Origin of the sequence: Bradyrhizobium sp. Rc3b, assembly GCF_900114915.1 — a bacterium.
Classification (GTDB): Bacteria; Pseudomonadota; Alphaproteobacteria; order Rhizobiales; family Xanthobacteraceae; genus Bradyrhizobium.
In genome coordinates, this window is record NZ_FOUS01000015.1 from 57,672 (window position 1) to 112,298 (window position 54,627).

At 64.6% G+C, this 54,627-nt stretch carries 60 protein-coding genes (1 of these 60 cut by a window edge); 34 read left to right on the top strand and 26 right to left on the bottom strand.

Annotation, left to right across the window (positions count from 1 at the left end):
* From sucC to zapE, 3 genes are all read right to left on the bottom strand, one after another.
* Positions 1–444: the 5' end (the start) of an ADP-forming succinate--CoA ligase subunit beta gene (gene sucC, locus BM190_RS30610; RefSeq protein ID WP_092261431.1), read on the bottom strand. It extends 753 nt beyond the left edge of the window; only the first 444 of its 1,197 coding nucleotides appear in the window; its start codon is at positions 442–444; the stop codon falls past the left edge of the window.
* Positions 445–650: 206 nt separating this feature from the next.
* Positions 651–1,619, bottom strand: a complete 969-nt coding sequence (gene mdh, locus BM190_RS30615; RefSeq protein WP_008145224.1) for a malate dehydrogenase — start codon at positions 1,617–1,619, stop codon at positions 651–653.
* A gap of 182 nt (positions 1,620–1,801) precedes the next feature.
* Complete coding sequence (gene zapE, locus BM190_RS30620; RefSeq protein WP_018318873.1) at positions 1,802–2,986, bottom strand: cell division protein ZapE; 1,185 nt, start codon at positions 2,984–2,986, stop codon at positions 1,802–1,804.
* Positions 2,987–3,146: 160 nt separating this feature from the next.
* Here zapE and BM190_RS30625 point away from each other — a divergent pair, with 160 nt between their 5' ends.
* Entirely contained in the window at positions 3,147–3,401 is a 255-nt protein-coding gene (locus tag BM190_RS30625; RefSeq protein ID WP_018318874.1) for a type II toxin-antitoxin system VapB family antitoxin, read from the top strand.
* Positions 3,401–3,805: a type II toxin-antitoxin system VapC family toxin gene (locus BM190_RS30630; protein ID WP_092261432.1), complete on the top strand. Its 405-nt coding sequence runs from the start codon at positions 3,401–3,403 to the stop codon at positions 3,803–3,805. The genes BM190_RS30625 and BM190_RS30630 overlap by 1 nt, the downstream gene beginning before the upstream one ends.
* A 19-nt stretch (positions 3,806–3,824) precedes the next feature.
* On the opposite strand, the gene thpR is transcribed toward BM190_RS30630, so the two are convergent.
* Positions 3,825–4,361, bottom strand: coding sequence for an RNA 2',3'-cyclic phosphodiesterase (thpR, locus tag BM190_RS30635; RefSeq protein WP_026202086.1), 537 nt, complete (start codon positions 4,359–4,361; stop codon positions 3,825–3,827).
* A gap of 174 nt (positions 4,362–4,535) precedes the next feature.
* Positions 4,536–5,180: an arylesterase gene (locus tag BM190_RS30640; protein ID WP_026202087.1), complete on the bottom strand. Its 645-nt coding sequence runs from the start codon at positions 5,178–5,180 to the stop codon at positions 4,536–4,538.
* Between the two features lie 55 nt (positions 5,181–5,235).
* Between BM190_RS30640 and BM190_RS30645 the strand changes: the two genes are divergently transcribed.
* The 4 genes from BM190_RS30645 (at position 5,236) to BM190_RS30660 (ending at position 10,454) form a co-directional block, all read left to right on the top strand.
* Positions 5,236–5,955 carry an ABC transporter ATP-binding protein gene (locus BM190_RS30645; protein WP_018318878.1) on the top strand — a complete coding sequence of 240 codons (720 nt, stop codon included), beginning with the start codon at positions 5,236–5,238 and terminating at the stop codon, positions 5,953–5,955.
* Positions 5,952–8,522 (top strand): ABC transporter permease, encoded by a 2,571-nt coding sequence (locus tag BM190_RS30650; RefSeq protein ID WP_092261433.1) that lies wholly within the window; start codon positions 5,952–5,954, stop codon positions 8,520–8,522. The genes BM190_RS30645 and BM190_RS30650 overlap by 4 nt, the downstream gene beginning before the upstream one ends.
* A 281-nt stretch (positions 8,523–8,803) precedes the next feature.
* Complete coding sequence (locus BM190_RS30655; RefSeq protein ID WP_018318880.1) at positions 8,804–9,595, top strand: Bax inhibitor-1/YccA family protein; 792 nt, start codon at positions 8,804–8,806, stop codon at positions 9,593–9,595.
* 328 nt (positions 9,596–9,923) lie between these two features.
* Positions 9,924–10,454: a GNAT family N-acetyltransferase gene (locus BM190_RS30660; protein WP_018318881.1), complete on the top strand. Its 531-nt coding sequence runs from the start codon at positions 9,924–9,926 to the stop codon at positions 10,452–10,454.
* Between the two features lie 208 nt (positions 10,455–10,662).
* Here BM190_RS30660 and BM190_RS30665 read toward each other — a convergent pair whose 3' ends face one another.
* From BM190_RS30665 to acnA, 3 genes are all read right to left on the bottom strand, one after another.
* Positions 10,663–11,031, bottom strand: a complete 369-nt coding sequence (locus BM190_RS30665; protein WP_018318882.1) for a DUF2794 domain-containing protein — start codon at positions 11,029–11,031, stop codon at positions 10,663–10,665.
* Positions 11,032–11,646: 615 nt separating this feature from the next.
* Positions 11,647–12,423 (bottom strand): DUF1223 domain-containing protein, encoded by a 777-nt coding sequence (locus BM190_RS30670; protein WP_092261434.1) that lies wholly within the window; start codon positions 12,421–12,423, stop codon positions 11,647–11,649.
* 234 nt (positions 12,424–12,657) lie between these two features.
* On the bottom strand, positions 12,658–15,378 hold the full coding sequence (gene acnA, locus BM190_RS30675; protein ID WP_092261435.1) for an aconitate hydratase AcnA: 2,721 nt from the start codon (positions 15,376–15,378) through the stop codon (positions 12,658–12,660).
* Between the two features lie 238 nt (positions 15,379–15,616).
* Between acnA and ccmA the strand changes: the two genes are divergently transcribed.
* The 5 genes from ccmA (at position 15,617) to BM190_RS30700 (ending at position 18,850) form a co-directional block, all read left to right on the top strand.
* Positions 15,617–16,219 (top strand): heme ABC exporter ATP-binding protein CcmA, encoded by a 603-nt coding sequence (gene ccmA / locus BM190_RS30680; RefSeq protein ID WP_026202088.1) that lies wholly within the window; start codon positions 15,617–15,619, stop codon positions 16,217–16,219.
* A gap of 301 nt (positions 16,220–16,520) precedes the next feature.
* Entirely contained in the window at positions 16,521–17,192 is a 672-nt protein-coding gene (ccmB, locus tag BM190_RS30685; protein WP_092261436.1) for a heme exporter protein CcmB, read from the top strand.
* A 91-nt stretch (positions 17,193–17,283) separates the two neighbouring features.
* On the top strand, positions 17,284–18,078 hold the full coding sequence (locus tag BM190_RS30690) for a heme ABC transporter permease (RefSeq protein ID WP_092261437.1): 795 nt from the start codon (positions 17,284–17,286) through the stop codon (positions 18,076–18,078).
* Positions 18,075–18,257 (top strand): heme exporter protein CcmD, encoded by a 183-nt coding sequence (gene ccmD / locus BM190_RS30695; protein WP_018318888.1) that lies wholly within the window; start codon positions 18,075–18,077, stop codon positions 18,255–18,257. Before BM190_RS30690 ends, ccmD begins: the two co-directional genes overlap by 4 nt.
* A complete protein-coding gene (locus tag BM190_RS30700; RefSeq protein ID WP_092261438.1) occupies positions 18,254–18,850 on the top strand; it encodes a DsbE family thiol:disulfide interchange protein in 597 nt (198 codons plus the stop codon). Before ccmD ends, BM190_RS30700 begins: the two co-directional genes overlap by 4 nt.
* Before the next feature lie 156 nt (positions 18,851–19,006).
* Here BM190_RS30700 and BM190_RS30705 read toward each other — a convergent pair whose 3' ends face one another.
* Together BM190_RS30705 and ftsY are read right to left on the bottom strand one after the other, a co-directional pair.
* Positions 19,007–19,609, bottom strand: a complete 603-nt coding sequence (locus tag BM190_RS30705) for a septation protein A (RefSeq protein ID WP_018318890.1) — start codon at positions 19,607–19,609, stop codon at positions 19,007–19,009.
* Positions 19,610–19,612: 3 nt separating this feature from the next.
* Positions 19,613–20,560 carry a signal recognition particle-docking protein FtsY gene (ftsY, locus tag BM190_RS30710; RefSeq protein WP_018318891.1) on the bottom strand — a complete coding sequence of 316 codons (948 nt, stop codon included), beginning with the start codon at positions 20,558–20,560 and terminating at the stop codon, positions 19,613–19,615.
* Positions 20,561–20,620: 60 nt separating this feature from the next.
* Between ftsY and BM190_RS30715 the strand changes: the two genes are divergently transcribed.
* Positions 20,621–21,322 (top strand): RluA family pseudouridine synthase, encoded by a 702-nt coding sequence (locus tag BM190_RS30715; RefSeq protein ID WP_026202090.1) that lies wholly within the window; start codon positions 20,621–20,623, stop codon positions 21,320–21,322.
* A gap of 138 nt (positions 21,323–21,460) precedes the next feature.
* Positions 21,461–22,570 (top strand): DUF2336 domain-containing protein, encoded by a 1,110-nt coding sequence (locus BM190_RS30720; RefSeq protein ID WP_092261439.1) that lies wholly within the window; start codon positions 21,461–21,463, stop codon positions 22,568–22,570.
* Positions 22,571–22,765: 195 nt separating this feature from the next.
* On the opposite strand, the gene mtaB is transcribed toward BM190_RS30720, so the two are convergent.
* Both mtaB and dapF read right to left on the bottom strand, forming a co-directional pair.
* Positions 22,766–24,019: a tRNA (N(6)-L-threonylcarbamoyladenosine(37)-C(2))-methylthiotransferase MtaB gene (gene mtaB / locus BM190_RS30725; protein ID WP_092261440.1), complete on the bottom strand. Its 1,254-nt coding sequence runs from the start codon at positions 24,017–24,019 to the stop codon at positions 22,766–22,768.
* Positions 24,019–24,894 (bottom strand): diaminopimelate epimerase, encoded by an 876-nt coding sequence (gene dapF, locus BM190_RS30730; protein WP_092261441.1) that lies wholly within the window; start codon positions 24,892–24,894, stop codon positions 24,019–24,021. Before dapF ends, mtaB begins: the two co-directional genes overlap by 1 nt.
* Between dapF and BM190_RS39860 the strand changes: the two genes are divergently transcribed.
* The 3 genes from BM190_RS39860 to BM190_RS30740 are packed head-to-tail and all read left to right on the top strand — an operon-like array spanning position 24,893 to position 26,639.
* Positions 24,893–25,135: a hypothetical protein gene (locus BM190_RS39860; protein WP_143109107.1), complete on the top strand. Its 243-nt coding sequence runs from the start codon at positions 24,893–24,895 to the stop codon at positions 25,133–25,135. The genes dapF and BM190_RS39860 overlap by 2 nt on opposite strands.
* Before the next feature lie 2 nt (positions 25,136–25,137).
* Positions 25,138–25,917 carry a GyrI-like domain-containing protein gene (locus tag BM190_RS30735; RefSeq protein ID WP_092261442.1) on the top strand — a complete coding sequence of 260 codons (780 nt, stop codon included), beginning with the start codon at positions 25,138–25,140 and terminating at the stop codon, positions 25,915–25,917.
* A gap of 5 nt (positions 25,918–25,922) precedes the next feature.
* Positions 25,923–26,639: an SIMPL domain-containing protein gene (locus BM190_RS30740; RefSeq protein ID WP_177237392.1), complete on the top strand. Its 717-nt coding sequence runs from the start codon at positions 25,923–25,925 to the stop codon at positions 26,637–26,639.
* Positions 26,640–26,852: 213 nt separating this feature from the next.
* On the opposite strand, the gene BM190_RS30745 is transcribed toward BM190_RS30740, so the two are convergent.
* Positions 26,853–27,287 (bottom strand): hypothetical protein, encoded by a 435-nt coding sequence (locus BM190_RS30745; protein WP_244550775.1) that lies wholly within the window; start codon positions 27,285–27,287, stop codon positions 26,853–26,855.
* Positions 27,288–27,439: 152 nt separating this feature from the next.
* On the bottom strand, positions 27,440–28,504 hold the full coding sequence (locus BM190_RS30750; RefSeq protein WP_177237393.1) for an MBL fold metallo-hydrolase: 1,065 nt from the start codon (positions 28,502–28,504) through the stop codon (positions 27,440–27,442).
* Positions 28,505–28,961: 457 nt separating this feature from the next.
* Here BM190_RS30750 and ffh point away from each other — a divergent pair, with 457 nt between their 5' ends.
* The 7 genes from ffh to BM190_RS30785 all read left to right on the top strand — a co-directional run bounded on the left by ffh (position 28,962) and on the right by BM190_RS30785 (position 34,803).
* Positions 28,962–30,509 (top strand): signal recognition particle protein, encoded by a 1,548-nt coding sequence (gene ffh, locus BM190_RS30755; RefSeq protein WP_092261445.1) that lies wholly within the window; start codon positions 28,962–28,964, stop codon positions 30,507–30,509.
* Between the two features lie 86 nt (positions 30,510–30,595).
* Positions 30,596–30,928 carry a 30S ribosomal protein S16 gene (gene rpsP / locus BM190_RS30760; RefSeq protein ID WP_008133080.1) on the top strand — a complete coding sequence of 111 codons (333 nt, stop codon included), beginning with the start codon at positions 30,596–30,598 and terminating at the stop codon, positions 30,926–30,928.
* 9 nt (positions 30,929–30,937) lie between these two features.
* The gene (rimM, locus tag BM190_RS30765) at positions 30,938–31,483 is read left to right on the top strand and encodes a ribosome maturation factor RimM (protein ID WP_092261446.1); all 546 of its coding nucleotides are present in this window, start codon (positions 30,938–30,940) and stop codon (positions 31,481–31,483) included.
* A 34-nt stretch (positions 31,484–31,517) separates the two neighbouring features.
* Positions 31,518–32,273 carry a tRNA (guanosine(37)-N1)-methyltransferase TrmD gene (trmD, locus tag BM190_RS30770; protein WP_092261447.1) on the top strand — a complete coding sequence of 252 codons (756 nt, stop codon included), beginning with the start codon at positions 31,518–31,520 and terminating at the stop codon, positions 32,271–32,273.
* Between the two features lie 110 nt (positions 32,274–32,383).
* Entirely contained in the window at positions 32,384–32,764 is a 381-nt protein-coding gene (gene rplS / locus BM190_RS30775; RefSeq protein ID WP_018318903.1) for a 50S ribosomal protein L19, read from the top strand.
* A 328-nt stretch (positions 32,765–33,092) separates the two neighbouring features.
* A complete protein-coding gene (gene leuC / locus BM190_RS30780) occupies positions 33,093–34,499 on the top strand; it encodes a 3-isopropylmalate dehydratase large subunit (protein WP_092261448.1) in 1,407 nt (468 codons plus the stop codon).
* A gap of 94 nt (positions 34,500–34,593) precedes the next feature.
* Entirely contained in the window at positions 34,594–34,803 is a 210-nt protein-coding gene (locus tag BM190_RS30785; RefSeq protein ID WP_092261449.1) for a hypothetical protein, read from the top strand.
* 53 nt (positions 34,804–34,856) lie between these two features.
* On the opposite strand, the gene BM190_RS30790 is transcribed toward BM190_RS30785, so the two are convergent.
* Complete coding sequence (locus tag BM190_RS30790) at positions 34,857–35,396, bottom strand: hypothetical protein (RefSeq protein WP_092261450.1); 540 nt, start codon at positions 35,394–35,396, stop codon at positions 34,857–34,859.
* Positions 35,397–35,574: 178 nt separating this feature from the next.
* Between BM190_RS30790 and BM190_RS30795 the strand changes: the two genes are divergently transcribed.
* A complete protein-coding gene (locus BM190_RS30795) occupies positions 35,575–35,874 on the top strand; it encodes a DUF1330 domain-containing protein (protein ID WP_018318908.1) in 300 nt (99 codons plus the stop codon).
* A gap of 4 nt (positions 35,875–35,878) precedes the next feature.
* On the opposite strand, the gene BM190_RS30800 is transcribed toward BM190_RS30795, so the two are convergent.
* A complete protein-coding gene (locus BM190_RS30800) occupies positions 35,879–36,139 on the bottom strand; it encodes a hypothetical protein (RefSeq protein ID WP_177237394.1) in 261 nt (86 codons plus the stop codon).
* Positions 36,140–36,156: 17 nt separating this feature from the next.
* Positions 36,157–36,432, bottom strand: a complete 276-nt coding sequence (locus BM190_RS30805) for a hypothetical protein (protein WP_177237400.1) — start codon at positions 36,430–36,432, stop codon at positions 36,157–36,159.
* Positions 36,433–36,684: 252 nt separating this feature from the next.
* On the opposite strand from BM190_RS30805, the gene BM190_RS30810 reads away from it, so the two are divergent.
* From BM190_RS30810 to BM190_RS30830, 5 genes are all read left to right on the top strand, one after another.
* Positions 36,685–37,083 carry a metallopeptidase family protein gene (locus BM190_RS30810; RefSeq protein ID WP_092261453.1) on the top strand — a complete coding sequence of 133 codons (399 nt, stop codon included), beginning with the start codon at positions 36,685–36,687 and terminating at the stop codon, positions 37,081–37,083.
* 299 nt (positions 37,084–37,382) lie between these two features.
* Positions 37,383–37,988 carry a 3-isopropylmalate dehydratase small subunit gene (gene leuD / locus BM190_RS30815; protein WP_092261454.1) on the top strand — a complete coding sequence of 202 codons (606 nt, stop codon included), beginning with the start codon at positions 37,383–37,385 and terminating at the stop codon, positions 37,986–37,988.
* 77 nt (positions 37,989–38,065) lie between these two features.
* Positions 38,066–38,851 (top strand): glycosyltransferase family 32 protein, encoded by a 786-nt coding sequence (locus BM190_RS30820; RefSeq protein WP_092261455.1) that lies wholly within the window; start codon positions 38,066–38,068, stop codon positions 38,849–38,851.
* 227 nt (positions 38,852–39,078) lie between these two features.
* Complete coding sequence (locus tag BM190_RS30825) at positions 39,079–39,498, top strand: hypothetical protein (protein WP_091965007.1); 420 nt, start codon at positions 39,079–39,081, stop codon at positions 39,496–39,498.
* 330 nt (positions 39,499–39,828) lie between these two features.
* The gene (locus tag BM190_RS30830) at positions 39,829–40,677 is read left to right on the top strand and encodes a Crp/Fnr family transcriptional regulator (RefSeq protein WP_244550776.1); all 849 of its coding nucleotides are present in this window, start codon (positions 39,829–39,831) and stop codon (positions 40,675–40,677) included.
* 4 nt (positions 40,678–40,681) lie between these two features.
* Here BM190_RS30830 and BM190_RS30835 read toward each other — a convergent pair whose 3' ends face one another.
* Positions 40,682–41,563, bottom strand: a complete 882-nt coding sequence (locus BM190_RS30835; protein ID WP_092261457.1) for an HpcH/HpaI aldolase/citrate lyase family protein — start codon at positions 41,561–41,563, stop codon at positions 40,682–40,684.
* Between the two features lie 111 nt (positions 41,564–41,674).
* Here BM190_RS30835 and BM190_RS30840 point away from each other — a divergent pair, with 111 nt between their 5' ends.
* Positions 41,675–42,319: a carbonic anhydrase gene (locus BM190_RS30840; protein WP_018318917.1), complete on the top strand. Its 645-nt coding sequence runs from the start codon at positions 41,675–41,677 to the stop codon at positions 42,317–42,319.
* Between the two features lie 117 nt (positions 42,320–42,436).
* Here BM190_RS30840 and BM190_RS30845 read toward each other — a convergent pair whose 3' ends face one another.
* Positions 42,437–43,471 carry an aspartate-semialdehyde dehydrogenase gene (locus BM190_RS30845; protein ID WP_092261458.1) on the bottom strand — a complete coding sequence of 345 codons (1,035 nt, stop codon included), beginning with the start codon at positions 43,469–43,471 and terminating at the stop codon, positions 42,437–42,439.
* Between the two features lie 116 nt (positions 43,472–43,587).
* On the opposite strand from BM190_RS30845, the gene BM190_RS30850 reads away from it, so the two are divergent.
* Positions 43,588–44,376, top strand: coding sequence for a hypothetical protein (locus BM190_RS30850; protein WP_092261459.1), 789 nt, complete (start codon positions 43,588–43,590; stop codon positions 44,374–44,376).
* A 157-nt stretch (positions 44,377–44,533) separates the two neighbouring features.
* Complete coding sequence (locus BM190_RS30855) at positions 44,534–44,920, top strand: hypothetical protein (RefSeq protein WP_177237395.1); 387 nt, start codon at positions 44,534–44,536, stop codon at positions 44,918–44,920.
* Positions 44,921–45,105: 185 nt separating this feature from the next.
* Here the strand turns inward: BM190_RS30855 and BM190_RS30860 are convergent, their stop codons facing one another.
* Both BM190_RS30860 and leuB read right to left on the bottom strand, forming a co-directional pair.
* A complete protein-coding gene (locus BM190_RS30860; protein ID WP_092261461.1) occupies positions 45,106–45,744 on the bottom strand; it encodes a DapH/DapD/GlmU-related protein in 639 nt (212 codons plus the stop codon).
* A 129-nt stretch (positions 45,745–45,873) separates the two neighbouring features.
* Entirely contained in the window at positions 45,874–46,986 is a 1,113-nt protein-coding gene (gene leuB, locus BM190_RS30865) for a 3-isopropylmalate dehydrogenase (protein ID WP_018318921.1), read from the bottom strand.
* A gap of 131 nt (positions 46,987–47,117) precedes the next feature.
* Between leuB and BM190_RS30870 the strand changes: the two genes are divergently transcribed.
* Positions 47,118–48,335 (top strand): YbfB/YjiJ family MFS transporter, encoded by a 1,218-nt coding sequence (locus tag BM190_RS30870; RefSeq protein WP_092261462.1) that lies wholly within the window; start codon positions 47,118–47,120, stop codon positions 48,333–48,335.
* Positions 48,336–48,442: 107 nt separating this feature from the next.
* Here the strand turns inward: BM190_RS30870 and BM190_RS30875 are convergent, their stop codons facing one another.
* From BM190_RS30875 to BM190_RS30890, 4 genes are all read right to left on the bottom strand, one after another.
* Positions 48,443–49,225, bottom strand: a complete 783-nt coding sequence (locus BM190_RS30875) for a molybdopterin-dependent oxidoreductase (RefSeq protein ID WP_092261463.1) — start codon at positions 49,223–49,225, stop codon at positions 48,443–48,445.
* Between the two features lie 70 nt (positions 49,226–49,295).
* Entirely contained in the window at positions 49,296–49,925 is a 630-nt protein-coding gene (locus BM190_RS30880) for a cytochrome b/b6 domain-containing protein (RefSeq protein WP_092261464.1), read from the bottom strand.
* A gap of 182 nt (positions 49,926–50,107) precedes the next feature.
* The gene (locus BM190_RS30885; RefSeq protein ID WP_028139268.1) at positions 50,108–50,662 is read right to left on the bottom strand and encodes a fasciclin domain-containing protein; all 555 of its coding nucleotides are present in this window, start codon (positions 50,660–50,662) and stop codon (positions 50,108–50,110) included.
* A 335-nt stretch (positions 50,663–50,997) separates the two neighbouring features.
* Positions 50,998–51,759 (bottom strand): SDR family oxidoreductase, encoded by a 762-nt coding sequence (locus BM190_RS30890; RefSeq protein WP_092261514.1) that lies wholly within the window; start codon positions 51,757–51,759, stop codon positions 50,998–51,000.
* An 85-nt stretch (positions 51,760–51,844) separates the two neighbouring features.
* Between BM190_RS30890 and BM190_RS30895 the strand changes: the two genes are divergently transcribed.
* On the top strand, positions 51,845–53,374 hold the full coding sequence (locus tag BM190_RS30895) for a malonate--CoA ligase (RefSeq protein WP_092261465.1): 1,530 nt from the start codon (positions 51,845–51,847) through the stop codon (positions 53,372–53,374).
* A gap of 184 nt (positions 53,375–53,558) precedes the next feature.
* Here BM190_RS30895 and BM190_RS30900 read toward each other — a convergent pair whose 3' ends face one another.
* The gene (locus BM190_RS30900) at positions 53,559–54,419 is read right to left on the bottom strand and encodes a sulfite exporter TauE/SafE family protein (RefSeq protein ID WP_092261466.1); all 861 of its coding nucleotides are present in this window, start codon (positions 54,417–54,419) and stop codon (positions 53,559–53,561) included.
* Positions 54,420–54,627: the final 208 nt, after the last annotated feature.

Below are 54,627 nucleotides of genomic sequence, written 5' to 3' on the forward strand. Positions count from 1 at the left end.
GTGCGCGACGTCCTCGATGTTGACGCCACCCTCGGTCGAGACGACGAACGAGACGCGCGAGGTCTCGCGGTCGACCAGGAGCGAGAGGTAGAATTCCTTGTCGATGTCGGAGCCGTCCTCGATGTAGAGGCGGTTGACCTGCTTGCCGGCGGGGCCGGTCTGGATCGTCACCAGCGTGGCGCCGAGCATCTGCTTGGCGAACTCGGTGACCTCGGCGGCCGACTTGGCGATGCGGACGCCGCCCTTGTCGCCGGCCGAGGCTTCCTTGAACTTGCCCTTGCCGCGGCCACCGGCGTGGATCTGGCTCTTCACCACATAGACCGGACCGGGCAGCGCCTTGGCGGCGGCTTCCGCGTCAGTGGCCTTGAGCACCGGCACGCCCTTGGAGATCGGCACGCCGAACTCACCCAGCAGCGCTTTGGCCTGATATTCATGGATATTCATATGGTCGCTCCCTGAACCCGCGGGCGGTGACCTCTAGGGCCCACCTCAGTCTTGTGGCTGGCATACCATATACCACAGGAACTGCAACCCGGATTCTTTGACATCGATCTCTTGGACTGCTGACCCGGAACCTGTCCCGACAGCCGGGCCCCGGAAATGAAACCGCCGAAGACCGGTTTTCGGGCTTCGGCGGGAAGTGTTGGCTCTTAGCGGCCGAGAAGATCGGGGGCGATCTTCTTGCAGGCATCGACCAGGCCCTGCACCGCGCCGACCGACTTGTCGAAGGCCTCGCGGTCCTTGCCGGCGAGCTCGATCTCGACGACGCGCTCGACGCCCTTGGAGCCGATCACGACGGGCACGCCGACATACATGTCCTTCACGCCGTATTCGCCGTTCAGGTACGCAGCCGAGGGCAGCACGCGCTTCTTGTCACGCAGATAGCTCTCGGCCATCGCGATCGCGGACGCGGCAGGCGCATAGAAGGCCGAGCCGGTCTTGAGCAGGTTGACGATCTCGGCGCCGCCGTTGCGGGTGCGGTCGACGATCTCGTCAAGACGCGCCTGCGAGGTCCAGCCCATCTTGACGAGGTCGGGCAGCGGAATGCCGGCGACGGTGGAGTACTTCACCAGCGGCACCATGGTGTCGCCATGGCCACCGAGCACGAAGGCGGTGACGTCCTCGACCGAGACGTTGAACTCGTCGGCCAGGAAGTAGCGGAAGCGGGCCGAATCCAGCACGCCGGCCATGCCGACGACCTTCTTGTGCGGCAGGCCCGAGGCCTTCTGCAGCGCCCAGACCATCGCGTCGAGCGGGTTGGTGATGCAGATGACGAAGGCGTCGGGGGCGTACTTCTTGATGCCAGCGCCGACCTGCTCCATGACCTTGAGGTTGATGGAGAGAAGATCGTCGCGGCTCATGCCGGGCTTGCGCGGCACGCCGGCGGTGACGATGCAGACCTTGGCGTTGTCGAGCGCCTCGTAGGAGTTCGCGCCGGTGTAGTGGGCGTCAAAACCGTCGACCGGCGAGGACTGCGCGATGTCGAGCGCCTTGCCCTGCGGCACGCCTTCGGCGATGTCGAACATCACCACGTCGCCCAGCTCTTTCAGGCCGATGAGATGAGCCAGCGTTCCGCCGATCTGACCGGAGCCAATCAAAGCAATCTTGTCGCGCGCCATGTGAGCCTGTCCTTTAGACACGTAAGGTGGGGAAAACTGAGAGGGTGGTTATCCCTTTCGCCTCCCCCGTTCAAGTCGCCGGATGCCCAATTGTCGGGCTTGGCGCAATAGCAGCCATACAGGTCCGTCATTCCGGGGCGCGCGAAGCGCGAGCCCGGAATGACAGCGCTGGCAAATAGGACTTAAGTCTCCACCAGCCCCTTGGTGGAGCCGCTTGCGGTGGAATCCTTGCGGCCGTGAGCCAGCGCCAGATAGGATTCCGAGCTCATCTCGATCAGGCGCGACGCCGTCCGCTTAAACTCCATGGCCTCAACGCCCTCATGGGCCAGGTAGAGCGAGATCGGGTTGGCATCGGCCGAGGCCATCAGCTTCACGGCATTGTCATAGAGCGCGTCGATCAGCGTGATGAAGCGCTTGGCGGCGTTGCGCTGGGACTGGTCCATCACTGGAATATGGTCGACCAGGATGGTGTGATAGTCGTGCGCGAGCCTGAGGTAGTCCGATGCCCCCAGCGGCTTCTCGCAGAGATCGGCAAACGAGAACCGCGCCACGCCATGGGCCGAACACGGCACGTGCAGGATGCGGCCCTTGATCGAAATATCGCGCGACTTGCATTTGGCGCTGCCCGACATCCGCGACCAGGCGCGGTCGAGCGCCGCGTCCGCATCAGCGTCCGCCGGCGTCAGCCACATCGGCACGCCCTGAAGTTTTTCCAACCGGAAGTCGGTGCGCGCATCGAGCCGCGCGACGTCCATGTGATCGGTGATCTGCTTGATGAAGGGCAGGAACAGCGACCGGTTCAAGCCGCCCTTGTAGAGATCATCAGGCGCGACGTTGGAGGTCGCGACCACGACGGTGCCGAGCTCGAACAATTTGGCGAACAGGCGTCCGAGGATCATCGCATCCGCGATGTCGGTGACGTGGAATTCGTCGAAGCAGAGCAGCCAGCTCTCCTCGAAGATCGCGTTCGCGGTCAGCGCGATGACGTCGCTATCGGCGATCTCGCCGCGCGCGATGCTCTGGCGATAATCGTAGATGCGCTCATGCACGTCGGCCATGAATTCGTGGAAATGCGCCCGCCGCTTGTGCTCGACCGAGGCGTGCTGGAAGAACAGATCCATCAGCATGGTCTTGCCGCGGCCGACCTCGCCATGGATGTAGAGCCCGCGCGGCGCCTCGTCCTTGTCACTGCTGAACAGGCGGGCAAGCAGGCCCTGCTTGCGCTGCGGCTTGTAGTCCGCGAGCCGCAGGTCGAGCGCGGCATAGGCTTCGGCGACCTCGGCTTGCGCAGCATCGGGCTCGATCGCGCCGGAGGCGATCTGGGCCTGATAGGCTTCGCTGAAGGGGGAACTGGGGGTCGAGAGCATGGCCCTTTACCGCCAGAGACCGGCGGAAATTGCAACCGCGTATTGGCGCAACGGCTTATGCGCTTGATTTTCAGAGGAGATCGCCGACCGTGGACGCCCTCCTAGCCTACTACGCCCCGTTTAGGTAGAATATACCTATTTAGGAACTAAGGATCCTCATATGGCCCTGAGCATCAAGGACCCCGAAACCGAGCGGTTGGCACGGAGTCTCGCGCAACTGACTGGCGAGAACATCACGACCGCGACCAAGCGCGCCATCGAGGAGCGGCTGCGTCGGCTCGGGGGTCAAACGCGCAAAGACGCGCTACTGGAAGACATGGCGGAGATCAGGCGTCGCTGGAGCGAAATGCGCGTCGTGGACGACCGCACGCCCGAGGAAATTCTCGGATACGACGAGCATGGATTGCCACGCTGATGGTGATGGACACATCGGCGATCGTGGCAATCGCGCTCAACGAAGACGATGCAGCCGATATTGAGCGACTGATTGTGGATGATCCGATCCGCCTGATCTCTGCAGCCACAGTGCTTGAAGCAACGATGGTGATCGAAACCCGGCTGGGCGACGCAGGCGGGCGTGAGTTCGATCTCTGGCTCGTCAAGCTCGGTGCAGAGATCGTTGCGGTCGATGCCGTGCAAGTCGATGCCGCACGGCGCGTCTGGCGGCGCTACGGCAAGGGGCGTCACGCCGCGTCGCTCAACTACGGTGATTGCTTCTCTTACGCGCTGGCTATGACTCGCGGCGAACCTTTGCTGTTCAAAGGCGAAGACTTCGCAAAGACCGATATCAGTCGAGCAGGCGCTGCGCCGCTGCGGTAACGCCGCCGAGTTTGGGAGCCTACTCACACAGCTCGTAGGCGTCCTCGACCACATACGGCCCGCCGCCAGTGGAGGCGCGCGACGAGAACAGCACAAACCGCTCCGCCATGAACGCCTTGCTCGGGAAGTAGCCACGCAGCGAGAGATAGTCGGCGACGTCGCGATCGGAGGCATCGTGCAGCCGGGCGAGCGTGACATGCGGGATGAACTTGCGGCCTTCAGGGTTGAGACCGATCCGCTGCATCATGCGCTCGAGCTCGGCCTGCAATTCCATCAGCGGCCTGCTCGGTGCGATCGTCGCAACGACCGCTCTCGGCTTGCGGCCGCCAAAACTCGTCAGCCCCTGCACCTTCACCTCGAAGGGCTTGCGGTCGACGCGAAACAGCATCGATGCGATCTCGTTGGCGGACAGGCCGTCGATATCGCCGATGAAGCGCAGGGTGACGTGATAATTTTCGGGATCGATCCAGCGGGCGCCGGGAAGGCCACCCCGCAAATTGGAAAGCGTCTGGCTGACTTCGGCCGGGATTTCCAGACCAGTGAACAAACGCGGCATCGTTTCGCACTCCCGATGCTTGGGCATGATCCGTGGGACAGACCATATCCAAATTTTAGAGCCGGTGACGAATCACCGGTACCCTGATTCCTATCGCAGTTGTGTGACTCTGCGAAGCATCGCGCGCCTCACCCCGGTAAAACCCTGGGTATGACGGTTGGCGCTGCCCGCTTTTCAACGCCGTTGCTCAGCGATGGTGCCAAGGAATGCCTCCACGGTGGGCATGATGTTGCCGACGATGATGTCGACGCCGGCCGCAGTCGGATGAATGCCGTCGGCCTGGTTGAGCTTGGCGTCGGCCGCAACGCCCTCGAGAAAGAACGGATAAAGCGGCACGTCGAATTTCTTCGCCAGATCCGGATAAATCGAATTGAAGCGCGCGGCATAGTCGGCGCCGTAATTCGGCGGCGCCAGCATGCCGCACAGCATCACCGCAATCTTGCGCGCCTTCAGCCGCTGGACGATGTCGGTGAGCGCGGCGCGCGTCAAATCGGGATCGACGCCGCGCAGGGCATCGTTGGCGCCGAGCTCGACGATGACGCCGTCGGTTCCGTCGGGGACCGACCAGTCGAGCCGGTCACGGCCGCCCGAAGAGGTGTCGCCGGACACGCCGGCGTTGGTCATGTCGACCTCTATACCTTTGTCCTGCAAGGATTTTTTGAGTTTGGCCGGGAACGAATCCTGGGCCGAGAGGCCGAGGCCCGCACTCAAGGAATCGCCGAGGACCACGAGCTTGATCGGTTTGGCCGCCGGCTGGGCCTGCAACGACGGCGTTGTCGCGATCGTCATCAAACCGAGCATCAACACGGCTATGTGCATGAACAATCCGTAACGCCTCTCGACCGCGCCATCGGAGTTGCCATATGACCGGACCATGGACACTCGCATCGAACCCTCGTCGCTCACCGCTGCCGCGGACACCATCGCCATCTCCAACGTCAATCTCTCATTGGGCACGGGCGCGGCACGCGTTCACATCCTCAAGGATATCAGCCTGCGGGTCGCCTCGGGCGAGACGATCGGCCTGATCGGCCCGTCAGGTTCGGGCAAATCCACGCTGCTGATGGTGATGGCGGGGCTGGAGCGTCCTGATAGTGGAGAGGTGGTGGTATCGGGCACGCCTTTCAATGCCCTCGACGAGGACGCGCTGGCCCGCTTCCGCGGCCGCCAGGTCGGCATCGTCTTCCAGTCCTTTCATCTGATCCCGACCATGACGGCGCTGGAGAACGTCGCGGTGCCGCTGGAGCTCGCCGGCAATCCCGATGCCGCAACGCGCGCGGCGCAGGAGCTGCAATCGGTCGGGCTCGGCGATCGCCTGCATCATTATCCGACCCAGCTCTCCGGCGGCGAGCAGCAGCGCGTCGCACTCGCCCGCGCGCTGGCGCCCGATCCCGCCATCCTGGTCGCCGACGAGCCGACCGGCAATCTCGACGAGGCCACCGGAAAGCAGATCGTCGATCTCCTGTTCAGCAAGCACGCCGAGCGCGGCATGACCCTGGTACTGGTCACGCACGATTCCTCGCTCGCGCATCGCTGCGACCGCGTGATCCGGCTGCGCTCGGGCCGCATCGACACGCAGTCTGCGCCGGCATGAGCGCCTCGGCCGAGCCGTTCGCGAAGCCAAACGGCATCGCGCTGTCCCTGCGTTACGCGCTGCGCGAATTGCGCGGCGGCCTGCGCGGTTTCTATGTCTTCATCGCCTGCATCGCGCTCGGCGTGATGGCGATCGCCGGCGTCGGCTCGGTGTCGGCGAGCCTCTCCGACGGCTTGGCCCGCGAGGGCCGCACGCTGCTCGGCGGCGACGTCTCCTTCGTGCTGTTCCAGCGCGAAGCCAAACCTGAAGAGGTCGCCTTCCTGCGCTCGCGCGGCACGGTCTCGACCGCCGCGACCTTGCGCGGCATGGCGCGCGCGGCCGATGGCCAGCTCGCACTGGTCGAGATGAAGGCGGTCGACGACACCTATCCGATGCTGGGCCAGCTGACGCTGGCGCCACAGCTGCCGATGTCCGACGTCCTTGCGGAACGCGACGGCGCGTTCGGCGCGGCCGCCGATCCGACGCTGCTGGCGCGGCTCTCGCTCAAGACCGGCGACCGCGTCACCATTGGCGCTGCGACCTTCCAGATCCGCTCGACAGTCGAAGCCGAGCCCGACAAGCTCGCAGGCGGCATCGGCTTCGGACCGCGCTTCCTGATCAGCGAGGCCGGCCTGCGCGCCACCGGCCTGATCCAGCCCGGCAGCCTGGTGCGCTGGGTCTACCGGGTGAAGCTGCCCGATACGGCGAACAACGAGCGCGCCACCGAAGCCTTCATCGCGGACGCGCGGAGCGCTGCGCCGCAGGCCGGCTGGGAGATCCGCAGCCGCTCCAACGCCTCGCCGCAACTCGAACGCAACATCAACCGATTCACACAATTCCTGACGCTGGTCGGCCTTGCCGCGCTGCTGGTCGGCGGGGTCGGCGTCGCCAATGCCGTGAAGAGCCATATCGACCGCCGGCTCGAAGTGATCGCGGCCCTCAAGGCCGTCGGCGCCACCGGCCGCGACGTGTTCGGCATCTATCTGGCGCAGGTCCTCCTGCTCGCAGGCATCGGCTCGATCATCGGCCTTGCGCTCGGTGCCGCCATGCCGTTCGCGATCGTCGGCCTGTTCGGCAAGCTGCTGCCGCTGCCGGTGGTGCCGGCCGTGCATGCCGACGAGCTCGCGCTGTCCTTCATTTATGGCCTCCTGACCGCGCTCGCCTTCGGCCTGTGGCCGCTCGGGCGCGTCCACGACGTGCCGGTGGCCGCGCTGTTCCGCGACACCATCAGCTCGGAATGGCATCGGCCGCGCGCGAGCTATCTCGTGTTCATGGGCGTCGTGATTGCGCTGCTGATCGCGGTCGTGATCGGGCTGTCGTTCGACAAACGCATCGCGGCGGTGTTCGTGGCCTCCTCGGTCGTCGTGTTCGCCCTGCTGCGCGGCATCGCCGCCCTGCTGATGGCCATCGCGCGGCGGCTGCCGCGGACGCGGCTGCCGATGCTGCGGCTGGCGATCGCCAACATCCACCGGCCGGGCGCGCTGACGCCCTCGGTGGTGCTGTCGCTGGGGCTCGGGCTCGCCGTGCTCGTCACCATCACCCAGATCGACGGCAATCTGCGCCGGCAGTTCCTGGCAGCCCTGCCCGACCGCGCGCCGTCCTTCTTCTTCATCGACATCCCGAGCACGCAGGCCGAGCAGTTCGACGGTTATCTGCGCCGGATTGCGCCGGGCGCGACGGTCGAAGACGTGCCGATGCTGCGCGGGCGCATCGTCGCCGCGCGCGGCGTGCGCGCCGAGGAGCTCAAGCCGACCACCGATTCCGAATGGGTGCTGCAGAGCGACCGCGGCCTGACCTATACCGGCGAGCTGCCGAAAGGCTCCAAGGTGGTCGAGGGCGAATGGTGGAGCGCCGATTATTCCGGCCCGCCGCTGGTCTCGATGGAGAAGAAGATCGCCGACGGGCTCGGCCTCAAGCTCGGCGACCAAGTCGTGGTCAACGTGCTCGGCCGCGACATCCCGGCCAAAATCGGCAATCTGCGCACCATCGACTGGCAGGGGATGGGCATCAACTTCGTTCTCGTGTTCTCGCCGAACGCCTTCAAGGGCGCCCCCCACACCCACATCGCGACGCTGACGGAAACGGGCGGAACTGCGGCAGGCGACGGCAAGATCATCAAGCAGGTCGCCGACGCCTATCCGATGGTGACGAGCGTGCGCGTGCGCGAGGTGATGGAGACGGTCGGCTCTGTCGTGACCAATCTGGCGCTGGCGATCCGCGGCGCCAGCGCCGTGACCCTGATCTCGGCGATCCTGGTGCTCGGCGGCGCGCTCGCCGCCGGGCATCGCCACCGGGTCTACGATGCGGTGATCCTGAAGACGCTGGGCGCGACCCGGCTGCGGCTGCTCGGGGCCTATGCGCTGGAATACCTCCTGATCGGGCTCGCGACCGCGGTGTTCGGGGTGATCTCCGGCAGCATCGCGGCCTGGATGATCGTGACGCGGCTGATGACGCTGAGCTTCGTCTGGCAGGCCGGCAGCGCGGCCGGCGTGGTCGCGGCCGCGCTCGTCGTCACGGTCGGACTCGGGCTCGCGGGCACGCTGCTGGCGTTGAACAAAAAGCCCGCCACGGTGTTGCGGAATTTGTGACAAAATGTAGCGGATGGCTGCACGAGAGCAGAATCGCACGATTTCTGCGATTAACCACGACTGCCCGTCAGGTTCGCGTCAGGATTGCCGCCAAGGGCGACATTCAGCCGCGCGTGGAAGGTTGCAGCTAATGTGTTAGTTTCCCACATATCGAATGGGTTCGGAGCCCCGATTGTTAGCCAAAATTTAGTCGGTTGGCGTCGGTATCCGAGATAGAGTTTGACGAACCGGCGGCATGGCGACCCTCGTGCCGGACCGGACCAACCAACGGGAATTCGACCATGTCGGACCTAGACCGTAACTACGCTTCTCCTTTCGGCAGGGCCGCCGGGCGTGTTGACGCCGCGACGGTCGATGCCGGCCTGCGCGCCTATATGCTGCGCATCTACAACTACATGAGCATTGGCCTCGCCATCACCGGCCTTGCCGCGCTCGGTGTCTACATGGCTGCCGTGACCGACGTTCCGACGGCGGAATCCGTCCGCGTCGGCAAGCTGTTCCTGACCCCGTTCGGCTACGCGATGTTCGTCAGCCCGCTGAAATGGCTGTTCATGCTCGCGCCGCTCGCCATGGTGTTCGTGATCTCGGCGGGCATCAACCGTCTCGCTCCCTCGACCGCCCAGATCCTGTTCTGGGTGTTCGCGGCGCTGATGGGCATCTCGCTGTCGTCGATCTTCCTGGTGTTCACGCACACCTCGATCGTGCGGGTGTTCTTCATCACTGCGGCCACCTTCGGTGCGCTGAGCCTCTACGGCTACACCACCAAGCGTGACCTGACCGGCATGGGCTCGTTCCTGTTCATGGGCCTGATCGGCATCATCATCGCGAGCCTGGTGAACCTGTTCCTGGCGAGCTCGATGCTGCAGTTCATCGTGTCGGTGGTCGGCGTGCTGGTGTTCGCGGGCCTCACCGCCTGGGACACCCAGCGGCTGAAGAACGACTACATCTACGGCTACGCCTCGGCCGGCGGCGACATCGCAGAGCGTGCGGCCATCACCGGCGCGCTGTCGCTGTACCTGAACTTCATCAACCTGTTCACGCTGCTGCTGCAGCTCCTCGGTCAACGTGACTAAGCGCAACGACGAGAGAACGGATAGGAACCCCGGCCGAAAGGCCGGGGTTTTTGTTTGGGGGTGCGGTGGCGCTTGTAGCCCGGATGGAGCGCAGCGCAATCCGGGAAAGTCCTTTCCGCGGATAAGGCGGCCCCGGATTACGCTTCCCTCCATCCGGGCTACAAGGCCACGAGTGCCGCCTCTTCCTCCTCGTCATTGCGGGCGCAGCGAAGCAATCCAGAGTCCCTCCGCGGATGCATTTCTGGATTGCTTCGCTGCGCTCACAATGACGGTGTGGCAACATCGTTGCCCCTTCCAGCGCCAGCGGGAAGGCTCTAATCTTGCCGCCATGTCCGCACCTGAAATCAGGCCCACAACCGAGGCCGACCTTCCCGCCATCACCGCCATCTACCAGCAGGCCGTCCGCGAGGGCACCGCGACGTTCGAGCTGGAGCCGCCCGACCTCGTGGAGATGACGCGCCGTTATCGCGCGCTGGTCGACGGCGGCTATCCCTATTTCGTCGCTATCCTCGACGGCCGCGTGGCCGGCTATGCCTATGCCGGCGCCTACCGCCCGCGCCCAGCCTACCGCTTCACGGTCGAGAACTCGATCTATCTCGATCCCTCCTTCCACCGCCGCGGTGTCGGATCAAAGCTGCTGGAGCGGCTGGTCGCCGAATGCGAGGCGCGCGGCTTCCGCCAGATGATCGCGGTGATCGGCGATTCCGCCAATGCCGGCTCGATCGGCGTGCACACCAAGGGCGGCTTCAAGATGATCGGCACGCATCCCAATGTCGGGCTGAAATTCGGCCGCTGGCTTGATACGGTGATGATGCAGCGCGACCTCGGCGAGGGCGCGAAGACGGTGCCGACAAAATAGATCTCGTAGGGTGGGCAAAGCGATACCCGGGACCACCGCGAGACAAAACCCGGATGTCGCTGCGCTCATCCGGGCTACGAAGAATTCGCCACATCACTGCTGTCGTAGGGTGGGCAAAGCGAAGCGTGCCCACGATTCGTGGCGATAGAGAAAGGACGTGGGCACGGCGCAATGCGCTATTGCCCACCCTACGGCACCGGTCGTGCGGCTACACCACCGCCAATTTCCGATCGATCACCAGCAGCACGCGCTCCAGCTCGTGGCCGCGGCGCAGGATCAGCCCCGTCGCCGAGATCACGCTGTACATGCCCTGCTTGCGCGCCAGCCGCGGATCCTTCTCGATGCGATAGATCGGCACTTCCGAGGCACGGCGATAGACCGAGAACACGGCGCGATCCCTCAGGAAGTCGATGGCATAATCGCGCCATTCGCCGTCCGCGACCATGCGGCCGTAGAGATTGAGAATACGATGCAGCTCGAGCCGGTTGAACGTCACCCGGCTCAGTTGCGTCGCCGCCGCGGCGGGGCGGGCCGCCGCGCGCTGCTCGCTCGGATCGGCATCCTCCGACAGACTCATGGAGCGCTTCCTCATCGCACGGCATGACCCGAATCCGCGAAGACCGTCCCCGGAACCTGGATCATGACAGCTGCATGATTGCGCCAACCGGCCACCGCCGCAAGGGGCTCCTGATTCAACCGGTCGAATCGGTTACGAATCGGGGCACACGCTATGGTGGAACTCCCTCGCGGCAAACCGTCACGGGATCGTTAGCAGGAATCATACTCTCGCCGCTTTTCCGCCTAGCGACTGCCGCCCTGCATTGCGAAAAGACTCAGGTGCGTTGACCCGGTCCTTTCGGTTCCGGATTCCTCAGCCCCCAGCCCCCCGGGGTCGAACAGGATCGGGTCTGTACGCGCGACAAGGAGGGCCAACGCAAGTTGGTCCTTTTTTGTTTGTGTCGGGATGTTTCTGCCCCGGCGAAATTCTCCTCTCATCAGCGCCAACAGTCTCTCCCCTCATCCTGAGGAGCCGCGCTCCCTTCGCGTGGCGTATCGAAGGATCGAGGCCCAACCGCATGAGCGGGGCCGGCATGGTTCTCACGGCGATGCGAAACATCGTCCGGTAGACGCGCGCAAGAGCGCGCTCCTCACCATGAGGGTGGGCAGTGAGTACGACGCTAGAGAATTGAAATCAGTGCAGCGACGTGTAGGCCGCACCCAGCATCGTGCCGGGCTTCTCGCGGCTGCCGTCCTGGACATAGACCACCGCGCCGTCGACGCCGTCGCGCGTGAGGTTCTCGATCGGCACCGTCCAGCTTTCCGAACGCCCGGTCCAGTCACCGACCTTGAGCAGGTTGCGCACCACGTTGTGATAGGTGACCTGCTGTCCGCGATTCTCGCCTCGGGTGATTGCGATCGGGACTGACTTGGCGATCGAACAGATCCAGACCTCGCCATGCGAGACGGCCGGCTCGTTGCTCGCCGCCACCGATACGTTGATCTGCTTGCCCGCGAGCGACATCGTCACCGGCACGCTCATCACGCCCGTGCCCTTGTCGGTCTTGCCGATCGCGCTCTCGATGCCGGCACGATCGCTGCCGATGACATGGGTGGAGCCGTTGACCACGACCTGCGGCGTGTAGACCTCGCGATCACCGCGCATGCGCGAATAAGCACGCTGCCGTGCAGAGAAGCGCGAATCCGCCAGCGTGTCCTTCCAACCCAGATAGTCCCAATAGTCGATCGGCATGCTCAGCGCGATGATCGACGGGTCTTTGGAGAGATCGCCGATGATCTGGTCGGCGGGCGGGCAGGAGGAGCAGCCCTGCGAGGTAAACAATTCGACAACGGCGCGGGGATCGGCTTCGGCAGGACGGATGACGGCGACGATCGCACAGATGCCGAGAGCTCCCGACCAGAAAGCACCGGACCAACGTGAAACCAGATGAGAAGCCGTCATTGTTGTCATGTCGAACGCCGCACACCATTGCTCGTGAGAAGGAGAACTTATCGCCGGATGGTCACCGTAGTCTTACGGGGCGCGACACACCCGACCGCCCAGGCCAACCGTCCGAAAGGAGGTTTTCCGCCGGGCGGGCCCATCTGGAGCATGCCGCAAACGCACGAAGGCGGCCTTGTGATAGGCCGCCTTCGTTTAACCTTCTACTCACGTCGCGGTGAGCCACCGTTCACAAATTCGCGCTTAGGCCGCGAGCTTGCGCAGCACGTAGTGCAGGATACCGCCGTTCCGGTAGTAGTCGAGCTCGTCCAGCGTATCGATGCGGCAGAGCAGCGAAACGCGCTGCAGCGAACCGTCGCCGGAGACGATCTCCGCGGTCAGCTTCTGGCGCGGCTTGAGGTCGCCGACGAGGCCACGCAGCGTGACCTTCTCGTCGCCCATCAGGCCGAGCGACGACCAGGAGGTGCCCTCCTCGAAGGTCAGCGGCAGCACGCCCATGCCGACCAGGTTGGAGCGATGGATGCGCTCGAAGCTCTGGCAGATCACGGCGCGCACGCCGAGCAGGCGCGTGCCCTTGGCGGCCCAGTCGCGCGAGGAGCCGTTGCCGTATTCGGCGCCGGCGAACACCACCAGCGGCACCTGCTCCTGCTGGTACTTCATCGCGGCGTCGTAGATCGACATCTGCTCACCGTCGGGCCAGTGTTTTGTCAAACCGCCCTCAGGGATATTTCCATCCGCGCCCTTCAACATGAAGTTCTTGATGCGGATGTTGGCGAAGGTGCCGCGCATCATCACTTCATGGTTGCCGCGGCGCGTGCCGTACTGGTTGAAGTCGGCGGGACGCACCTGGTGTTCGCTGAGATATTTTCCAGCCGGAGAGGTAAGCTTGATCGAACCGGCCGGCGAGATGTGGTCGGTGGTGATCTTGTCGCCGAACATGGCGAGGATGCGCGCCTCGACGATGTCGGTGACCGGCTCCGGCTCCTTCTTCATGCCGTCGAAATAAGGCGGGTTCTGCACATAGGTCGAAGACATGTTCCAGCGATAGGTCTCGCTCTCGACGGTCTTGATCTTGCGCCAGTTGGTGTCGCCCTTGAACACGTCGGCATACTTCTTCTTGAAGATCGACGCGGTCACGAACTTCTTCATGAAGGCGTTGATCTCCTTGGTCGTCGGCCAGATGTCCTTGAGGTACACCGGCTTGCCGTCCTTGCCCTCGCCGAGCGGCTCGACGGCGAGGTTCTTGGTGACGCTGCCCGCGAGCGCGTGCGCGACCACCAGCGGCGGCGAGGCCAGATAGTTCGCCTGCACGTCGGGCGAGACGCGGCCTTCGAAGTTGCGGTTACCCGAGAGCACGGCCGCGGCGACGATGCCGTTGTCGTTGATCGACTTCGAGATCTCCTCGGGCAGCGGACCGGAATTGCCGATGCAGGTGGTGCAGCCGAAGCCGACCAGGTTGAAGCCGACCTTGTCGAGATCCTTCTGCAGACCGGAATCGGCGAGATAGCCGGCGACGACCTGGCTGCCCGGCGCGAGCGAGGTCTTCACCCACGGTTTTGCTTTCAGGCCCTTCGCGGCGGCGTTACGGGCCAGCAGGCCGGCGCCGATCAGCACGCTCGGGTTCGAGGTGTTGGTGCAGGACGTGATGGCGGCGATCACGACGTCGCCATGGCCGATCTCGAAGTCCTTGCCTTCGACGGCGAAGCGCTTGCTGGGCTCTTCGGCCTTCTTGTACTCGGTGCCGAGAGCGAGCGAGAAGCCTTCGGCGACCGACGGCAGCGCGATGCGGCCTTCGGGACGCTTCGGACCGGCCATCGACGGCACGACGTCGGCGAGATCGAGCGTCAGCGTCTCCGTGAACACCGGATCGGCCGACTTGGCGGTGCGGAACAGCCCCTGCGCCTTGGCATAGGCCTGCACCAGCGCGACGCGCGGCGCCGCACGGCCGGAGGTCTTGAGATAGTCGATCGCGGCGGCGTCAACCGGGAAGAAGCCGCAGGTCGCGCCATATTCGGGCGCCATGTTGGCGATGGTCGCCTTGTCGGCCACCGAGAGATTGTCGAGGCCGGGACCGAAGAACTCGACGAACTTGCCGACCACGCCGAGCTTGCGCAGCATCTGCGTCACGGTGAGCACGAGGTCGGTCGCGGTGACGCCTTCCTTCATCGCGCCCTTCAGCTTGAAGCCGACGACGTTGGGCAGCAGCATCGACAGCGGCTGGCCGAGCATGCAGGCTTCCGCCTCGATGCCGCCGACGCCCCAGCCGAGAACGGCGAGACCGTTGACCATGGTGGTGTGGGAGTCGGTGCCGACCAGCGAATCGGGATAGGCGACCTCGAAGGTGCCGGTCTTCTTGCCGACCGTCATCTTCTCCTTCTTGGTCCAGACCGTCTGGGAGAGATATTCGAGATTGACCTGGTGGCAGATGCCGGTGCCGGGCGGCACGACGGAGAAGTTCGAGAACGCCTTCTGGCCCCACTTCAGGAACTCGTAGCGCTCCTGGTTCTGCTTGTACTCCTCGGTGACGTTCTTGCCGAAAGCCTTGTTGTCACCGAAGAAGTTCACGATCACGGAATGGTCGATGACGAGATCGACCGGCACCAGCGGGTTGATCTTCTCGGCATCGCCACCGAGCTTCTGCATCGCGTTGCGCATCGCGGCGAGGTCGACCACCGCGGGCACGCCGGTGAAGTCCTGCATCAGCACGCGCGCCGGGCGGAAGGCGATCTCATGCTCCAGCGACTTCTTGCGCAGCCATTTCGAGACCGCGACGATGTCCTCTTTCTTGACCGAGCGGCCGTCCTCGTTGCGCAGGAGGTTCTCGAGCAGGACCTTCATCGAATAGGGAAGTTTCGAGATTCCCTTCAGACCATTCTTCTCGGCCGTGGGCAGGCTGTAATAGACATAGGTCTTGGCGCCGACCTTGAGGGTCTTTTTGCATTTGAAGCTGTCGAGCGAGGTCATGTAGGAATCCCAATTGTTAGTTATACCCGGCAGGGTATTTTAACACCGTTAGCGTATCAGGCTGGGCCGCTTGCAGGGGCAGGTTGAGTTGCTGCATCAAGTAGTTCCGGGCTTATAGAAGCTTTCTAACCGCGCCGCCACAGCCACAATCGTACCGCAGCATTCGCGAGCCAAAAATTCCCATGCGCTACCCCAAGTTTTCCTGAGGCCCGGCTTGAGCGGGGTGGACCAAGGCAAGATGCAGCTGTCCGGGCGCGGGGTCGTTTGCGTGCGCGGCGGCCGCGAGGTGTTTGCCGGGCTCGATTTCGAGGCTGTCGCCGGCGAAGCGGTCGCGGTCGTCGGCCGCAACGGGTCGGGCAAGACCTCGCTGCTTCGGCTGATCGCGGGTCTGCTCGTTCCGGCAGGCGGTAAGATCGCGCTGGAGGGCGGCGATGCCGAGCTGACGCTGCCCGAGCAGTGCCACTATCTCGGCCATCGCGATGCCCTGAAGCCGGCGCTCAGCGTGGCGGAAAACCTGACTTTCTGGGCCGATTTCCTTGGGGGGGAGCGTTCTGACTTCGCCGAGAGCCTCGCCACGGTGGGGCTCGAGCATGCCACCCACCTGCCCGCCGGCTTTTTGTCCGCCGGCCAGCGCCGCCGGCTGTCGCTGGCGCGCCTTTTGACCGTGCGGCGCCCGATCTGGCTGCTGGATGAGCCGACCAATGCGCTGGACGTGACGGGACAGGACATGTTCGGCGGCCTGATGCGCGAGCATCTTTCGCGCGGCGGCCTGATCGTCGCGGCAACCCATGCACCGTTGGGGATCGAGTCGCGGCAGCTGCGGATCGGGGGTGTGGCGTGAGGCGACACGACCCTCAGCTTTCCGAGCGGCTGGGCCCCGCTCTCTTCGTTCCCTCCCCCCTTGTGGGGTCCGAGACGAGCGAAGCTCGCTCTCGCGGGCAGGGAGGAGGGTGCCACACGGCAAGACGTCTCGGTTCTGGCCTTCAAGAGGCGGGCGCTCTGTTGCTGGCGATCCGTCTCCACCGAGCATCTCTCCCGGGGCTACCCCTCTCCCCCGCCCTCCCCCACAAGGGGGGAGGGAGCGCACTGCGCCTGCGGCTCGATGCCATCAAACCAAGCGACTCCGCCGCGGGAGGCACCCCATGACCGCCGCCCTCTCAGCCCTCGTCCGCCGGGACGTCAGGATCGCGCTCCGCGTCGGCGGCGGGGCGCTGATTGGCGTGCTGTTCTTCCTGACCGTGGTGGTGCTGATGCCGTTCGCGGTGGGGCCGGATTTGGCGCTGCTGTCGCGGCTGGGGCCGGCCATCCTCTGGCTCGGCGCGCTGCTGGCGAGCCTGCTCACCCTCGACCGGCTGTTCATGGCCGACCACGAGGACGGCTCGCTCGACCTGATCACGATGAGCCGGACGCCGCTGGAACTCGCCTGCGCCGCCAAGGCGCTGGCGCATTGGCTGGCTGCCGGCCTGCCGCTGATTGTCGCAACCCCCGTGCTCGGCCTCTTGCTCAACCTCGACATGGTCGCGACTGGCGCGGTGGCGCTGACGCTGCTGGCCGGCACCCCGGCGCTGACGTTTACCGGCATGATCGGTGCGGCGCTGGCGGTGACGCTGCACCGCGGCGGGCTGCTGATGGCGGTGCTGGTGCTGCCGCTGTCGATTCCCGTGCTGATCTTCGGGGTGGCGGCCTCGCAGGCCGTGATCGTTGGCCCGATGACGTTCGGCGCACCATTCTCGATCCTGTGCGCGCTGTCCCTGGTCAGCCTCGTGATCGGCCCCTTCGCAGCCGCAGCGAGCCTGCGGCACGGGCTCGATTGAGATGCGCGCGATTGACCTTGACCCCGATCAACTTTCGTCCCTCGCTTTCGTGCTGATTGCCTGAGCGGCCACCGATGATTATCAGGGTACCATGACGCTGATCGACCTCGCCAACCCCACGCGGTTCCTCGCGCTGACAGCGCGGGTCTTGCCGTGGCTTGCGGCCGCGACCGTCCTGCTGCTTGCAATCGGTCTCTATCAAGCCGCGCTTGCGCCCGATGACTATCAGCAGGGCGCGACCGTGAAGATCATGTTCATCCACGTGCCCAATGCCTGGCTGTCGATGTTCGTCTGGGGCGTGATGAGCATCGCCTCGCTGGGCACGCTGGTGTGGCGGCATCCGCTGGCCGACGTCGCCGCCAAGGCCGCAGCTCCGATCGGCGCCGCCTTCACCTTTCTCGCACTGCTGACGGGCTCGCTGTGGGGCCGGCCGATGTGGGGCACCTATTGGGAATGGGATGCGCGGCTGACTTCGGTGCTGATCCTGTTCCTGATGTATCTCGGCCTGATGGCGCTGTGGCGCGCGGTCGACGATCCCTCACGCGCCGCACGCGCCGCCGCGGTGCTGACCCTCGTCGGCGCGCTCAACCTGCCGATCATCAAATTCTCGGTCGACTGGTGGAACACGCTGCACCAGCCGGCCTCGGTGATGCGCATGGGCGGCTCGGCCCTCGACAAATCGTTCCTGATTCCGCTGCTGGTGATGGCGATCGCCTTCACGCTGCTGTTCGTCACGCTGCATCTGGCGGCGATGCGCAACGAGATCCTGCGCCGCCGTGTCCGCTCCCTGCAAATGATGCAGGCAAGCCGTGTGGCGTTCTCGAACGAAATGGGCGCCGGTGCGCGCGGACAAAACGCGTCGAAAGAAATTGGGGCCGCAGGATGATGTCGCTCGGCCCTTATGCATCCTTCATCGTGACATCCTATGCCGCAGCGGCCCTCGTGGTCGCGATCCTGATCGGCTGGATCGTGCTCGACTATCGCAACCAGACGCAGCGCCTGCGCGAGCTCGACCGCAGCGGCATCACCCGCCGCTCCGGCCGTAGCGCCATGGACGCATCATGAGCGAACGATCGACCTCCGCACCGCCGCAGCGCCGCACTTTCCTGATGGTGCTGCCGCTGATCGCGTTCATCGGCCTCGCGCTGCTGTTCTGGTTCCGGCTCGGCAGCGGCGATCCCTCGCGAATTCCCTCCGCGCTGATCGGCCGTCCGGCGCCGCAGACGGCGCTGCCACCGCTCGAGGGATTGCAGATCGACAACGCGCAGGTGCCGGGCCTCGACCCCGCCGCGTTCAAGGGCAAGGTCAGCCTGGTCAATGTCTGGGCGTCCTGGTGCGTGCCGTGCCACGACGAGGCGCCGCTTTTGACCGAGTTCGCCAAGGACAAGCGCTTCCAGCTCGTCGGCATCAACTACAAGGACGCGGCCGACAACGCGCGCCGCTTCCTCGGGCGCTACGGCAACCCGTTCAGCCGGGTCGGCGTCGACGCCAACGGCCGTGCCTCGATCGAATGGGGCGTCTATGGCGTGCCCGAAACCTTCGTCGTCGGTCGCGAAGGCACCATCGTCTACAAGCTGGTCGGCCCGATCACGCCGGACAATCTGCGGACGGTGCTGTTGCCGCAGATGGAGAAGGCGCTGAAGGCAGCGGGGAGCTGAGCGCCGCGCTCATGCCACACGCTCAACTGTCATCGCCCGACTTGATCGGGCGATCCAGTATTCCAGAGACGTCAGTCGTATACGGAAAAGCTGCGGCGTACTGGATGCCCCGGTCAAGCCGGGGCATGACAGCGGTATGTGGAGCGACGCTTCGGCCTACCCCTTCCGCACATCCCCCGCTTCCGCCTCGCTCGCCTCGAGCGACGCGGGCTCGATCCCGTAGCGCTTGGTCAGCGGCATCTGGGCGATGGCGAAGATCATCGTGATCGGGGTGACGCCGAACACCTTGAAGTTCACCCAGAAGTCCGTGCTCTGGGTGCGCCAGACGATCTCGTTCAGCACCGCCATGCCGGCGAAGAACAGCGCCCAGCGCAGCGTGAGGATACGCCAGCCCTGCGGCGTCAGATTGAACATCTGGTCGAACATCACGGCGATGAAGGAGCGGCCGAACAACAAGCCGCCGCCGAGGATCGCAGCGAACAGGCCGTAGATGATGGTCGGCTTGAGCTTGATGAAGGTCTCGTCGTGCAGCACCAGCGTCAGCGTGCCGAATACCAGCACGATCACGCCCGTCACGATCGCCATGATCGGGATGTGGCGCGTCACCACGTAGGAGGCGACCATTGCCGCCACGATCGCGACCATGAAGGCGCCGGTCGCGGCGAACAGGTTGAACTTCGCGTTCACGAAGAAGAACACGAGCAGCGGCCCGAGCTCGGTCGCGAGCTTGAACAGCGGATGCGGCTGGGTCTTGTCCATTCTTCAGCTTTCGATTCCGGCAATGGCGCGGGCGAAATCGCGCGCGGTGAACGGCGCGAGATCGTCGACACCTTCGCCGACGCCGATGAAGTGCACCGGCAGTTTGAACTTTTCCGCGAGCGCCACCAGAATGCCGCCGCGGGCGGTGCCGTCGAGCTTGGTCATCACGAGGCCGGTGACCCCGGCGGTGCGATGGAAAGCCTCGACCTGCGACAGCGCGTTCTGGCCGACGGTGGCATCGAGCACAAGCAGCACGGCATGCGGCGCAGTGTCATCCACCTTGCGGATCACACGCACCACCTTTTCGAGCTCGTTCATCAGCTCGGCCTTGTTCTGCAGCCGGCCGGCGGTGTCGATCAGGAGCACGTCGATATTCTGCTCCTTGGCCGCCGTCAGCGCGTTGAAGGCGAGGCTCGCCGAATCCGAGCCCTGCGCGCCCGCGATCACCGGCGTCTTCGTCCGCTCGCCCCACACCTTGAGCTGCTCGATGGCTGCTGCGCGAAACGTGTCGCCGGCAGCCAGCATCACCTTGCGGCCTTCGGAGGCGAATTTCTGCGAGAGCTTTCCGATCGTGGTGGTCTTGCCCGAGCCGTTGACGCCGACCACGAGGATCACGAACGGCTTTTTGGCCGCATCGATCACGAGCGGTTTTGCCACGGGCGACAGCACCTTCTCGACCTCGGTGGCGACGACGTCCTTGACCTCGTCCGCCGAGATCGCCTTGTCGTAACGGCCGGTGCCGACGGCGTCCGCGATCCGCACCGCGACTGACGTGCCGAGGTCGGCGCGCAGCAGCACGTCCTCGATGTCGTCGAGCATGGCGCGGTCGAGCTTGCGCTTGGTGACGAGGTCGGCGACCGCGGTCCCGAGCGAGGACGAGGTGCGCTTCAGCCCGTTGGACAGGCGGCGCCACCAGCTCAGCTTGGGGGGATCTGACGTGGTATCGTTCATGGCGGGGGTGTGTTAGCCGTTCCGGCTGCCAAACGAAAGTCTTGACCGAAAGTCTTGCAATTGCTCGATGTTCCCCAATTGACGGCCGATGAAATTCTGGCCCGCGTGCTCCATCGCGACGGGCTGATGCTGGTCATCGACAAGCCGGCCGGCCTTCCCGTGCATCGCGGTCCCAAGGGCGGCGCCAATCTGGAGGATTCCTTCCACGCGCTGTGCTTCGGCCTGCCGCGACCGCCGGTGCTGGCCCACCGGCTGGACAAGGACACCTCCGGCTGCCTCGTGCTCGGCCGCCACCGCAAGGCAACCGCCTCGCTCGGCCTCCTGTTCAAGCACGGCAAGATCGGCAAAACCTATTGGACCGTGGTCGAGGGCGGGCCAGCCGAGGACGAGGGCACCGTCGACATGCCGCTCGGCCGGCTCAATGCCGAACGCGGCTGGTGGCAGAAGCCTGATCCGGAGGGACAGAAGGCGATCACCAACTGGAAAGTGATGGGGCGGGGCGACGGTTTTACCTGGCTGGCCATGGAACCGGTGACCGGGCGGACCCATCAATTGCGGGTGCATTCGGCCGCGACCGGCTGGCCGATCTTCGGCGATAACATTTACGGCAACGGCCCGCGCTTCGGCGAGCCGAAGCTGCACCTGCATTCCCGCGAGATCGTGGTGCCGATCTCCCGGAACAAGGAGCCCGTCCGCGTCGTGGCGCCGGCCCCACCCCACATGCACGAAAAACTCCGCGCCTGCGGCTGGAACGGGGAATAGCCTTTCAGATCCTCATAGTGAGGAGCTTAGCAGTGCCGGGCTACCGGCCCATGGTTTACGAAACGTTCAGCGCTCGCCGCTAATGATGACGGTTGCTTAGAACAAGCTTCTGTAACCGCTCAGGATGAGCAGGGCGTGATGTCCAAGGCCGAACTATCGATCATCGAAGAGGTCGAATCCGCGATTCGCACAGGCTCGGCGGAAAAGGGCCTGGAAACGGCCCGGCGCGTCACCGATCTGTTCCTCTCCTCTGCCGGCAAATTCGACGACGAGCAGATCGCGTTGTTCGACGAGGTGCTCGAGCGCCTGATCGGCACCATCGAGCTGCGGGCGCTTGCCGACATGGGCGCACGCATCGCGCTCGCCGAGATCAGCGCGCAGCTGGCGCCGATCGCGCAGGCGCCGCCCTCGGTAATCCGCCGCCTCGCCAGCAATGACGAGATCCGCATCGCCGGTCCCGTGCTGCAGGAATCGGCCCGCCTCGACGACGGCGAGCTGGTGAAGATCGCCTCCAGCAAGGGCGAGCCGCATCTGCTGGCGGTCGCCGGCCGCTGGTGGCTGAAGGAAATCGTCACCGACGCACTTCTGGCGCGGCGCTATCCCAGCGTCAGCCGGCGGCTCGCCGCCAATCCCGGCGCGCGCGTCTCCGGAAACGGATTCGCCGTCATGATCGGGCAGGCCGAAGCCGATCCCGAACTTGCCGTCAGCGTCGGCGTCCGCGTCGACCTGCCGTCGGAGCTGCGCCGCCGGTTGCTGCGCTCGGCGAGCGACGCCGTGCGCGCCCGCCTGTTGTCGCGCGCGCCGCCGCATCTGTTCGAGGAAATCCAGAGTGCGATCGCCGCCGTCACCGTCGGCGTCGATCGCCAGATGTCTGGCGTCCGCGATTTCGAAGGCGCCAAGCGGGCGATTGCAATGCTCAAGGCGACCAGCCAGCTCAGCGAAGCGACGCTGTTCGGTTTCGCTACGCAGCGGCGCTATGAAGAGACCGCCGCGGCGCTGGCCGCATTGTCCGGATCGACCGTCGAGGTAATCCGCCCGCTGATGCAGAGCCTGCGCGACGACGGCTTGCTGGTGCCGTGCAAGGCGGCGCAGCTCAGCTGGGAAACCGCGGTGGCCGTGCTCGAAAGCCGTTTTGCCACAGGCGCCATGAAGCCGGCCGATCTTGCACGGGCGCAAGGGCACTACGCGCGGATGACGCCGGAGAATGCCAAGCGGACGCTGCGGTTCTGGCAGGTCAGGGCGTCGTAGGGGGCGCTATTTGGGCAGGCATATCCACACCCCCGGTGTCGTCCCTGCGAAAGCAGGGACCCATAACCACTGGGAGACGTTTGGCGACGGCTGTCTGGGACGAGCACCGTTGGCGACCGAAAAATCACGCGGTATGGGTCCCTGCTTTCGCAGGGACGACATTGGGGATGCAATGCGTCGCAACTCCGACACCGTCTATGTGGTGAGATGCTCGCCATCGCTACCAACGATCCTGCGCGGCACCACGCTTCCCACCCGCCCGCCCGCGATCGCCACCGGCAGATAGTGCTCCGTACGCCCCTGGCCCTCGCTCTCGATCAGCACCTCGCGCGTGGCACCGATCTCGGCTTGCAGCCGCTTGCGTAGCGCCATCTCGCCCGCCGCACGCAGCCGCTTCGCGCGCTCCTTGATCGCCGGCCCCGCCACCTGCGGCATCCGCGCGGCCGGCGTGCCGGGGCGGGGCGAATAGGGGAAGACGTGCAGGAATGCCAGGCCGCATTCCTCGACCAGATCGAGCGAGCGCGAGAACATCTCCTCCGTCTCGGTCGGGAAACCCGCGATGATGTCGGCGCCGAAGGCGATGTCCGGGCGCAGGCGGCGGACCTGCTCGCAGAACGCGATCGCGTCCTGCCGCGAATGGCGCCGCTTCATGCGCTTCAAGATCATGTCGTCGCCGGACTGCAACGACAGATGCAGATGCGGCATCAGCCGCGCATCGCCGGCGATGGCGTCAAGCAGGTCGTCATCCGCCTCGATCGAATCGATCGAGGAAATGCGCAGGCGCTTCAGCTCCGGCACGTGCCGCAAGATCTGCTTCGTCAGCATGCCGAGCTTCGGCGTGCCCGGAAGGTCAGCGCCGTAGCTGGTGAGATCGACGCCGGTCAGCACGATCTCGGCATGGCCACGCTCGGCCAGCGTCCGCACCTGCTCGACCACCGCACCCATCGGTACCGAGCGCGAATTGCCGCGGCCATAGGGGATGATGCAGAAGGTGCAGCGATGGTCACAGCCGTTCTGCACCTGCACGAACACGCGCGGCAGGCCGCTGGCATAGCCGTCGATGAGATGCGGCGCCATCTCCCTGACGGCCATGATGTCGCTGACGGCGATCTTCTCGCCGGCGCCGAGATCGAAGGCATCGCGGGCATCGCGCCACACGGATGACCGCATCTTGTCGTCATTGCCGACGACGCGATCGACCTCGGTCATGTCGGCGAACATCGCAGCTTGCGTCTGCGCCGCGCAACCGGTGACGACGATGCGCGCGTCGGGCCGTTCGCGCTTCAGCTTGCGGATCGATTGCCGCGCCTGCGCCACCGCCTCATTGGTGACGGCGCAACTGTTGATGACAATAGTGTCGGAGAGTCCAGCGCCCTCGGCCTCGCGGCGGATCACCTCGGCCTCGAAGGCGTTGAGGCGGCAGCCAAAGGTGACGACGTCGACGGCCATCAGGCGACCGGCGCAAACAGCGCCGGATCGAACCTGCCCTCATATTCGAAGGTCGCAGTGCCCGTCATCAGCACGTGGTCGTCGCGCTCGCGCCATTCGATGCCGAGCTTGCCGCCGGGCAGCGTGATCTCGACATTGCGCTCGACGCGCTTCAGGCGGGCCGCGGCCACTGCCGTGGCGCAGGCCGCCGAGCCGCAGGCTTGGGTCAGGCCGGCACCGCGTTCCCAGGTGCGGATCGTGATGTGCTTGTCATCGACGATATGGGCGAGCGTGATGTTGGCGCGCTCCGGGAAGATCGGATGGTTTTCGAGCAGCGGACCGAAGCGCTCGAGATCGTAGGCGTTGACGTCATCGACCCAGAAGATCGCATGCGGATTGCCCATGCTCACCACGGAGGGCGAATGCAGGATCGGATTGTCGATCGGCCCGATCTGCAATTCGATGTAGCGGGTATCGCGGAACTCTTCCGCCAGCGGAATGTCCTGCCAGCCGAACTTCGGCGCGCCCATATCGACGGTGTAGAGATCGGGCGCCGGGCCTTGCCAGGCATTGAGCAAGCCGGCCGCCGTCTCGAACGTCGCGGCGGTCTGCCCGTTCTTCTCGAAGATGCGCCGTACCACACAGCGCATGCCGTTGCCGCAGGCGCCTGCCTCCGAGCCGTCATTGTTGTAGATGCGGATGAAGGCTTCGGTGCCGTCGAGCCGCGGCTTCTGCAGCACCATGAGCTGGTCGTAGGCCACACCGCCGTTCGCAGACGCCACCGCGCGGGCGTCGTCCGGCGTCACCGGGCCCGCAGAATCGCGCATGTCGACAACGACGATCTCGTTGCCGATGCCGTTCATCTTGGCAAATGCGTGATTGGCGAGCGCGCTCATGAAAAATCCCGAATTTCGCCTGTCTTATATGGCGATCCTTGCCGGCTTGGCCAGTGATTTGCGGTCGGCGGCCGAGCGGTCTGCCATGACGCATCTGTCATGGGACGAATTCCGCGCCCGCGTGTTAGAACGGCGCAGCTCGCCGCGAACCGGGATGCGCGGCCGGGCTCAAGCCGGATTAGGCCTTGGTGGGCAAGGTCTTGCTGATGAAGGGCCTTGGTTAAGGCCTTGGGGAGAATAAAAATGATCAGGTTTCGTCGTCTTGCTCTGGCCGCGCTGATCCCGGCAGCGGCCTTGTCGCTTGGCCTGCCTGAGGTTCTGGCGCAAACCCCGAGCCCGGCACCGGCGGCCTCGGCAAGTCCCTCGCCGGCCCCATCGGCTTCTCCCACCCCGGCCGCGAGCGCCTCGCCGGCCCCTGTGGCGACGGCCTCACCCGCGCCGTCGCCTGCCGCCAGCGCGTCGCCGGCCCCGACAACGTCGCCCTCGCCCGCAGCCAGTGCCTCACCCAGCCCAACGGCCCCGCCACCGGCGGCGGCCGCAACACCTGCCCCGGTGCAGACCGCCGATCCGTTCGGCCTGGAGACCACGCTCGAGGCCAAGAAGGTCGTAATGGTTAAGGGCACTGCCAATTGGGACTCGGCCTTCGACACGCTGATCGACGCCTTCAAGGCACTGAACACGCTCCTGGACAAGCAGGGCATCAAGCCATCAGGCAATGCGATGATCGTCTACACCTCGACGGACGATACCGGCTTCACCTTCCTTGCCGAGATCCCGGTCGAGCAGGATCCCAAGAACCTCGCCAAGGACATGAGCATCGGCAAGTCGCCGGAAGGCAAGGTGCTGAAATTCGTCCATCGCGGCTCCTACGACAACATGGACAACACCTATGAGGCGATCACCAACCACCTCGACGACAAGAGGCTGGAAGCCAAGGATACCTTCATCGAGGAATACCTCACCGATCCGCTGAAGACGACAGAGGACAAGCTCGTGATCAACGTTTTCGTGCCGCTGAAGTGAGACCAATGAAAAAGACTGCCATACTTGCTACGTCCCTTGCCGCCGTTTTCGCCGCCACGCTGCTGACAACGCCCGCGCTTGCCGATGATTTTCCATCCGCCATTACGGTGAGCGGCGAAGCCAACATTTCCGCGGCGCCCGATCTGGCGCAGATCGACGCCGGCGTCGCCAACGACGCCAAGACGGCGAAGGAAGCGTCCGATGCCAACAACGCCGCGATGGGCAAGGTGCTGCTGGCGTTGAAGGGCGCCGGCATTGCCGAGAAGGATTACCAGACCTCGCGGCTGTCGCTGCAGCCGCAATACGGCCAGAACAAATCCACCGGCGCATCCCCGGTGGTCGGCTTCCGCGCTTCGAACCGCGTCACCGTGAAAATTCGCGACGTGACCAAGGTCGCCGGCATCATCGACACGCTGGTCAGCGCCGGCGCCAACGACATCGGCAACATCTCCTTCGAAGTGACGCAGGCGTCAAAACTGCTCGACGACGCGCGCGAGCAGGCGATCGTGGACGCCCGCCGCAAGGCGGAGATCTACGCCAAGGCCACCGGCGTGACGCTGGGCGCTCCGCTCAGCGTCACCGAGGGCGGCGGCCCGGTGCCGCTGTTCAAGGGGCGGATGGCAGCACCAATGGCCGCATCCCCGCAAGCCGCGGTTGCGCCCGGTGAGGAAACGCTGTCGGTGACGGTGAATGTGAGCTGGGCGATCAAGCAGGGGCAGTAGCCCCGTTCCTAAGAGGCACGTCGCCGCAACACCAATGGTGCAGTCCCTGCGAACGCGTTCGCAGGGACTTATCATGCATGCCCGTTAAGGGAGGTTCGCGGCGAGTCTTTCCGTTGATGAATCGGCCCATCGCCCAAGTTGCTGTATCCAGTATGTCGCTGAGCGAGGCGACCGATCACGCGTCCGGCGGCAGTGGATAGCATTGTTGCCTGATCAATCATTCGCGCTGATATCAGTAAAAAGGAAACCCGCCGGCGTCTTGGTAAAGACGAAGATGAGCTCGCCGCAGAAGACGAAGTAACTGTCGTTCTTATAATCGTCGCGATCGTAGACGGCCTTGCCGCGCTGGATACACGCGCGATTTTTCGCCGTGAACGAGGTCCGATAGGTCTTGGCGCCAAATTGCGCGGCGTCGCGAATTGCGTTGTCGTTCATGAACGGCAATCGTGTCATACCGGCGACGGCGACGGAATCGTTTGCCTTCAGCGCCGCGCGAAACTTCTCGATGAAGCCATCGAATTCCTTCTGCAAGGCAGGAGAAGCGACGGCGTTCTTCGCCCGGGCGACGGCTGGAGCAAGGTTCACAAGAGCGGTTGCGAGCACAATTCTCAGCAAAAATCCCACAGGCCAGTTCCATCCATCGATCAATCAAGGTCTTCCGACCAAAAGAAATCCATGGTGTTTTGTTGCGTCATGGGCTTTCTGGTTCAACCGCGCAGAGCCGTAGGCACTTGTCGCTATAGGAGCAAAGCGGACATTGCTTTCGTCGCATCACGCCGCCGGGTTTATGGGTACACGACCTAAATCTCCACCACCTGCCCCGGCTGCATCGCCACGAAGCGCTCCTGCGGAAGCTTCGCAGCATCCAGCGCCTCGACCAGCGCCTTGGCCGGCGCGTCGATCGCCTCATCCGTGAGCTGGAACGTACCGTGATGATGCCCGAGCGCGGCCTCGGCGCCGCAATCGCGTAGCGCCTTCACCGCGTCCTCCGGATTCATATGCTGGTCGCGCATGAACCAGCGCGGCTCGTAGGCGCCGATGGGGAGGATCGCCAGACGCAGCTTGCCGTGCTTCTCGGCGACGCGGCGGAAATGCCGGCCATCGCCATAGCCGGAATCGCAGACGACGTAGATTTTCCCCGCAGGCGTCTCCAGCACAAAACTCGCCCATAGCGCCTTGTTGCGATCGAACATGCCGCGCGCCGTCCAATGCCGGGTCGGCACCAAATGCACGGCGATGCCGCCGCCGAGCTCGACGCGGTCGTGCCAGTCGAAGGCTTCCACCTTGATCGTGGAATCCCAGCTGCGCATCGTCACGTCGTTGCCGAGCGGGGTGACCACGCGCGGGGCAAAATTCTTGGTGAGCCGCGACAGCGTCGCGATGTCGAGATGATCGTAATGGCCGTGCGAGACCAGCACGACGTCGATCTTCGGCAGCTTCTCGAAGGCGATGCCGGGATCGTTGTGCCGCTTCGGCCCGGCCCAGGCGACCGGCGAAACCCGCGTCGACCAGACGGGGTCGACCAGGATGTTGAGGCCGCCGGTCTGGATCAGCCAGCTGGCATGCCCGACGAAGGAGAGCCGCACCTTGTCGCCGTCGACGCGGGCTGGCGGCGTGTCGGCATGGGGGCTGGGCGCCCAGTCGGGCCAGGTGGCGCGCTGCCGCTTGCCGCCGAGCTGCCAGCGCAGCACCTCCCGAAGCGATTTCGGCGGCGCGCCGTCCGGATCGAAGAAGTTCAGACCGTCGAAATGGTCGGAGGCGGGACCGTCGTAGGTTTTCATGCGGGACATCCAGAGGGACGGGACACCGACCAGGGCGCCGGCCCCGGCAAGCAGTCCGAACAGGCGGCGGCGGGTGATCGGCACGGCGGGCTTCAGGAGTGGTGGCGGAGGTAAGTCATCACCTTCTATATGGGCGGGGCAAAAGGAAAAGGAACCGGCAGTCGAAAGCGACATATTTTCAGGATGTTACCTTGGCAGAGACATTCCGGCACCCCAACTTTCCTTGACTTTTGGGCGGGAGCGGCGTTTAACCCCGCCACTTTCTCGGAAAGGCTTTCTTTTCGACCCGCCGACTGGTCCTCGAGGCCAGAGGTCAACGCCCGACAGCGCTGTGCGCCCTCGGGCGTAAAGGTGTTTGGAAGATCGCTTGCCCAAGGAGGTGATCATCGCCCGACTTGATCGGGCGATCCAGTATCCCAGAGGCGGCTCGGCTGGAACCGAGGTGCCGCGGCGTACTGGATGCCCCGGTCAAGCCGGGGCATGACAGCAGTGAGTAACGGAGCGCTCTTCCCGTCGGGAAGACAGCAACAGGACAACGGCATTGTTCGACAATCTGTCGGAACGGCTTGGCGGAATTCTCGATCGTCTGACGGGGCGCGGTGCGCTGACCGAAAAGGACGTCGATGCCGCGATGCGCGAGGTGCGCCGCGCGCTGCTGGAGGCCGACGTCGCGCTGGAAGTGGTGCGCAGCTTCACCGAACGCGTGCGCGAGCAGGCGATCGGCGCCACCGTCGTCAAGTCGGTCACGCCCGGCCAGATGGTGGTCAAGATCGTCCATGACGAGCTGATCAACACGCTCGGCGCCGAAAGCCAGACCATCGACGTCAACTCCGTGCCGCCGGTGCCGATCATGATGGTCGGTCTGCAGGGCTCGGGTAAGACGACCACCACCGCAAAGCTCGCCCGCCGCCTGGTCCAGCGCGACAAGCGCAAGGTGCTGATGGCCTCGCTCGACGTCTATCGTCCGGCGGCGATGGAGCAGCTGGCCGTGCTCGGCCGCGACCTCGACATTCCGACCCTGCCGATCGTGGGGGGACAGCAGCCGCCGCAGATTGCCAAGCGCGCGCTGGAAGCCGGCAAGCTCGGCGGCTACGACATCGTGCTGCTCGACACCGCCGGCCGCACCACGCTCGACGAAGATATGATGGCGGAAGCAGCCGCGATCAAAGCCGCGGCCAATCCGCACGAAGTGCTGCTGGTCGCCGACAGCCTCACCGGTCAGGACGCCGTAAATCTCGCGCGCGCGTTCGATCAGCGCGTCGGCCTCACCGGCATCGTGCTGACACGAGTTGACGGCGACGGCCGCGGCGGTGCTGCGCTGTCGATGCGCGCGGTCACCGGCAAGCCGATCAAGCTGATCGGCACCGGTGAAAAGACCGACGCGCTGGAAGACTTCCATCCCGACCGTATCGCCGGCCGCATCCTCGGCATGGGCGACGTGGTGTCGCTGGTCGAGCGCGCTGCCGCCAATATCGACGCCGAGAAGGCCGCGCGCACCGCCGAGCGCATGCGCAAGGGTCAGTTCGACCTCAACGACATGCGCGAGCAACTGCTGCAGATGGCCAATATGGGCGGCATCAGCGGCCTGATGGGCATGATGCCCGGTATCGCCAAGATGAAGAACCAGATCGCGGCCGCGGGGATCGACGACAAGATCCTGAAGCGCCAGGTCGCGGTGATCGATTCCATGACGCGCGACGAGCGCCGTCATCCCGATTTGCTCAAGGCCAGCCGCAAGAAGCGCATCGCTGCAGGGTCCGGCCAGAGCGTCGAGCAGGTCAACAAGCTGCTCAAGATGCACCGGAACATGGCCGACGTGATGAAGGCCATGGGCTCGGGCAAGCGCGGCCCGCTCGCCGGCATCGCGCAGGCCATGGGCTTTGGCGGCGGCATGAAGCCGCCCTCGCCGGAAGAGATGAAGGCGCTGCAGGAGAAGATGCAGAGCGGCGGCGGACAGGGCTTGCCCAATTTGCCGAAGGATCTGCCGGCCGGCTTGCGGCAGGGCCTGCCGAATGTGCCCGGCCTCACGGGCCTCAGCGGCAAGCCGATGCTGCCGGGCCTCGGCGGTTTCCCCGGCAAGAAGAAATGAGGAATTCGTCGCACGGGATCGATAAGCGTCCCGCGCAACGCGGAATACCAATCAACCGAACAAACCGTATTTTGAAGGAGAACTGAATGTCCGTCGTTATCCGCCTCGCTCGCGCAGGCACCAAGAAGCGTCCCGTCTATCACGTCGTCGTCGCCGACTCGCGCTTCCCGCGCGATGGTCGCTTCATCGAGCGTCTCGGCTATTTCAACCCGCTGCTGCCGAAGGACAACGAGACCCGTCTGAAGCTCGACATGGACAAGGTGAAGGCCTGGCTCGCCAAGGGCGCGCAGCCGTCCGATCGCGTGGCGCGTTTCCTCGACGCTGCCGGCGTCAAGAAGCGCGAAGCGCGCAACAACCCCGAGAAGGCCGTGCCGCGCAAGGAGCGCAAGGCGCAGGCCGAAGCCGCCGCGAAGGGCTAAGGCTAGAACATGTCGGCGCTGGTCTGCGTCGCGCGGATCGGCGCCGCGCATGGTGTGCGCGGTGCGGTCAAACTGTGGACCTTCACCGAGGATCCCTTTGCCGTCAGGCGCTACGGTCCGCTGCTGTCCAAGGACGGCAAGCGCCAGTTCGAGGTCGCAACGGCGCGCGAGGCCAAAGATCATCTGGTCGCAACGTTCAAGGGCGTCACGACCCGCGATGAGGCCGAGCGCCTCAACGGCATCGAGCTCTACGTCGCGCGCGAAAAACTGCCCGCGACAGATGCGGACGAATATTACCACACCGATCTGATCGGGCTCGCCGCCGTCACCACGGACGGCGACGCGCTCGGCCGCGTGCTCGCGATCCACAATTTCGGCGCCGGCGACATCATCGAAATCGCGCCCCCAAAAGGCACGACGATGCTGCTGCCGTTCACGAACGCCGTGGTGCCGGAGGTCGATCTCGAAGGCGGCCGCGTCGTGATCGCGCTGCCACAGGAGATCGAGGGCGACGACGCTCCCTCGGCGGGTCCCCGCGAACGCGGGGACCCATAACCACGGGCCGTGGTTTTTGGCTAAGCTGATTGCGATGGCAAACCCCTCACCCTGGCGCGCGACGGTGCTGACGCTGTTTCCGGAGATGTTTCCGGGGCCGCTCGGCGTGAGCCTTGCCGGCCGGGCGCTGGCCTCGGGGCTCTGGGAGATTGAGGCGCGGGACATAAGGGCGTCCGCCACCGACCGCCATCGCAGCGTCGACGACACCCCGGCCGGTGGTGGGCCGGGCATGGTACTGCGGGCGGATGTTCTGGCGGCAGCCATCGATGCCGCCGAGATCGCCCCCGAGCGGCCGCGCCTGCTGATGAGCCCGCGCGGTCGACCATTGACCCAGGCCCGGGTTGCCGAACTCGCCGGGGGCCCCGGCCCCCTGATCGTCTGCGGGCGGTTCGAGGGGATCGACCAGCGGGTGATCGACGGGCGGGGCCTGGAGGAGGTCTCCATCGGGGATTACGTGCTGTCCGGGGGCGAAATCGCAGCTTTAGCCCTGATCGATGCCTGCGTCCGGCTGCTGCCGGGCGTGATGGGCAAGGAGGCCTCGGGAACCGAGGAAAGCTTCTCCGATGGCCTTTTAGAGTACCCCCAATACACCCGTCCGCAGCTGTTCGAGGGGGCCCCGATCCCGGAGATCCTGACCTCCGGCGACCATGCCAAGGTTGCAAGCTGGCGGCGGGCCCAATCCGAGGCCCTGACGGCGGCCCGGCGGCCCGATTTATGGGCCCAGATCCCACCCAAGCCGGCGAATCGGGCCGGTCGCCAAAAAACGCCAAAAAACAAGACAGACGGGTGACAAACGCTCCGGCTTGCCTTATAGGAGCGGCCAAATCCGCAATGGCTGGATAGACGAATTTTGCGCAGCCCCCCGTTTCCAGGGCTGGGCGCGCCGATGGAGATTTACCCATGAACCTGATCAAGCAGCTCGAGCAAGAGCAATTCGACAAGCTGTCCGCCGGCAAGGACATTCCGGAATTCGGTCCCGGCGACACCGTGATCGTCAACGTGAAGGTGGTCGAAGGTGACCGTACCCGCGTGCAGGCTTATGAAGGCGTCTGCATCGGCCGTTCCGGCGGTGGCCTCAACGAGAGCTTCACCGTCCGCAAGATCTCCTATGGCGAGGGCGTGGAGCGCGTGTTCCCGGTGATGTCGCCGATGATCGACTCGATCAAGGTGGTGCGTCGCGGCAAGGTGCGTCGCGCCAAGCTCTATTACCTCCGCAACCTTCGCGGCAAGTCGGCCCGCATCGTCGAGAAGCAGGATCGCCAGACCGCGGTCGGCGAGTAAGCTCCGCCCCACCGGGCAAGTTTTCAAAAGCGCGGAGCTCGGCTCCGCGCTTTTTTGTTGCGTCAGCCGTGCGCGTCAAACCACTCGCGCTTCCAATTCGGCCTGCTATATATTCTTGGAATGTTTCCAGATCCGACCAGCCTCGCCCCCGTCAAGCGCATCGTCATCGACGATCGCTCGCGGCTGCCTGGCCGGTTCTTCGGACGCTTCGCGACCTCGGCAACGTCAGAGCTTACGCGCGCAGCCTAAAAGCTGCGCTGACGATTTTGTTGCCGGCGCGCCGCGCGCGCCTATCCGCTGACACAACATTCTTTCGGAGCTCAAGCTCATGTCCAAGCCGACCACATTGTACGACAAGATCTGGAACGACCACCTGGTGCACGAGGCCGAGGACGGCACCTGCCTGCTCTATATCGATCGCCATCTGGTGCACGAGGTGACCTCGCCGCAGGCGTTCGAAGGCCTGCGCGCGACGGGGCGCAAGGTTCACGCGCCGGAAAAGACGCTCGCCGTCGTCGACCACAACGTGCCGACCACCGATCGCACCAAGCCGAATCCCGATCCTGAAAGCATCGAGCAGATCAAGGCGCTGGCCGAGAACGCCAAGGAATTCGGCATCGAATATTACAACGAGTTCGACAAGCGCCAGGGCGTCGTCCACGTCATCGGCCCCGAGCAGGGCTTTACCCTGCCCGGCACCACCATCGTCTGCGGTGACAGCCACACCTCGACGCATGGCGCGTTCGGCGCGCTCGCGCACGGCATCGGCACGAGCGAGGTCGAGCATGTTCTGGCGACGCAGACGCTGATCCAGAAGAAGGCCAAGAACATGCGCGTCACCGTCGACGGCAAATTGCCTGACGGCGTGACGGGCAAGGACATCATCCTCGCCATCATCGGCGAGATCGGCACCGCGGGCGGCACCGGCTACGTGCTGGAATACGCCGGCGACGCCATCAGCGCGCTCAGCATGGAAGGCCGCATGACGGTCTGCAACATGTCGATCGAAGGCGGCGCGCGCGCCGGCCTCGTTGCACCCGACCAGAAGGCGTTCGACTTCCTGCGCGGCCGCCCCAAAGCCCCGAAGGGCGCCGACTGGGACGCGGCGATGCGCTACTGGGAAAAACTGCGCTCCGACGAGGGCGCGCATTTCGACAACGAGCTGCGCCTCGATGCGGCCAAGCTGCCGCCGATCGTGACATGGGGCACTTCGCCTGAGGACGTCATCTCGGTGACCGGCATCGTGCCAGATCCCGACCAGATCGCGGACGAGGCCAAGCGCCTCTCCAAGCATCGCGCGCTGAAGTACATGGGCCTGACCGCGGGTACGAAGATCACCGACATCAAGGTCGACCGCATCTTCATCGGCTCCTGCACCAACGGCCGCATCGAAGATCTGCGCGCTGCTGCGAAGATCGCCGAAGGCAAGACCGTTTCGGCGCATGTCAACGCCATGGTCGTGCCGGGCTCCGGCATCGTCAAGGAGCAGGCGGAAGCCGAGGGTCTCGACAAGATCTTCATCAAGGCCGGCTTCGAATGGCGCGAGCCGGGCTGCTCGATGTGCCTTGCGATGAACCCGGACAAGCTGGCTCCGGAAGAGCGCTGCGCCTCGACCTCGAACCGCAATTTCGAGGGCCGCCAGGGCTTCAAGGGCCGCACCCATCTGGTGTCGCCGGCGATGGCGGCAGCGGCGGCGATCGCGGGTCACTTCGTCGACGTCAGGGACTGGCGCTAAGCCACTGCCTGCAATTGTAGCTATCGCGGCAAACAGCCGTTAAACGATCGCCTGACACTCTCGTCCTCGCGAGGTTTTCGCGAGGACGCGCGCCATGGCCAACAAGCCCGAATATGTCGACCTGATCAGCGACGCCACGCGCCAGCACCGCCGGCGCGCGCCGCGCTTGCACATCGTCGCCAAGCCCGAGGTCAAGGAGACCTCGAAGCTCAGCCGCTGGCCGCCTGCGATGTTCAAGCAGTGGAAGCTCGATAATCTGATGCGGTGGAAAGCTTCGTCGTGGAAGCTGAAGGATTGGCTGTAGCCCCCGGACGAGCAAAGGGCGCCACTGAGGCGCCCTTTTCACGTCGATCGTGCTTACCAATAGTACCTGTACGGATGGTGCCAGCGATGCCAACGGCAGATCCGGCGCGGGCCGTAATAGGTCCAGATGACCCGGCAGCGGCGCGGATAATGGTAATAGGGATAATAGCCGCCGACATAATAGCGCCGGTGGAAGTGGCGATGGCCGAAATGGGGACGATAGCCCCAGTGGCGGTGATAGCCGCCATAATGACGGAATCCGCCGTAGCGAATGCCGCCGCCGTGGAAGGCCGGCCCGGCGCGGAAGCCGCCGCCATGAAAGCCGCCGCCGCGGAAACCGCCGAAATGTCCGCCGCCACCGCGGAAGCCACCGCCGCCGTGAAAATGTCCGCCACCACCATGCCCACCGCCGCCGTGCCGGACCTGCGTGACGAGGTCGTCGGCCGCAGCTTTCGTCGCAGGTGACGTCGCCGGATTGATCAAGGTGAGCGCTTCAGCACGATGCGCGCTCCCGGCCGACAGCATCAGCGTCGCCGCAGCCGCAATCCCGAGCAGGCGCATCGGGCCTGCCCGGAGACCCAAACTCCTCAGCATGGACTTCTCCCTGAATCTGGACAGCGGAGCAGCGTTGCTCGTTCCCGGCCCGCGTCATCCCTGTTCAATTGCAGTCGCTCGCGGGGTTAAATTGCTAACAGCGATGTGAACGCGCCATGAATGAACGAGGCGGGCGCCTCGCTGCGGCGCTGTGCCGCTACGGGAAGGAAGTCTTGAGATGACCGTCTACGCGATTGCACAATTGAAGATGACCGACCGCGCAGCCTACGATCGCTATCAGGCGCGGTTCTTCGATGTGTTCAAGAAGTACAATGGGCGCCTGCTCGCTGCCGATGAGCGACCGCGCGTGCTCGAAGGGGCGTGGCCGCACGACAAGCTGGTCATGATGTCGTTTCCGGACGAGGCCGCCTTCCTCGCCTTCTCGAACTCACCCGACTACGAGGAGATTTCGCGCGACCGCAAGGCGGGCGCGCAGGCGACCGTGTTACTGGTCAAGGGATTTGCGCCCGCCGGCTAGGACGTCACCAGAACGGCCCGTAGCCGAACACGAAGGGCGCGGGCACGCCGTAGGGATAAGGACGGTAGTGGACCGGCCGCGCGTAATAGCGGGGATCATGGCGCACGACGGGGCGCGCAATATGTTGGGTCCGCGCGGGTCGCCGCACATCGAAAACCGCGATCCCGGCCGAGGCCTCCGGCACCGTCGTCCTTGGCGCCGCGGACGCGCCGGGCAGGCCGACGGCAAGCGCGATGGCGACGGCCAATGCAAACCATCTCGCCATGACGATCCCTTGGGGCATCAGCCGGGGCGCCAGTAGCAGCTCATGCGCGGCACGATCACCGTGCCGCTGGGCCGGAATTCCTGCACATAGGTCGCGTTGCATTCGCGGACCGCATTGGGACCCGGATTGTAGCGCGGATAGACGCCGTCAGGGCTGTAATAGGGCGTGACTCGCAAACGCGGCGGTCGCTTGCGTGGCGGCGGGGCATCAGGCGGGGCTGCCTGGGCGAGGCGAATCTCGGAGCCGGCGGTCTGGGCCTCGGCGCCAACGCAAAATGGCGAAAACAACCCCATGCACAGTAGCGTCAGCGCTGTTTTCGCTCGCATTTTTCCGCCCACCTGAAACGTCCCGTTCGAGGCCCACGCTCCCTGTTTTGGCGGCGCCCGTCAACCTCGCCGCGCTTTATAAAGCGGGATGCATCAGCGGGAAACCCGCGCTGGAGCCCGTTTCAATGGAATTGAAACCGGCTCCAGATTCTTACTTTGACGCGTTTTCTTCACGCGAACCGGTATCCACTTCGCTCGAAAACGCTTTAGAACAACCCCATGTGGACGGAATTGAAAGCGCCCTCGCTGGCCGAGATGGAAGCGACGGCACACGACATCTTCGAGCGCCTGCCGGCGGAATTTCGTAGCCTGTGCGAGGGCGTGATCCTCCGCGTCGACGACTTCCCGACCGAGGAGGTCCTGGACGAGATGGAATGCGAGAGCGAGTTCGACCTGCTCGGCCTGTTCCAGGGCGTCGGCCTACCGCAGCAGAGCCTTGGCGACGTGGCGCGGCTGCCCAACATGGTCTGGCTCTACCGCCGGCCGATCCTGGATTACTGGGCCGAGCACGACGAGAGCCTTGGCCATATCGTCCGCCACGTCCTGATCCACGAGATTGGCCACCATTTTGGCCTGTCGGACGACGATATGGCGGCGATTGAGGCTAAGGCGGAGTAGGAGGCGCCGGCGTGAGATGAGCCCCCTCCCCCGCTTGCGGGCCGCGACGAGCTTCCCTCGCGCTGAGAGGGCTGGGGAGAGGGTCTCTCCGCAGCGGGACAGTCCCCTAGAGGCGAGAGCCCCCACCCGCCGCGCTTCGCGCGTCGACCTCCCCGCAAGCGGGAGAGGTGAAGTCCCGACGCCGCACCAGCTCTGCCTCAAACCAGCCAAGCAGACGAGACCTGCCGAATTCGGCCTAGGATTCAGGCCCCGGACACGATAAACACGCCTTCCCTGAACCACCCCGGGAAAGCGCAACCATGGACAAGTTCACCACGCTGGAAGGCGTCGCGGCGCCGCTGAAGATCATCAATGTCGACACCGACATGATCATTCCGAAGCAGTACCTCAAGACCATCAAGCGCACCGGCCTTGGCAAGGGACTCTTCTCCGAGCAGCGCTACAAGGATGACGGCAGCGAGAATCCGGACTTCGTCCTCAACCAGTCCGCCTATCGCAATGCCAAGGTGCTGGTCGCCGGCGACAATTTCGGCTGCGGATCGAGCCGCGAGCATGCGCCCTGGGCGCTGCTCGACTTCGGCATCCGCTGCGTGATCTCGACCTCGTTCGGCGACATCTTCTACAACAACTGCTTCAAGAACGGCATTCTGCCGATCCGCGTCAGCCAGGAAGACCTCGACAAGCTGTTCGACGATGCCGAGCGCGGCGCCAACGCGACGCTGACGATCGACCTGCCGAACCAGGAGATCCGCGGCCCCGACGGCGGCAAGGTCAAGTTCGAGATCGATCCGTTCCGCAAGCACTGCCTGATCAACGGCCTCGACGACATCGGCCTGACGATGGAGAAGAAGTCCTCGATCGACACCTATGAGGACAAGCTCAAGCGCGAACGCGCCTGGGCCTGATCGTAGGATTTCATTCGAGCCCCGGTGCTGTCAGCGCCGGGGCTTTTTCTTTGTCCTGAATATTATAGCTTCCGCGCATGCTGCCCGACATCGTCACCTTCTGGCACGGCCCGATGGACGCCCTGCGCCAGACCTGTCTGCGCTCGCAGCTGGCGGCCGGCCACAAGGTCACGGTCTACAGCTTCGACACCATTCCCGGCCTGCCCGCCGGCGTCGCCAACGCGGATGCCGAAGCGATCCTGCCGCATGCGTTCTCCGAACGCTTGCGGCCACCGCAACCGGATGGAAGCTGGCGCGACTGGACCACGCTGCAGTTCAGCGATTTCTTCCGCATGAAGCTGATGGCGAAGAATCTCGGCCTCTGGCTCGATGCCGATGTGCTGCTCTTGAAGCCGGTCGAGATCGATCCGGCAAAGCCCTACTTCGCCTGGGAGCGGCCACGCCAGCTCGGCAATTCCGTGATCTACCTGCCGCCCGGGCACGGCATCGTTGCCGCCTTCGAGGAACTGATGGAGCAGGAGGAGCTGACGCCGAACTGGCTGTCGGTCCGCCATCGAATCACCTTCATGATGCGCCGCCTGCGCGGCGGCTCGAACCGCCTCTCCGATATCCGCGTCGCGATCTTCGGCCCCGCGGCACTCACCGCGCTCGCGCGCCGCACCGGTGAGTTGCAAAACGCGCTGCCGAAGCAATCGTTCTATGCCGTGCATGCGGAACCAAAACTGTTCTTCGATCCCTCGAGCTATCTCGGCCTCGTCACCAACCCCGAGATCATCGGCCTGCACATCTCGCCCAAGGGGCGCGGCGGCGAAAAGCCGATTCCGGGCAGCCTGTACGCCTGGGCGGCGGAGCGGTTTTCGTAGCCCTCTCGCGTGTCCCGGACGCGGTGCAGCGTGCAACGCTGCCCCGCAGAGCCGGGACCCAGCTACCTGTGGGCCCCGGCTCTGCAACGCACCGCTGAAGAAGCGCTGCGCCGCGTCCGGGGCACGAGAGCAATTTTCCCCGCTCGATCCAGTTTGATCCAGCGCAACGCGCCTCTGCATCATTGTGCTTAATTCGCTCCAATTCCGCTGTCCGAAGGGAGCTTTCCATGAGCACCGCAAGCAGGCCATATCCCATCGTCCAGGACCTCATCGACTCCTTTGCGAGCTGGCTGAAGCATCGCCGCGAGTTGAACGAGATGCGGCAGCTCGATCGCGCCGATTTCGACCGGATCGCGAGCGACTTGAGGATCGCGCCTGACGATCTCGAGGAACTGGTCCGCCACGGCAAGCATTCTGCCGACGAGCTGCCAATGATGCTGCAGCAACTCGGCATCAGCGCCGAAGGCCTCGGCCGCGCACAGCCGCTCCTTCTCCGCGACATGGAGCGGGTCTGCTCGCTCTGCAATAACAAGGGACAATGCGACCGCGATCTGGCCGACGGCACTGCCGCGGAGAACTATCACGGCTACTGCGGCAACGCCGCGACGCTGGAATCGCTCGATCGCGCCGATGTCGCGCCGCGGTGAGCGGCGCAGGAGATTCGCTCGCCGCACACTCATCAATCCCTACCTTGGATCGGCGGAAGGATGTCTGCTGTGCCGCTGATAGCGGGGTATGGCAGATCTCCCCAGAGATCCGCGCCGGGTCAGGGTTAAACTCGCGCGCAACCATCACTGGTCGATCAGCACGTGGTGCACCTCGCCGAGCGGCAAAAGATCGCGAATAGTATGATGTATGCAAGATTCCGTTTTCGCGAGGAGGATGCCGGCGAGGCCACCGCAATTATCCGTGCTTGATCTCGACGAATGGCTCTGTTTGGATAGTTTCGCTTCGGGCAATTCGTATTTCGGATAATCATGGCAAATGAAGTAGATCGATCCCGTCGTTCATTGGGTGCTCGTTCACAAGAAAGCATCGTGACCGTCCACCGCGCGGGCATCGGGAATCGGCTGCTGGCGGCGTTGCCGCCGGCGGATCTCGGCTTGCTCACGCCCTACTTCCAGAAGGTCTCGTTCGAACCCGATGCCGTCCTGGTGCGGTCGGGCGATGAGCTCGACCCGGTTTATTTTCCCCATAGCGGCGCAATCGCCTTCATGCTCGATATGCCGGACGGGCAAACTGTCGCAACCACCTTGATGGGACGGGAAGGCGCTTTGGCCTCGTTCTCCGTGCTCGGCCCGTCGCTTTCATCCGTGACCGCGGTTACTCGCATAGCCGGCACAGCATCGCTGATTTCCGCCGCCAAATTTCGCGCCGCCTTTGCGCAAAGCACAGCCATCAGGAACGTCGTGCAGGTCCACGCCCGCGCGGTGTTATTGCAGCTCCAGCACGTAGCCGCTTGCAACGCGCTGCACCGGGTGGATGGCCGCATGGCGCGGTGGCTCCTGCAGCTTCACGACCGCGTGCCCGACGACCGGCTTCCGGTGACGCAAGAGGCGCTTGCGCAACTGCTTGGGGTGCGACGGACGACAGTAACCCTGACGATGAGCAAGCTACGCGAGGCCGGCGCGGTCCCGTCCGACGGGCGCGGGTTTGTAGAGATCGATCGGGCGCGGCTCGAGAAGGTCGCATGCGATTGTTATAGGCTCATGCAGCGCAACATCGATCGGATGTATTGCGAGGAATTGGCCGCGCCGTCCTCTGCTCTTGGCGAACAGAAGATGGCGGTTTGTCGCGGAAAAGCGGGTATCGCTTATTCGAGTTGACGCTTCAGCCCTTGCTCATCGCGGCAATAGCATCCGCGATTGCGATCGTGCGCTGTGCCATGTCGGCGTGCAGCCGCTCCACCATCGCACCATCCAACCGGATCGCGCCGCGCGAGACGTTCTCCGGCAGCTCGAACGCCGCGATGATTTTTCGCGCGCGCGCGACCTCCTCCTCGGGCGGCGTGAAGATCGCGTTGCAGGCATCGATCTGCGAGGGATGGATCAGCGTCTTGCCGTCGAAGCCGAGATCGCGGCCCTGCGCGCATTCGGTGGCGAATCCATCGGAATTGGCGATGTCGCTGTAGGGGCCGTCGAGGATTTCGAGGCCGTGGGCGCGCGTCGCGAGGATGCAGTGCGTGATCATCGGGATCATCGCGGCGCGGCCGGGCAGCATCTTGATGCGCGTTTCGCGTGAGATGTCGTTCGGGCCGAACACAAAGCCGGAGAGACGCCGCGATCGATCGCGCCCCGCCTCGGCCAGCTCCTCCGCGTGCAGCACGGCGCGCGCGGTCTCGATCATGGCCCAGACCTTCACCGTCGGCGCCGCGCCAAGCTCGGTAAGACGGAGGCCGATCGTATCCAGATCTTCGACACTTGAAACTTTTGGAACCAGGATGCCGTCGGGCGAGGCCTTGGCGGCCATGGCGAGATCGTCGGCCCACCAGGGCGTGTCGAGACCGTTGGTCCGGATCAGGATCTCGCGCTTGCCAAAGCCCTTGGCTGCGATCGCGGCGGCGATCCCATCACGGGCCACCGCTTTGGCATCCGGCGCGACGGAATCTTCCAGATCCAGGATCAGGCCGTCGGCGGCGAGATTGCGCGCCTTTTCCAGCGCACGGGGGTTGGAGCCGGGCATGAACAGATGGCTGCGGCGCGGGCGGGTCATGCGAGCGTTCCTTCCGGTTTCCTCAAGCGGGCTCTTGATCGAAGCCGATAGCACCTGGCCTGCCTATTCGAAAGGCTTGTTCGCCCCTGCGGTCTATGATTAGGCATAGGTATGATGACATTCCCAGAGCATTTGCTGGAAGGCTACAGGGCCTTCGCCACCCAGCGGCTGCCGACCGAGCAGACCCGCTACCGCGACCTGTCGGTGAAGGGGCAATCGCCGGAAGTGATGGTGATTGGCTGCTGCGACAGCCGCGTCTCGCCGGAAGTGATCTTCGACGTCGGCCCGGGCGAATTGTTCGTGGTCCGCAACATCGCCAATCTGGTGCCCGTGTATCAGCCCGACGGCAACGCGCATGGCGTCTCGGCCGCGCTGGAATATGCGGTGACGGTGCTGAAGGTGAAGCACATCGTGGTGCTCGGCCACGCCCAATGCGGCGGCATCCGCGCCTTCGTCGACAAGATCGAGCCGCTCACGCCCGGCGACTTCATCGGCAAATGGATGCAGATGTTCATCAAGCCGGGTGAAGTGGTCGAGCAACGCGACCATGAGAGCATGGCGCAATTCGTCGAGCGCATCGAGAAGGCCGCGGTGTTCCGCAGCCTGGAAAACCTGATGACGTTCCCATTCGTGCAGAAGGCAGTCGACAGCGGCCAGATGCAGACCCACGGCGCCTATTTCGGCGTCGCGGAGGGATCGCTGTTCGTGCTGGACAAGGTTGCGAAGGAATTCAAGAACGCGCGGGGCGTGGCGTAGGCCACCGCTCTCGTAGGGTGGGCAAAGCGAAGCGTGCCCACCATCTGTCGCAATCGGAAAGAATGGTGGGCACGGCGCTTTGCGCCTTTGCCCACCCTACGGCAGCGTTGACGTGCCTTACGCCGCCTGCTTCTTCGCGCTGATCAGCTTGCGGTTGATCAGCACTTCCGCGATCTGGATCGCGTTGAGCGCGGCGCCCTTGCGGAGGTTGTCGGACACGCACCACAGCACGAGGCCGTTCTCAACCGTCGCGTCCTCGCGGATGCGGCTGATGTAAGTCGCGTCCTCGCCGGCCGCTTCATAGGGCGTCGCGTAGCCGCCGGGCTCCTGCTTGTCGATGACGAGACAGCCGGGCGCCCTGCGCAGGATGTCGCGCGCCTCATCCGCACTGATCGGATTCTCGAACTCGATGTTGACGGCCTCGGAGTGGCCGACGAACACCGGCACGCGCACGCAGGTGGCGGAGAGCTTGATCTTGGGATCAAGAATCTTCTTGGTCTCCGCCATCATCTTCCACTCTTCCTTGGTGTAGCCGTCCTCCATGAAGACGTCGATGTGGGGGATGACGTTGAAGGCGATGCGCTTGGGGAATTTCTTCGCGACCAGCTCGTCATTGGTGTAGACGGCCTTGGTCTGCGAGAACAGCTCGTCCATCCCGTCCTTGCCGGCGCCCGACACCGATTGATAGGTCGAGACCACGACGCGCTTGATGGTCGCCTTCTCGTGCAAGGGCTTGAGCGCGACCACGAGCTGCGCGGTCGAGCAGTTCGGGTTGGCGATGATGTTCTTCTTCTTGAAGCCTTCGGTCGCGCCTGCGTTCACCTCCGGCACGATCAGCGGCACGTCCGGATCCATGCGCCAGGCCGACGAGTTGTCGATCACGACGGCGCCGGCGGCGCCGATCTTCGGCGACCATTCCTTCGATACCTCGCCGCCGGCCGACATCAGGCAGATGTCGACGTCGGAGAAGTCGTAATGCTCGAGCGCCTTGCACTTCAGGGTGCGGTCGCCATAGGAGACCTCGACGCCGACGCTGCGGCGTGACGCCAGCGCCACGACCTCGTCCGCGGGGAATTTGCGCTCGTCGAGAATGTTGAGCATTTCCCGTCCGACATTGCCGGTCGCGCCGACGACTGCGACTTTGTAACCCATCGTTCACTCTCCGATGAAAAAGCCCGTTCCCGAAGCTGACGCTTAAACGGGAAGAGCAGCGCTTCTATGCGAGAACCGGCCTCAAGACAACGTTGGACCATGCCTTAGGGACGTGGATGCACTCGCCTGAGGCCAGCACGGCCGTTAGCCCTACCCAGATCCACCTGACTCTCTTGGCTATCGCCGACGAGGTCGTCGGCACGCTGGCGCATCTGGTCGCCTATGTGGGGGCGCTCGCGCTGTTTGCCATCCTCGCCCTCGCGGCGCTCGGCCAGCTCCCCGAGCTACGCGGCGATGATCCCGCAGACAAGCCGGGCTGGAGCACGGCCGATCGCTCGCACCCGGCCTTCGCCCTGAGCCGGATCGATTCATCAGAGAAAACAGCCTCTTACACCATCCTTCGGCATCCCGAAGGCGGCCGCAAAGACGTGATGCGCTGGGCGAGCGCGGCGGACCAGCCGGTGGCCGAGCTCGAAATCTATCGGGAAGGTGGCGAATTCGATGTGACCCGTCCTGTCGCGATGGACCTCGCCGTCCAGATGGGCCTCGGGGCGGCGACCCCGCTCGAGCAAGCCGGCCTGATCGAGACGAAATTCGGCCCCGTCGCACTGTTCCGGCCGATCGGCACGGACAAGGGGACGCCGGCCTGCCTCGGCTACCTCAAGCGCAACGAGGAGCCGGCCTTGCAGATCTCCGGCTTCTCCTGCCAGGGCGATACCCTGCCCGCCCGGCGCGCGGCGATCGCCTGCACGCTGAACCGGCTGACGCTGTTGACCTCCGGCAACGAGCCGAAGCTGGCGGAATTGTTCGCCCATGCCGAGCTGAAGCGCCGTGGTTGCGACCTCGCGGGCTCGCCGGACTGGCTGCTGGGCGCGGCCAACGCGCAATTGCGCGGGGCGCTTTGACCGGCATCAAGGTCAAGTGGCTGGTATTGATGCAACTTTTGCCGGCGCGCACGATTATTCCGAGCTGGTGTGACCCAATAGACCTAGTTGCACTCACCCCGGCCGGGCTAGTATGGGGGTGAAATCGACTGGCGGCCTGCCGCCTGAAGGGGACGTGATGAGCTCGAAATTCTCTGCCAAATTGGCGACCTTGCTTGCAGCGGGCGCCGTGATTGCCATGTCCTCTGCCATTGTGGCGACGCCGGCCTCGGCCGACACCAAGACCAAGCGCTATGACGAGCGTGGCCGGCACTATTACGGCCCGAGCGGACCCAACGCCGTCTACCAGCAGGGCCGCACCCGCATCTATGTGAGCAAGCGCTCCTGGCTCGACGGCGGCACCGAGGTCAATCCGGGCGACCGCAAGTTCTCCGACTACGCCTTCCCGCCGGCGGTCGGATATCCGTCCTTCGCCCGCGAGAATCTCAACCGCCCGATCGACCGCCAGCCGCTTTCGCCGCCGCAGGACGTCGGCGGCTATCCGCAGAATTTCCCGCTGTACTGAGCGGACGGCGATCCGAATCAAAAGGCCGGGCTTTCGCCCGGCCTTTTTGTTTTGGAAGGTGCGTAGGGTGGGCAAAGGCGCTGAAAGCGCCGTGCCCACGATCTCTCTCGGTCACGAAAAATGCGTGGGCACGCTTCGCTTTGCCCACCCTACGATTCCTGTTGCTTGGGTGAGATGCGTGCGCCTCACGCGTTCGCAGCCGGATCATAGCGCCTGCAAAACTCCTCGATCGCTTCGGAGCGGAAATCGGCGAGGCGCTCGAAGATGAGCTCATCCGGCCAATCCCACCAGGCGATGCGGCGCAGGCTGTCCGCAACGGAATCAGGAAAGCGCTTGCGGATCGGACGCGCGGGAACGCCGCCGACGATCGTGTAGGGCTCGACATCGCGGCTGACCACCGCGCCCGCAGCGATCACCGCGCCGTCACCAACGTTCACGCCGGGCAGCAGGATGGCGGCGTGCCCGATCCAGACATCATTGCCGACAATCACCCGGTCGCCGCGGCGGTCCGCGAAGAAGTCGAGGTCGCGCGTCACGCCCGCCTCGTAATATTCAGGGCAATAGGTGAAGCGATGCTGCGACGGCCGGCCCATCGGATGATTGGGCGCACCGATCCGCACCGAATTGGCGATGGCCGTGAACTTTCCGATGGCGGCGTCGGCGACCTCGCAGTTCTCGCCGAGATAGGAGTAGTCGCCGAGCGAGGCATATTCGATGCGGGTGTTGGAAAGGACCTCGCAGCGGCGGCCAATCTGCGCCTCGCGCTGGCGCACCGTGTCATGGATGATGGTTTCCGCGATCTTGGGGCGGGGTGAAGCATCCATGAATCAGCTCCGAGAGCAGGTGCCGTAGGGTGGGCAACGGCGCTGAAAGCGCCGTGCCCACCATCTTTCTAAGCGCACTCAGAACGTGGGCACGCTTCGCTTTGCCCACCCTACCAGAGCTGCGCCCGCTTACGCGTGCAGCTTCTGCAGTTCCTTCAGGATCGCTTCGCCCATCTGCGTGGTCGAGGCGGCCGTGGTGCCTTCCGACTTGATGTCGGCGGTGCGCAGGCCGCTGGCGAGCACCGCGGCGATCGCGGCGTCGACCTTGTCGGCGAGCGCGCCCATGTCGAAGGAATAGCGCAGCGCCATGCCGAACGACGAGATCATCGCGATGGGATTGGCGAGGCCCTGGCCTGCGATATCAGGCGCCGAGCCGTGCACGGGCTCGTACAGCGCCTTGCGCTTCTTGGTCTTGACGTCGACCTCGCCGAGCGAGGCCGAGGGCAGCATGCCGAGCGATCCCGTCAGCATCGCCGCGATGTCGGACAGCATGTCGCCGAACAGATTGTCGGTGACGATGACGTCGAACTGCTTCGGCCATTTCACCAGCATCATGCCGCCGGAATCGGCGAGCTGGTGCTCGAGCGTGACATCAGGGTATTCGCGCTTGTGGACCTGGGTCATGACCTCGTTCCAGAGCACGCCCGATTTCATGACGTTGCGCTTTTCCATCGACGTCACTTTGTTCTTGCGCTTCCTGGCAAGCTCGAAGGCGACGCGGCCGATGCGCTCGATCTCATAGGTGTCGTAGACCTGGGTATCGACGGCGCGCTTCTGGCCATTGCCGAGGTCGGTGATGGTCTTGGGCTCGCCGAAATAGACGCCGCCGGTGAGCTCGCGCACGATGACGATGTCGAGGCCTTCGACGGCCTCGCGCTTCAGGCTCGATGCATCGGCCAGCGCCGGGTAGCACACCGCGGGACGGAGGTTGGCGAACAAGGCCAGATCCTTGCGCAGACGCAGCAGACCGGCTTCGGGGCGCACCTCATAGGGCACCGCGTCCCACTTCGGACCGCCGACCGCGCCGAAGATGATGGCGTCGGCCGCAAGCGCCTTGGCCATGTCGCCCTCGGAGATCGACACCTTGTGCGCGTCATAGGCGGAGCCGCCGACGAGGCCGGTATCCGTCTCGAACTTGGCGATCCCGGCCGAATTGAGCCAGTCGATCAGCCGCTTCACCTCGCCCATCACCTCGGGGCCGATACCGTCGCCGGGAAGCAGCAGCAATTTGTGGGTCGCCATGGTCGTTTCCTCTGAGATCGATTTCGGCCGGAGTGCTAGAGCGGCGTTGCGCGCTTGGCAAGACACCATTGCCGGGGTGCGGCTGTGCAAGGCGGACGGGGCCTGCCACACTGGGTGGGCCGGAGAACCCCTTGCACGCCCAAGACTGCTTTACTAAAGACCGCCACCCGCCCTACGCGCATCCCGCGCGGCTGATCCTGACCCTGTCGCTGGCGGCGACGGTCGGGCTCGGCATCGGCCGCTTTGCCTATGCGCTGGTGCTGCCCGACATGCGGGAGGCCCTCGGCTGGTCTTACTCGGCGGCCGGATTCATGAACACCATCAACGCCGTCGGCTATCTCGTCGGCGCGCTGGTGGCGTCGCGCCTGATCCAGCGCGTCGGCTGGGCAGCCGCGATCCGCGGCGGAACTGTGGCCTGCGTCGCCGCGCTCGCCATTTGCGCGCTGACGGGGAATTTCGTCGCGCTGAGCCTGGCGCGCCTCGTACTCGGTCTCGGAGCCGCGGCGGGCTTCGTCGCCGGCGGCGCGCTCGCTGCGACCATCGCCCAGTCGCGCCCGGAGCGGGCCAATTTCCTGCTCAGCCTGTTCTACGCCGGGCCCGGCATCGGCATTCTGTCCTCGGGGCTGATCGCGCCGTTCACGCTGCAATATTTCGGGCCGGGCTCGTGGTGGATGGTGTGGTGGGCGCTGACACTGCTCTCGGCCGCGATGACCGTGCCGCTGTTCCTGATCCGCATCGAGAGCGGCGCCCGTTTCTCCGAAGGCAGCCACGCCGCCTTCGCGATTCGTCCCGTGCTGATCTACCTGGCGGGCTATTTCCTGTTCGGCGCGGGCTACATCGCCTACATGACCTTCATGATCGCCTATGTACGCGACGGCGGCGGCGGGGCCGCGGCGCAAGCGGCGTTCTGGGGCCTGATCGGCCTGTCCGCCTTCGTCACACCCTGGGCCTGGCGCGGCGTGCTGGCGCTCGACCGCGGCGGATTGGCCACCGCCATCATCCTCGGCACCAACGCGCTCGGCGCGGCCCTGCCGATGCTCGGGCATTCGCCGGCCTGGCTCGCGGTCTCCGCCGTGGTGTTCGGCGTCGCCTTCTTCGCCGTGGTCGGCTCGACCACCGCCTTCGTGCGCTTCAACTATCCGCCGGCGATGTGGCCGACCGCGATCGCGGCGATGACGATTTCGTTCGGCGTCGGGCAAACGCTGGGGCCGATCGTGGTCGGCGCCATCACGGACGCGCTGGGGAGCTTGAGCTACGCGCTCAACGTATCGGCGGCGCTGCTGGCGCTGGGGGCGGTCGCGTCGCTATGTCAGCGGAAGGTGGGGCCAGCCAAGGAATCGGCGCCGTAGGGTGGGCAAAGGCGCGTAGCGCCGTGCCCACGGTTTTATTCATGATGGATGGAATGGTGGGCACGCTTCGCTTTGCCCACCCTACGGCAGCTTCGCCGGAACGACGATCAGCTCCCGCTAAACGAATTATACCCCTGGTCTTCCCAATAGCCGCCCTTGTAGTCGTTGGTGACTTCCATCGAGACCACGTATTTCGGGTTCTTGAAGCCGAGTTTTGTCGGCACGCGGATCTTCATGGGAAAACCATAGGCGCGCGGCAGGATTTCATTCGCGTATTTGAACGTCATCTGGGTCTGCGGATGCAGCGCGCTGCGCATGTCGAGCGGCGAATTGTAGCCGTCCTTGTCGGCGCACTGGAACCAGACGTATTTGGCGCGCGTGTCGGCGCCGATCAGCTTGAGGAAATCGCGCAAGGGCGTGCCGGTCCAGCTGCCGATCGCGCTCCAGCCCTCGACGCAGATGTGGCGGGTGATTTGCGTGACTTGCGGCAGCTTGTAGAGCTCATCCAGCGTCCAGGACTTCTTGTTGTCGACCAGACCGCGAACCTCGAGCTTCCAGTCGGCGCCAGCGACGTCGGGTGCGTCGTCGAGATCGTAATAGGCATTGAACGGAAACGGCTTCGTGATCGCGCTCTCGGGAAAAGTCGGCGCCAGCGCGTCGGGATTGAAGATGAAGGCTTGCACCGCGTCGTTGAATTTCGAGACCTGCTTCAGCATCTCCTCCGCCGAGGACGAGTCGATCACATCGCAGCCGGTGAGCAGCGTCAGCGCGCCCAGGCTGGCGCCGCCCGCGATGAAGCGGCGGCGGCTGACGTCGGGCATCGTCTTGATGGAGTCCTTGATCAGGAGCCGCTTGTCGACGCCGGGGATCAGGAATGAACGCTTGGCCATGCTCTCCTCACATATCTATATTGAGCATGATCTTGTCGGAAAACCGCTTTACACTTTTCCGGATCATGCTCTAGCGACCGATGATCATGGCGCGCAGGCTCTTCGGCACGAGCAGCGCGAGCAGGACGTGAACGACGAGGAACGCGCAGATCGCGACCATGCAGAAGAAATGGATGTAGCGCGCGGTCGGGTAGTCGCCGAACAGGGCGACGAGATAATAGAGCTGCACCGGCTTCCACATCCCTAAGCCCGTGAGCACGATCAGCACGCCGACCACGATGATGCCCGCATAGAGCAGGCGCTGCACGTAATTGTAGACGGTGAGGTCGTCATGGCCGAGCTTGAAGGTCAGCGCGGCCCTGACGTCGTGGAGCACGCCCGACGGTGTGATCGGCAACAGCTTCTTGCGGAAGCGGCCGGTGGCGAAGCCCGTGACGAGATAGGCGAGGCCGTTGATCATCAACAGCCACATCGCAGCAAAATGCCAGAGCAGGCCGCCGCCGAGCCAGCCGCCGAGCGTGTACTCGCGCGGAAAACTGAAGCCGAACAGCGGCGAGGCGTTGTAGATCTGCCAGCCCGACAGGATCATCAGGATCATGGCCAGCGCATTGACCCAGTGCATGATGCGGACCCAGGCCGGCTGGATCACCTTGGCCGGGGCGGCGCTGACCTGCTCGTCGGTGACTGTGAGGCTCGACATGATGGTTCCGTCCTGAACGTCGTGTGACACCGATTATACGCCGATGCGCCCGCTTTCGTTACGCCCTGTCCGCCATCGAATCGATAGCGTCGGGCTATGGCGGTCACAATAAAGCGAGCCGGGTGCCCCCGGCTCGCCGTTTCGTCGCATCCTGCTCGGGGAAGAAACAGGATCGCGTGGTGTTACGTCGCCGGCATCAGCACGGTGTCGACCACATGGATCACGCCGTTGGACTGGTTGACGTTGGAGATCGTGACCATCGAGGTGCCGCCCTTGGCATCGACGATCCAGGTCTTGCCGTCCATCTTCTTGACCGTCAGTTCCTCGCCTTCGGCGGTCTTCAGCTTCTTGCCCTCGGTGAGGTCGGAGGCCTCGAGCTTGCCGGGCACGACATGGTAGGTGAGGATCTTGGTCAGCGTCGCCTTGTTCTCGGGCTTGACCAGATTGTCGACGGTGCCGGCCGGCAGCTTGCCGAAGGCGGCGTTGGTCGGCGCGAACACCGTGAACGGACCCTTGCCTTCCAGCGTCGGCACCAGGCCGGCCGCCTTCACCGCCGCGACCAGCGTGGTGTGGTCCTTCGAATTGACCGCGTTCTGGACGATGTTCTTGGACGGGAACATCGCGGCGCCGCCGACCATGACGGTCTTCTCCTCTGCGCGGACAGGCGCGACGACGGTCGCGGTGATGGCCAGGGCGCTGAAGGCGGCGGCGGCGAGATAGGCAATGCGCTTCGACATGGAAAGTCTCCCGATTGAATTGGTACCGGCGATGGCCGGTGTTGGGTTGGGGCAACAACGGCGACTGCGACCTATTGGCGTGAAGCAGCAGCGCCGTCGTTGGACCGAACTACGGGAGGGTTCGGGTTGCGGTTTCGGAGAAAAATTCTTTGTGATGCGTGAAACTATGGAGCGGCGTGTCCGTGTGATGCGAACACGCGCCAAGCGGGCGGTGCCGTAGGGTGGGCAAAGCGCAGCGTGCCCACCAACCGCAAATGGAGAGAGGTGGTGGGCACGGCGCTTTGCGCCTTTGCCCACCCTACGACAGTGCGCCCGTTGCAGTAGTTGTGCCCGCACTAATCCCTGTTGTTCGGCGTCTGAATGAATCCGCGATTATGCGTCGGGCTGATCAGCACCTCGTTGATGCAGACGCGCGGCGGCATCGAGGCGATGAACGCGATGGTGCGGCCGAGATCTTCGGATTGCAGCATCTTCGCCTGCTCGTCCTCGCTCGGCACCACCGGGCGCAGCTTGAGGATCGGCGTCGCTACCTCGCCCGGCATCAGACAGCAGGCGCGCAGGCCGTTGACGCATTCGTCCATGTTGAAGGAATGGGTCAGCGCCAGCACCGCATGCTTGGTCGTGGTGTAGGCCGGCCCCGGCATCTTCGAGACGTGGCGGCCGGCCCAGGACGAGACGTTGATGATCGCGCCGTCCTGCTGCTTGCGCATCGTCGGCAGCACCGCGCGCATGCAATAGAGCACGCCGTTAAGATTGACCTGGACCAGTCTGTCCCAGCCCTCCAGTTCCATGTCCTTCCAGCTGCGCTTGGGAACATTGATGCCGGCATTGTTGACCAGGAGGTCGATGCGGCCGTGCCTGGCGACGATCTGATCGGCGGCTTTCTGGGCTTCCGCAGCGTTGGCCACGTCCAGCGCGATGGCCTCGGCCGCCCCGCCCGTCTTGGCGATTTTGGCAACCACGGTATCCAGGGCGTCCTTCCGCCGGCCCGACACCACCACCGTCCAACCGTCGGCCGCCAGCGCCTCGGCGCCGGCCTCGCCGATCCCGCTGCCTCCGCCCGTGACCCAGGCCACGCGTTTCCCACCTTTTGTCATGCAAACTGTCTCCGTTGCTTCATTGGGGCGGTTTTTGCTAATCCAGCCCTCGGTTTGACCGGCCTTCGCCGGCGAGGAATGTTGCATGAACCCAGCTGCCAACGCCAATTTGTTCTCCCGCCTGTTCGACGGCCTGGACGATCCGAAGCGCCTCGCGATCGAGACGCATGACGGCGGCCATATCAGCTATGGCGAGTTGATCGCGCGGGCCGGGCAGATGGCAAATGTGCTGGTCGCGCGCGGCGTGAAGCCGGGCGACCGCGTTGCGGTGCAGGTCGAGAAATCCGTCGCCAATATCGTGCTGTATCTCGGCACTGTCAGGGCCGGCGCGGTCTACCTTCCGCTCAACACCGCCTATACGCTGAACGAGCTTGACTACTTCATCGGCGACGCCGAGCCGTCGCTGGTGGTCTGCGATCCCTCCAAGGCGGAGGGCCTCGCCCCGATCGCCGCCAAGGTAAAGGCCAAGATCGAGACGCTCGGAGCTGACGGCAAGGGCTCGCTGACGGAAGCCGCCGACAAGGCCGGCAGCGAATTCACGACCGTCGCGCGGGCGAACGACGATCTCGCCGCCATCCTCTACACCTCGGGCACCACGGGGCGCTCCAAGGGCGCGATGCTAACGCATGATAATCTGGCGTCGAACTCGCTCTCGCTCGTCGGCTATTGGCGCTTCACCGACAAGGACGTGCTGATCCACGCACTGCCGATCTATCATACCCACGGCCTGTTCGTGGCGACCAACGTGACGCTGTTCGCGCGGGCGTCGATGATCTTCCTGCCGAAGCTCGATCCGGATTTGATGATCAAGCTGATGGCGCGCGCCACGGTGCTGATGGGCGTGCCGACCTTCTATACGCGCTTGCTCCAGAACCCTGCGCTGTCGAAGGAGACGACCAAGCATATGCGGCTGTTCATCTCGGGCTCGGCGCCGCTGCTGGCGGAGACCCATCGCGAATGGTCGGCGCGCACGGGGCACGCCGTGCTCGAACGCTACGGCATGACCGAGACCAACATGAACACGTCGAACCCCTATGACGGCGAGCGCGTGCCCGGCGCGGTCGGCTTCCCCCTCCCCGGCGTCTCCGTGCGCGTCACCGAGCCCGAGACGGGCAAGGAGCTGCCGCACGAGGAGATCGGCATGATCGAGGTCAAGGGCCCGAACGTCTTCAAGGGCTATTGGCGCATGCCGGAGAAGACTAAGTCCGAATTCCGCGACGACGGCTTCTTCATCACCGGCGATCTCGGCAAGATCGACACCAAGGGCTACGTCCACATCCTCGGCCGCGGCAAGGATCTCGTGATCTCCGGCGGCTTCAACGTCTATCCGAAAGAGATCGAGAGCGAGATTGACGCCATGCCGGGCGTGATCGAATCCGCTGTGATCGGCGTGCCGCACGCCGATTTCGGCGAGGGCGTCACGGCGGTTCTGGTCTGCAACAAGGGCGCGGACGTGAGCGAGGCCTCGGTACTGAAGGCGCTCGACGGGCGGCTTGCGAAGTTCAAGATGCCCAAACGCGTCTTCGTCGTCGACGAGCTGCCGCGAAACACCATGGGCAAGGTGCAGAAGAATATCCTGCGGGATACGTACAAGGATATCTACGCGAAGAAGTGAGGGGACTCGTCGCAGGTTGCGACGAGGAGCATCCACAAAACGCGCTATCATGCCCGGCTTGACCGGGGTATCCAGTACGCCGCAGCCTTTCGAGGCAAGCACCGCCGTCTCTGGAATACTGGATCGCCCGATCAAGTCGGGCGATGACAGCGGAGTGTGTGGTAAGCGTTATGGCGCACGCCACTCACAGTCCGCCGACCAGACTCATCACGAACCGGCTGCCGACGATCAACAGATAACATCCGAACGCGACTTCCAGCGACCGCTTCGACATCGCATGCGCGGCTCTCACGCCTAGCGGCGCGGTGACGAGGCTCATCGGCATCACCAGCACGGCGCCGATCAGCGAGACGTAACCGAGCGCGAACGGGATCTGCAGGGCTGCGACGGCCGGATAGTTCGCCGCCGCAGGCCAGCCCGCATAGATGTAGCCGAGTGCGCCGGGGATCGAGATCAGCACAGCGAGTGCGGATGACGTCGCCACCGCCTGATGGATTGGACGGCTGTAGAAGGTCATCAGCAGGTTCGAGAACAGGCCGCCGCCGATGCCCATCAGCGTCGAAAGAATACCGACGCAAAAGCCGTAGACGCGCATCAAGGGACCCTTCGGCAGATCGTCGCCCAACTTCCAGCCTTCGCGCGCGAAGATGAGGCGTGCCGCCGCCGACCAGGCGACACAGACGAACACGATCTTGAACAGCCGCTCCGGCGCATAGCGCGCGACCACGCTGCCAGCGACCACGCCCATCACGATCGGCAGCCACCACACCCGCAAGATGGCCATATCGACGGCGCCGCGCTTGTAATGCGCCTGGAACGAACGGATCGAGGTCGGGATGATTACCGCGAGCGAGGTGCCGATGCAGAGCGGCATGCGCACCTGCAGCGGCACGCCGGCGATGCGAAAGCATTCGTAGAACACCGGCACGAGAATCGCGCCCCCGCCGATGCCGAACACGCCGGCCAAAAATCCCGAAAGCGCGCCGGTTGCGATCAGCAGCAGCGCGAGCTCGACGATGTCCTTGATATCAAGTCCTGCAATCACCCCAGACCTGCCCCGGCGACTGGTCGCAACCTCTCCCGACGTCAGCCGGAGACGGCTGCGGTCCCAGCTTTAGGCGATCCGGGTTGCGTGGTCGACGCACCGGACGTGTCGGCTGGGGTGGAATGCGGGCTGCGCATATCCGCGGTCCCAGCGAAACGGGCCCAGCGTACGGCGGGACGAGTCGCCTTGGCTCTGGCGGGGCGGCTAC

Coding starts and splice junctions, on each gene's coding strand:
- mdh (WP_008145224.1), bottom strand. CDS start 1,619: ATGGCGCGCGACAAGATTGCTTTGATTGGCTCCGGTCAGATCGGCGGA.
- zapE (WP_018318873.1), bottom strand. CDS start 2,986: ATGCTCTCGACCCCCAGTTCCCCCTTCAGCGAAGCCTATCAGGCCCAG.
- BM190_RS30625 (WP_018318874.1), top strand. CDS start 3,147: ATGGCCCTGAGCATCAAGGACCCCGAAACCGAGCGGTTGGCACGGAGT.
- BM190_RS30630 (WP_092261432.1), top strand. CDS start 3,401: ATGGTGATGGACACATCGGCGATCGTGGCAATCGCGCTCAACGAAGAC.
- thpR (WP_026202086.1), bottom strand. CDS start 4,361: ATGCCGCGTTTGTTCACTGGTCTGGAAATCCCGGCCGAAGTCAGCCAG.
- BM190_RS30640 (WP_026202087.1), bottom strand. CDS start 5,180: ATGCACATAGCCGTGTTGATGCTCGGTTTGATGACGATCGCGACAACG.
- BM190_RS30645 (WP_018318878.1), top strand. CDS start 5,236: ATGGACACTCGCATCGAACCCTCGTCGCTCACCGCTGCCGCGGACACC.
- BM190_RS30650 (WP_092261433.1), top strand. CDS start 5,952: ATGAGCGCCTCGGCCGAGCCGTTCGCGAAGCCAAACGGCATCGCGCTG.
- BM190_RS30655 (WP_018318880.1), top strand. CDS start 8,804: ATGTCGGACCTAGACCGTAACTACGCTTCTCCTTTCGGCAGGGCCGCC.
- BM190_RS30660 (WP_018318881.1), top strand. CDS start 9,924: ATGTCCGCACCTGAAATCAGGCCCACAACCGAGGCCGACCTTCCCGCC.
- BM190_RS30665 (WP_018318882.1), bottom strand. CDS start 11,031: ATGAGTCTGTCGGAGGATGCCGATCCGAGCGAGCAGCGCGCGGCGGCC.
- BM190_RS30670 (WP_092261434.1), bottom strand. CDS start 12,423: ATGACAACAATGACGGCTTCTCATCTGGTTTCACGTTGGTCCGGTGCT.
- acnA (WP_092261435.1), bottom strand. CDS start 15,378: ATGACCTCGCTCGACAGCTTCAAATGCAAAAAGACCCTCAAGGTCGGC.
- ccmA (WP_026202088.1), top strand. CDS start 15,617: ATGCAGCTGTCCGGGCGCGGGGTCGTTTGCGTGCGCGGCGGCCGCGAG.
- ccmB (WP_092261436.1), top strand. CDS start 16,521: ATGACCGCCGCCCTCTCAGCCCTCGTCCGCCGGGACGTCAGGATCGCG.
- BM190_RS30690 (WP_092261437.1), top strand. CDS start 17,284: ATGACGCTGATCGACCTCGCCAACCCCACGCGGTTCCTCGCGCTGACA.
- ccmD (WP_018318888.1), top strand. CDS start 18,075: ATGATGTCGCTCGGCCCTTATGCATCCTTCATCGTGACATCCTATGCC.
- BM190_RS30700 (WP_092261438.1), top strand. CDS start 18,254: ATGAGCGAACGATCGACCTCCGCACCGCCGCAGCGCCGCACTTTCCTG.
- BM190_RS30705 (WP_018318890.1), bottom strand. CDS start 19,609: ATGGACAAGACCCAGCCGCATCCGCTGTTCAAGCTCGCGACCGAGCTC.
- ftsY (WP_018318891.1), bottom strand. CDS start 20,560: ATGAACGATACCACGTCAGATCCCCCCAAGCTGAGCTGGTGGCGCCGC.
- BM190_RS30720 (WP_092261439.1), top strand. CDS start 21,461: ATGTCCAAGGCCGAACTATCGATCATCGAAGAGGTCGAATCCGCGATT.
- mtaB (WP_092261440.1), bottom strand. CDS start 24,019: ATGGCCGTCGACGTCGTCACCTTTGGCTGCCGCCTCAACGCCTTCGAG.
- BM190_RS39860 (WP_143109107.1), top strand. CDS start 24,893: ATGAAAAATCCCGAATTTCGCCTGTCTTATATGGCGATCCTTGCCGGC.
- dapF (WP_092261441.1), bottom strand. CDS start 24,894: ATGAGCGCGCTCGCCAATCACGCATTTGCCAAGATGAACGGCATCGGC.
- BM190_RS30735 (WP_092261442.1), top strand. CDS start 25,138: ATGATCAGGTTTCGTCGTCTTGCTCTGGCCGCGCTGATCCCGGCAGCG.
- BM190_RS30740 (WP_177237392.1), top strand. CDS start 25,923: ATGAAAAAGACTGCCATACTTGCTACGTCCCTTGCCGCCGTTTTCGCC.
- rpsP (WP_008133080.1), top strand. CDS start 30,596: ATGTCCGTCGTTATCCGCCTCGCTCGCGCAGGCACCAAGAAGCGTCCC.
- rimM (WP_092261446.1), top strand. CDS start 30,938: ATGTCGGCGCTGGTCTGCGTCGCGCGGATCGGCGCCGCGCATGGTGTG.
- trmD (WP_092261447.1), top strand. CDS start 31,518: ATGGCAAACCCCTCACCCTGGCGCGCGACGGTGCTGACGCTGTTTCCG.
- rplS (WP_018318903.1), top strand. CDS start 32,384: ATGAACCTGATCAAGCAGCTCGAGCAAGAGCAATTCGACAAGCTGTCC.
- leuC (WP_092261448.1), top strand. CDS start 33,093: ATGTCCAAGCCGACCACATTGTACGACAAGATCTGGAACGACCACCTG.
- BM190_RS30785 (WP_092261449.1), top strand. CDS start 34,594: ATGGCCAACAAGCCCGAATATGTCGACCTGATCAGCGACGCCACGCGC.
- BM190_RS30790 (WP_092261450.1), bottom strand. CDS start 35,396: ATGCTGAGGAGTTTGGGTCTCCGGGCAGGCCCGATGCGCCTGCTCGGG.
- BM190_RS30795 (WP_018318908.1), top strand. CDS start 35,575: ATGACCGTCTACGCGATTGCACAATTGAAGATGACCGACCGCGCAGCC.
- BM190_RS30800 (WP_177237394.1), bottom strand. CDS start 36,139: ATGGCGAGATGGTTTGCATTGGCCGTCGCCATCGCGCTTGCCGTCGGC.
- BM190_RS30805 (WP_177237400.1), bottom strand. CDS start 36,432: ATGGGGTTGTTTTCGCCATTTTGCGTTGGCGCCGAGGCCCAGACCGCC.
- BM190_RS30810 (WP_092261453.1), top strand. CDS start 36,685: ATGTGGACGGAATTGAAAGCGCCCTCGCTGGCCGAGATGGAAGCGACG.
- leuD (WP_092261454.1), top strand. CDS start 37,383: ATGGACAAGTTCACCACGCTGGAAGGCGTCGCGGCGCCGCTGAAGATC.
- BM190_RS30820 (WP_092261455.1), top strand. CDS start 38,066: ATGCTGCCCGACATCGTCACCTTCTGGCACGGCCCGATGGACGCCCTG.
- BM190_RS30825 (WP_091965007.1), top strand. CDS start 39,079: ATGAGCACCGCAAGCAGGCCATATCCCATCGTCCAGGACCTCATCGAC.
- BM190_RS30830 (WP_244550776.1), top strand. CDS start 39,829: ATGGCAAATGAAGTAGATCGATCCCGTCGTTCATTGGGTGCTCGTTCA.
- BM190_RS30835 (WP_092261457.1), bottom strand. CDS start 41,563: ATGACCCGCCCGCGCCGCAGCCATCTGTTCATGCCCGGCTCCAACCCC.
- BM190_RS30840 (WP_018318917.1), top strand. CDS start 41,675: ATGATGACATTCCCAGAGCATTTGCTGGAAGGCTACAGGGCCTTCGCC.
- BM190_RS30845 (WP_092261458.1), bottom strand. CDS start 43,471: ATGGGTTACAAAGTCGCAGTCGTCGGCGCGACCGGCAATGTCGGACGG.
- BM190_RS30850 (WP_092261459.1), top strand. CDS start 43,588: ATGCACTCGCCTGAGGCCAGCACGGCCGTTAGCCCTACCCAGATCCAC.
- BM190_RS30855 (WP_177237395.1), top strand. CDS start 44,534: ATGAGCTCGAAATTCTCTGCCAAATTGGCGACCTTGCTTGCAGCGGGC.
- BM190_RS30860 (WP_092261461.1), bottom strand. CDS start 45,744: ATGGATGCTTCACCCCGCCCCAAGATCGCGGAAACCATCATCCATGAC.
- leuB (WP_018318921.1), bottom strand. CDS start 46,986: ATGGCGACCCACAAATTGCTGCTGCTTCCCGGCGACGGTATCGGCCCC.
- BM190_RS30875 (WP_092261463.1), bottom strand. CDS start 49,225: ATGGCCAAGCGTTCATTCCTGATCCCCGGCGTCGACAAGCGGCTCCTG.
- BM190_RS30880 (WP_092261464.1), bottom strand. CDS start 49,925: ATGTCGAGCCTCACAGTCACCGACGAGCAGGTCAGCGCCGCCCCGGCC.
- BM190_RS30885 (WP_028139268.1), bottom strand. CDS start 50,662: ATGTCGAAGCGCATTGCCTATCTCGCCGCCGCCGCCTTCAGCGCCCTG.
- BM190_RS30890 (WP_092261514.1), bottom strand. CDS start 51,759: ATGACAAAAGGTGGGAAACGCGTGGCCTGGGTCACGGGCGGAGGCAGC.
- BM190_RS30895 (WP_092261465.1), top strand. CDS start 51,845: ATGAACCCAGCTGCCAACGCCAATTTGTTCTCCCGCCTGTTCGACGGC.